Source organism: Gleimia sp. 6138-11-ORH1, assembly GCF_024814355.1.
Lineage (GTDB): Bacteria > Actinomycetota > Actinomycetes > Actinomycetales > Actinomycetaceae > Gleimia.
Genome location: NZ_JANUXV010000001.1, coordinates 57672 through 115342 on the forward strand (window position 1 = coordinate 57672; position 57671 = coordinate 115342).

Annotated in this window: 35 protein-coding genes, 1 tRNA gene and 1 CRISPR repeat array (1 of these 37 only partly in view); of the genes, 27 read left to right on the forward strand and 9 right to left on the reverse strand. The window is 47.6% G+C overall.

Annotated elements, in window-relative coordinates:
- Positions 1-279 precede the first annotated feature (279 nt).
- The 5 genes from cas9 (at position 280) to NXS08_RS00280 (ending at position 8973) form a co-directional block, all read left to right on the forward strand.
- A complete protein-coding gene (cas9, locus tag NXS08_RS00260) occupies positions 280-3651 on the forward strand; it encodes a type II CRISPR RNA-guided endonuclease Cas9 (RefSeq protein WP_259136054.1) in 3372 nt (1123 codons plus the stop codon).
- A 4-nt stretch (positions 3652-3655) separates the two neighbouring features.
- The gene (cas1, locus tag NXS08_RS00265) at positions 3656-4552 is read left to right on the forward strand and encodes a type II CRISPR-associated endonuclease Cas1 (RefSeq protein ID WP_259136055.1); all 897 of its coding nucleotides are present in this window, start codon (positions 3656-3658) and stop codon (positions 4550-4552) included.
- Positions 4545-4865, forward strand: a complete 321-nt coding sequence (gene cas2 / locus NXS08_RS00270) for a CRISPR-associated endonuclease Cas2 (RefSeq protein ID WP_259136056.1) — start codon at positions 4545-4547, stop codon at positions 4863-4865. The genes cas1 and cas2 overlap by 8 nt, the downstream gene beginning before the upstream one ends.
- Positions 4866-4916: 51 nt before the next feature.
- Positions 4917-7707: direct repeats of the CRISPR family, unit length 36 nt; unit sequence TAAGTATATCAAAGGGAAATAAGACTGATTCCCAGC.
- A 379-nt stretch (positions 7708-8086) separates the two neighbouring features.
- Positions 8087-8251, forward strand: a complete 165-nt coding sequence (locus NXS08_RS00275; protein ID WP_259136057.1) for a hypothetical protein — start codon at positions 8087-8089, stop codon at positions 8249-8251.
- 5 nt (positions 8252-8256) lie between these two features.
- Positions 8257-8973 (forward strand): hypothetical protein, encoded by a 717-nt coding sequence (locus NXS08_RS00280; RefSeq protein WP_259136059.1) that lies wholly within the window; start codon positions 8257-8259, stop codon positions 8971-8973.
- On the opposite strand, the gene NXS08_RS00285 is transcribed toward NXS08_RS00280, so the two are convergent.
- The 4 genes from NXS08_RS00285 to pta all read right to left on the reverse strand — a co-directional run bounded on the left by NXS08_RS00285 (position 8921) and on the right by pta (position 14606).
- The gene (locus tag NXS08_RS00285) at positions 8921-9415 is read right to left on the reverse strand and encodes a hypothetical protein (RefSeq protein WP_259136060.1); all 495 of its coding nucleotides are present in this window, start codon (positions 9413-9415) and stop codon (positions 8921-8923) included. The genes NXS08_RS00280 and NXS08_RS00285 overlap by 53 nt on opposite strands.
- Positions 9412-11463 carry an NAD(+) synthase gene (locus NXS08_RS00290; protein WP_259136061.1) on the reverse strand — a complete coding sequence of 684 codons (2052 nt, stop codon included), beginning with the start codon at positions 11461-11463 and terminating at the stop codon, positions 9412-9414. The genes NXS08_RS00285 and NXS08_RS00290 overlap by 4 nt, the downstream gene beginning before the upstream one ends.
- A 220-nt stretch (positions 11464-11683) precedes the next feature.
- Positions 11684-12856, reverse strand: coding sequence for an acetate/propionate family kinase (locus NXS08_RS00295; protein ID WP_259136062.1), 1173 nt, complete (start codon positions 12854-12856; stop codon positions 11684-11686).
- A 181-nt stretch (positions 12857-13037) separates the two neighbouring features.
- Positions 13038-14606: a phosphate acetyltransferase gene (pta, locus tag NXS08_RS00300; RefSeq protein WP_259136063.1), complete on the reverse strand. Its 1569-nt coding sequence runs from the start codon at positions 14604-14606 to the stop codon at positions 13038-13040.
- A 434-nt stretch (positions 14607-15040) separates the two neighbouring features.
- Here pta and NXS08_RS00305 point away from each other — a divergent pair, with 434 nt between their 5' ends.
- The 6 genes from NXS08_RS00305 (at position 15041) to NXS08_RS00330 (ending at position 25159) form a co-directional block, all read left to right on the forward strand.
- A complete protein-coding gene (locus NXS08_RS00305) occupies positions 15041-15997 on the forward strand; it encodes an endonuclease domain-containing protein (protein ID WP_259136064.1) in 957 nt (318 codons plus the stop codon).
- A gap of 308 nt (positions 15998-16305) precedes the next feature.
- On the forward strand, positions 16306-18288 hold the full coding sequence (locus tag NXS08_RS00310; protein WP_259136065.1) for an ABC transporter ATP-binding protein: 1983 nt from the start codon (positions 16306-16308) through the stop codon (positions 18286-18288).
- A complete protein-coding gene (locus NXS08_RS00315; protein WP_259136066.1) occupies positions 18285-20018 on the forward strand; it encodes an ABC transporter ATP-binding protein in 1734 nt (577 codons plus the stop codon). The genes NXS08_RS00310 and NXS08_RS00315 overlap by 4 nt, the downstream gene beginning before the upstream one ends.
- A 204-nt stretch (positions 20019-20222) precedes the next feature.
- Entirely contained in the window at positions 20223-21818 is a 1596-nt protein-coding gene (gene guaA, locus NXS08_RS00320) for a glutamine-hydrolyzing GMP synthase (protein WP_259136068.1), read from the forward strand.
- 373 nt (positions 21819-22191) lie between these two features.
- Positions 22192-23280, forward strand: coding sequence for an SIR2 family protein (locus NXS08_RS00325; protein WP_259136070.1), 1089 nt, complete (start codon positions 22192-22194; stop codon positions 23278-23280).
- Positions 23273-25159, forward strand: a complete 1887-nt coding sequence (locus NXS08_RS00330) for an ATP-binding protein (protein ID WP_259136071.1) — start codon at positions 23273-23275, stop codon at positions 25157-25159. Before NXS08_RS00325 ends, NXS08_RS00330 begins: the two co-directional genes overlap by 8 nt.
- 518 nt (positions 25160-25677) lie before the next feature.
- On the opposite strand, the gene NXS08_RS00335 is transcribed toward NXS08_RS00330, so the two are convergent.
- On the reverse strand, positions 25678-31077 hold the full coding sequence (locus tag NXS08_RS00335) for an endo-alpha-N-acetylgalactosaminidase family protein (protein WP_259136072.1): 5400 nt from the start codon (positions 31075-31077) through the stop codon (positions 25678-25680).
- A 207-nt stretch (positions 31078-31284) separates the two neighbouring features.
- Between NXS08_RS00335 and NXS08_RS00340 the strand changes: the two genes are divergently transcribed.
- The 6 genes from NXS08_RS00340 (at position 31285) to NXS08_RS00370 (ending at position 38792) form a co-directional block, all read left to right on the forward strand.
- A complete protein-coding gene (locus NXS08_RS00340; RefSeq protein WP_259136073.1) occupies positions 31285-32202 on the forward strand; it encodes a TatD family hydrolase in 918 nt (305 codons plus the stop codon).
- 154 nt (positions 32203-32356) lie between these two features.
- Positions 32357-33478, forward strand: a complete 1122-nt coding sequence (locus NXS08_RS07330) for a transglycosylase family protein (protein WP_310546800.1) — start codon at positions 32357-32359, stop codon at positions 33476-33478.
- 128 nt (positions 33479-33606) lie between these two features.
- Positions 33607-34818, forward strand: coding sequence for a ubiquitin-like domain-containing protein (locus NXS08_RS00355; RefSeq protein WP_259136074.1), 1212 nt, complete (start codon positions 33607-33609; stop codon positions 34816-34818).
- Positions 34819-35799 carry a 16S rRNA (adenine(1518)-N(6)/adenine(1519)-N(6))-dimethyltransferase RsmA gene (gene rsmA / locus NXS08_RS00360; protein WP_259136075.1) on the forward strand — a complete coding sequence of 327 codons (981 nt, stop codon included), beginning with the start codon at positions 34819-34821 and terminating at the stop codon, positions 35797-35799.
- 4 nt (positions 35800-35803) lie between these two features.
- Positions 35804-36892: a 4-(cytidine 5'-diphospho)-2-C-methyl-D-erythritol kinase gene (locus NXS08_RS00365; protein ID WP_259136076.1), complete on the forward strand. Its 1089-nt coding sequence runs from the start codon at positions 35804-35806 to the stop codon at positions 36890-36892.
- Positions 36893-36902: 10 nt separating this feature from the next.
- A complete protein-coding gene (locus tag NXS08_RS00370) occupies positions 36903-38792 on the forward strand; it encodes an ABC-F family ATP-binding cassette domain-containing protein (RefSeq protein WP_259136077.1) in 1890 nt (629 codons plus the stop codon).
- Positions 38793-38861: 69 nt separating this feature from the next.
- Here the strand turns inward: NXS08_RS00370 and NXS08_RS00375 are convergent, their stop codons facing one another.
- From NXS08_RS00375 to NXS08_RS00385, 3 genes are all read right to left on the reverse strand, one after another.
- Positions 38862-39701, reverse strand: coding sequence for a hypothetical protein (locus tag NXS08_RS00375; protein WP_259136078.1), 840 nt, complete (start codon positions 39699-39701; stop codon positions 38862-38864).
- A gap of 250 nt (positions 39702-39951) precedes the next feature.
- Positions 39952-41661 carry a hypothetical protein gene (locus tag NXS08_RS00380; RefSeq protein ID WP_259136079.1) on the reverse strand — a complete coding sequence of 570 codons (1710 nt, stop codon included), beginning with the start codon at positions 41659-41661 and terminating at the stop codon, positions 39952-39954.
- On the reverse strand, positions 41646-42401 hold the full coding sequence (locus tag NXS08_RS00385; protein ID WP_259136080.1) for an ABC transporter ATP-binding protein: 756 nt from the start codon (positions 42399-42401) through the stop codon (positions 41646-41648). The genes NXS08_RS00380 and NXS08_RS00385 overlap by 16 nt, the downstream gene beginning before the upstream one ends.
- Before the next feature lie 161 nt (positions 42402-42562).
- Here NXS08_RS00385 and NXS08_RS00390 point away from each other — a divergent pair.
- Positions 42563-42637 (forward strand) — tRNA-Gln (locus NXS08_RS00390).
- Positions 42638-42933: 296 nt separating this feature from the next.
- Here NXS08_RS00390 and NXS08_RS00395 read toward each other — a convergent pair.
- The gene (locus NXS08_RS00395) at positions 42934-48192 is read right to left on the reverse strand and encodes an exo-alpha-sialidase (protein ID WP_259136081.1); all 5259 of its coding nucleotides are present in this window, start codon (positions 48190-48192) and stop codon (positions 42934-42936) included.
- Positions 48193-48426: 234 nt separating this feature from the next.
- Between NXS08_RS00395 and NXS08_RS00400 the strand changes: the two genes are divergently transcribed.
- The 9 genes from NXS08_RS00400 to NXS08_RS00440 all read left to right on the forward strand — a co-directional run.
- Positions 48427-49497, forward strand: coding sequence for a bifunctional N-acetylglucosamine-1-phosphate uridyltransferase/glucosamine-1-phosphate acetyltransferase (locus NXS08_RS00400; protein ID WP_259136082.1), 1071 nt, complete (start codon positions 48427-48429; stop codon positions 49495-49497).
- Between the two features lie 33 nt (positions 49498-49530).
- Complete coding sequence (locus tag NXS08_RS00405; RefSeq protein WP_259136084.1) at positions 49531-50511, forward strand: ribose-phosphate diphosphokinase; 981 nt, start codon at positions 49531-49533, stop codon at positions 50509-50511.
- A gap of 190 nt (positions 50512-50701) precedes the next feature.
- Entirely contained in the window at positions 50702-50995 is a 294-nt protein-coding gene (locus tag NXS08_RS00410; protein WP_259136085.1) for a 50S ribosomal protein L25, read from the forward strand.
- A gap of 255 nt (positions 50996-51250) precedes the next feature.
- The gene (locus NXS08_RS00415; protein WP_259136086.1) at positions 51251-52330 is read left to right on the forward strand and encodes a BMP family protein; all 1080 of its coding nucleotides are present in this window, start codon (positions 51251-51253) and stop codon (positions 52328-52330) included.
- Between the two features lie 85 nt (positions 52331-52415).
- Complete coding sequence (locus NXS08_RS00420) at positions 52416-53972, forward strand: ABC transporter ATP-binding protein (RefSeq protein ID WP_259136087.1); 1557 nt, start codon at positions 52416-52418, stop codon at positions 53970-53972.
- Positions 53965-55173: an ABC transporter permease gene (locus NXS08_RS00425; RefSeq protein ID WP_259136089.1), complete on the forward strand. Its 1209-nt coding sequence runs from the start codon at positions 53965-53967 to the stop codon at positions 55171-55173. The genes NXS08_RS00420 and NXS08_RS00425 overlap by 8 nt, the downstream gene beginning before the upstream one ends.
- Positions 55170-56438: an ABC transporter permease gene (locus tag NXS08_RS00430; RefSeq protein ID WP_259136091.1), complete on the forward strand. Its 1269-nt coding sequence runs from the start codon at positions 55170-55172 to the stop codon at positions 56436-56438. The genes NXS08_RS00425 and NXS08_RS00430 overlap by 4 nt, the downstream gene beginning before the upstream one ends.
- A gap of 115 nt (positions 56439-56553) precedes the next feature.
- Positions 56554-56991 carry a cytidine deaminase gene (locus NXS08_RS00435; protein WP_259136094.1) on the forward strand — a complete coding sequence of 146 codons (438 nt, stop codon included), beginning with the start codon at positions 56554-56556 and terminating at the stop codon, positions 56989-56991.
- Between the two features lie 25 nt (positions 56992-57016).
- Positions 57017-57671, forward strand: the 5' portion of a protein-coding gene (locus NXS08_RS00440) for a thymidine phosphorylase (protein ID WP_259137320.1). The gene runs 644 nt beyond the window's last position; 655 of the gene's 1299 nt are visible here — the first part of the coding sequence; it begins with the start codon at positions 57017-57019; the stop codon falls past the right edge of the window.

The window sequence follows — 57671 nt, forward strand, 5'->3', positions numbered from 1 at the left end:
AACGAGCCGCAGAGTTTATAAAGAGGTTTATTTTAGGGTTTGTTTTTAGAGCTTATTTTTAGGGTGTTGTATTAAGGGGTTGTTTTAAGGGTTTGTTTATTCGGGGGCTTGCCTTTTGGAGCCGTTATGGTTATCCTGGTTTCAGACTGATATTCTCAGTAAGTTTCACCTCGTTAGTGAAATTGAATTCTCCACCGGACTCGTAAGAGTCCGGTTATTTTTTCGTTTATTTTCGTGTTGCGTATTTATTATGTCTGTGCAACGGATTACACTATTGTTATGTCTCATTTAGCACATCTTAAATACCGTGTTGGTATCGACGTAGGTCTTAATTCTATTGGTTTTTGCTGTGTAGAGGTGGATGACAATGATTATCCGCTTCGCTTCCTTAACCTGTCTGTGTACAGGCATGATGCGGGGATTGATCCTAACGGAAGAAAAACCCACACCACTCGTTTAGCTGCTTCAGGGGTAGCCCGCCGGACTCGTAGACTTTTCCGCAGGCGCAAAAAGCGACTAATGGATCTGGACAAGTTCTTAAAGGCAGAGGGCTTCCCAGAAACAAATCACGAAAACTATAAGAACCCTTACACTCCTTGGCTGGTGCGTGCTGAACTGGCGCAAACACCTATTCGTGATGAAGCTGAGTTAAAAGAAAAACTTGCTATCGCTGTTCGTCATATGGCTCGCCACCGCGGGTGGCGTTCACCGTGGGTGCCGGTACGTTCATTACACGTTGCTCAACCGCCCTCGGATCAGTATCTGGCTCTTAAAGAACGCGTTGAACAAATAACTTTGCTGCCCTTACCAGATGACGTAACCTCAGCAGAAATGGTTGTGGCACTGGAACTTTCTATCGCGGTAAACCTGCGTCCAAAAGACCGCAAAAAGACTAAAACTAAAGAGGAAAATAAGAAATCGGGTATTTTGGGTGGAAAACTCATGCAATCCGATAACGCTAATGAACTGCGAAAAATCGCTAAGATGCAGGGGCTAAGCGATGAACTGTTGCGTGGGTTAATAGAGAAAGTATTCCAAGCTGAATCGCCAAAGGGAGAATCTGAAAAGCTCGCGGGTAAAGACGTATTACCCGGGCAGGAACAAAAAATCAGAGCGTTGAAAGCTCACCCTGCTTTCCAACGCTACCGGGTAGCTTCAATCGTCAGTAATCTTCGGATCATTAACCCGCGCTCTGGTGAAAAAGAACGTCTGGAACCTGATGTGCAAGCAAAGGTCATTGAATTCCTGCTGACTGCAAAACCCAGCCGTGAGATTAGTTGGAGCGATGTAGCAGAATTTATTGGCGTTGACCGGAACCTATTGGCAGGTACTGCCTCAGAAACAGCAGATGGGGAACGCGCTTCAGCAACACCTCCGCGGGATGTAACTGATATAGTTCTGGCAACATGTAAGATTAAACCCCTGAAAAACTGGTGGGTAAAAGCCGATTACGATGAAAAATGCGCTATGGTTCATGCCCTTTCTAATTCAAGTGCGATTACAGATTCGTCTCCGGCAGAAAATGCTGTAGCAGAATTCTTGCAATCACTTACGGATGAAGAAAACGAAAAACTTGACTCCATTCACCTGCCAATCGGACGGGCAGCTTATTCAGTTGATTCCTTAGACCGATTGTCTAAACGAATGATTGAAAATGGTGAAGACCTTTTTGAGGCCAGAGTCAATGAGTTTGGGATTAGCGATGATTGGCGTCCTCCGGCAGAACCGATAGGTGAACCGGTTGGAAACCCAGCTGTTGATAGAGTGCTCAAAGCCGTGAATCGCTACCTGATGGCGGTAGAAAAACAGTGGGGCGCCCCCCATTCTGTGAATATTGAGCACGTTAGAGACGGGTTTGTTTCAAAACGCCAAGGTGCCACAATTAACCAGGAAAACGAAAAACGGTTTTTGCGTAATAAAGCGGTTAAAGCAGAGATCCTGAGCCTGACAGGTAGAGAGGGCGAGGTTCGCTCATCTGACGTAACCCGTTATTTGGCTATTCAACGGCAAAATGGGCAATGCTTGTACTGTGGGCAGATGATTACTTTCGCAAATTTAGAAATGGATCATATTGTGCCACAGGCGGGCCTTGGCTCAACTAATACGCGTGATAACTTGGTGGCTACCTGCTCGCGCTGTAACAGAGCTAAATCTAATACTCCGTTCGCAGTTTGGGCAGAGAAAGCTGATATTCCTGGTGTGTCCTTAAAGGAAGCTTTAGATCGGGTAGATTTTTGGATTCCAGACGGTTATTCCAATGCGAAAGACCTAAAAGCATTGAAGAAAGGTGTGAAAGACAGGTTAAAACGTAGAGTTGAGGATCCGCCTTTAGATGACCGTTCAATGGAATCAGTTGCTTGGATGGCGCGTGAACTGCAGCATAGAGTGCAACACTACTATGAGAATAAGCAGGAAGGAACGAAAGTTCGGGTTTTCCGTGGTTCGATAACTTCAGCTGCTCGTAAAGCTTCAGGATTTGAACGGCGAGTTAATTTTATTGGTGGGAATGGCAAGACTCGTATTGATCGGCGCCATCACGCAATGGATGCCGCTACTGTTGCTATGCTCCGGCCGTCGGTAGCTAAAACTCTGGTGCTTCGCGGCAATATCCGCGCCAGCGAACAACTGAGTGGAGTTGCTGAAACTTGGAAAACATTCCGCGGTGAAAACAAGGCGGATGAAATAATTTTTGATCGCTGGACAGAGAACATGCTGGCGTTAGTTGAAAAGTTTAACTTAGCATTAACGCATGATGAGATTGCGGTTTTCTCAAGTCTGCGGTTACGGCTGGGAAATGGAAAAGCTCACGATGACACTATTGCGAAACTGCAGCTACATAAGGTGGGTGATGCTTGGTCAATTACAGAAATAGACCGTGCTTCAACCCCCGCGCTTTGGTGTGCTCTTACCCGGGAACCAGACTTTGATTGGAATAACGGGCTACCTGATAATCCTCAAAGAACCATCAAGGTGAACGGCACCGAATATGGGCCTGAAGCTGAGGTTGGAATTTTCGCTAATGGAGCGGCTTCGATTCTGGTGCGTGGCGGTTCAGTAGAGGTTGGCAATACGATTCACCATGCCCGTATCTATCGGATTAAAGGGAAGAAGCCTTCTTATGGCATGGTGCGTGTCTTTACTACTGATTTGTTGAAAGACCGCCATGGAGATTTATTCTCTGTGGAGCTGCCACCTCAATCTGTTTCAATCCGCTACGCAGAACCAAAGGTAAGACAAGCACTTCGGGAGGGAAATGCTGAGTACCTTGGTTGGGTAGTTGTAGGCGATGAATTTGAGCTGGATTTAAGCAGTGAGTCTAGTGGGCAGATTGGTGAGCTACTTACTGATTTCCCTGGGACGAATCGGTGGACTATCGCGGGTTTCTTTTCCCCATCAAAATTTAGATTAAGACCAATTTATCTTGCAGAGGAAGGGCTTAAGAAACATAAAACTAAGGAAGATGAACCAGAAAGTGAAGACAATCAGTTTTCAGATGGCACTTCCGCAATTATTAGTGGTCATGGGTGGCGTCCCGCAATAAACGTGGTGTTCAATAACTGTAATCCCCGGATTATTCGGCGCAATGCTATCGGGCAGATAAGAACGGTTGAGAGTTCAAGTTTGCCGGTTTCTTGGGGCATTAAGGAATAGGGAAATGCCTCGCGGGTGGAGAGTGATTGATTGCAGCTCAATGAGCGGTGAGATTTGCTCCGCTCGCGGGGCTGTTTCTGTACAGCCTGAGGGTAAAGATCCGGTTTTGATTCCTATTGCGGATGTTGCGGTTCTTTTGGTTGGGCATGGGGTGTATTTTAGCGGGGGCGCTTTGCATAGGTGCTTGTCTGCTGGTGTGGCTGTGTTGCTTTGCGATTGGCGTGGTGTTCCTCAGGGTGGTGCGTTTGGTTGGAGTGATCATTCCAGGGTGGCTGCTCGAAGAAATGCGCAGGCTCTTTTAAGTGAACCCAGGCGTAAGTCTGCTTGGAAGGCGATTATTAAAGAGAAGATTCGTGGGCAGGCTGCTGCGTTGGAGTTGAGTGATGCGGCTGGTTCGGGTTTTCTTTTGGAGCTTCGGAAGCAGGTTCGTTCTGGTGATCCGGAGAATGTTGAGGGGCAGGCTGCCAGGTTTTATTGGAAGAAACTGTTTGGGGCTGGGTTTTCCAGGGTTCCGGGGACTCGTACGGGTGTTAATGGTCTTTTAGATTATTCGTATTCTGTGCTTAGAGGTTTTGGGATTCGGGCGGTGCTTTCCGCTGGTTTGGAGCCTTCGCTGGGGCTTTTTCATCACAATCGGTCTAATCCATTTTGTTTGGTGGATGATTTGATGGAGCCTTTTCGGCCTTTAGTGGATTTTTATGTTGCAAAAGAGTGTGCTGAGGGGATTCCTGATTTTGTTTCTGTGAAGCGTCGGTTAGTTGAGATTGCATCATCAAAGTTTTCGGGGGATGGGTTGACTGTTCCGGCTGTTTTTGAGGATTTTGCTCAACATTATGGGAAGTATGTTGAGGGTGAAATTGATAGGTTGAGTGTTCCAGTTTGGAGTGAGCAGAATGGCTGATGATCCGATGTGGCTTTTAGTGATGTTTGATCTTCCGGTTACTACGAAGAAGGAGCGTAGAGATGCTACTGCTTTTAGGAATCTGCTTTTAGATTCTGGGTTTTCTATGGTGCAGTTTAGTGTTTACGCAAGGTATCGGCCTACGGGTGGATCAGATATTAGAGTAGTGTCTGGGATTAAGGCAAATGTTCCGTCTGGCGGTAAAGTTAGAATTTTGCAAATTACTGATAGGCAGTGGTCTACCATGCTTCGTTTTTCTAATCGTCAGATAGAAAATGATCCGGAAACACCGGAGCAACTAACGATTTTTTAGTCGTAAAAATGCTATTTTCCCTTGAAAAATTGGGTATTTCCCTTTGATATTTAAGTATATCAAAGGGAAATAAGACTGATTCCCAGCCTACTCCGCAGGGGGTGGAGGCGCAGCATAAGTATATCAAAGGGAAATAAGACTGATTCCCAGCAGGGTGTTCCGACTGTGCGGGTTAAGGGTAAGTATATCAAAGGGAAATAAGACTGATTCCCAGCCCAGCAACAAATGGGTATGGCAACCAACTAAGTATATCAAAGGGAAATAAGACTGATTCCCAGCATGCCGAGCAACTTCACGGTGGATAAGATAAGTATATCAAAGGGAAATAAGACTGATTCCCAGCTTCTTTTAACAGCGGTTTCAGGCTCAAATAAGTATATCAAAGGGAAATAAGACTGATTCCCAGCCGCCGACGCAAGGAACAACGGTGATATTTAAGTATATCAAAGGGAAATAAGACTGATTCCCAGCCTACTACGGTCCGTTCGATTAGGTCGGTTAAGTATATCAAAGGGAAATAAGACTGATTCCCAGCTGAGTTCGGAGGGTTTTTAACCGGAGCTTAAGTATATCAAAGGGAAATAAGACTGATTCCCAGCGCCTACGCCACCGCCAGCGCCTAAAACATAAGTATATCAAAGGGAAATAAGACTGATTCCCAGCAATAGGGTTCGGCGGGCTTCTGTGGGTCTAAGTATATCAAAGGGAAATAAGACTGATTCCCAGCTGATAGCCCCTAACTGGTTGATGACGGCTAAGTATATCAAAGGGAAATAAGACTGATTCCCAGCGAGGTGTCTCCTCACGCTTCTTTCGCTTATAAGTATATCAAAGGGAAATAAGACTGATTCCCAGCATGTGCACCGTGGTTTGGCTAAGTTTCGTAAGTATATCAAAGGGAAATAAGACTGATTCCCAGCCTTTTGATGGCCGCCAGTATGTGTCTTTTAAGTATATCAAAGGGAAATAAGACTGATTCCCAGCGTAGCCAAGGGTGAAGCCGAAGAATGTATAAGTATATCAAAGGGAAATAAGACTGATTCCCAGCTTGATTTAGAAATGCAACCACAGCCAACTAAGTATATCAAAGGGAAATAAGACTGATTCCCAGCTTTTTTCTAAGCCGATTTCTTCAAAGGCTAAGTATATCAAAGGGAAATAAGACTGATTCCCAGCCCGGTTCGGGTGCATGACGATGTTGAAGTTAAGTATATCAAAGGGAAATAAGACTGATTCCCAGCGTGCTAGTCACACGCGATGGTCAAGAGTTAAGTATATCAAAGGGAAATAAGACTGATTCCCAGCAGCGTCGGAAGGCCTCGCGGCGAAAATCTAAGTATATCAAAGGGAAATAAGACTGATTCCCAGCCGGAAAGGGCTGTAGCTGACGGAGTGTCTAAGTATATCAAAGGGAAATAAGACTGATTCCCAGCTGATTTTGGAGGCGGCTCTGATTTGCGCTAAGTATATCAAAGGGAAATAAGACTGATTCCCAGCTCGTTCAAAACGCCTTGTTCCACGTTTGTAAGTATATCAAAGGGAAATAAGACTGATTCCCAGCCCTCCCCCAGAAGAAGTTACGCATATGCTAAGTATATCAAAGGGAAATAAGACTGATTCCCAGCAGGTTGCCTGCCCCCACTTTATTAGAAATAAGTATATCAAAGGGAAATAAGACTGATTCCCAGCTATGGTGAATCATGTATATGAGATCGAGTAAGTATATCAAAGGGAAATAAGACTGATTCCCAGCAACCCGGTACAAGTTCGATTGCCGTCCGTAAGTATATCAAAGGGAAATAAGACTGATTCCCAGCCGTAGGCGTAGCATGAGTTATCAGCTTATAAGTATATCAAAGGGAAATAAGACTGATTCCCAGCTTACGGTAACGATGAACTGATGGTTTGGTAAGTATATCAAAGGGAAATAAGACTGATTCCCAGCTTTCGTGTGTTTCTTGTTTTTTTAGAATTAAGTATATCAAAGGGAAATAAGACTGATTCCCAGCCCGTCGCTCATACATATTACAATGCGGGGTAAGTATATCAAAGGGAAATAAGATTGATTCCCAGCGCGGCTAAGAGTGAGGCTGAGGATTGTCTAAGTATATCAAAGGGAAATAAGACTGATTCCCAGCACGGCGCGCGCGGTAGTGAATGGGTAACTAAGTATATCAAAGGGAAATAAGACTGATTCCCAGCCACGGTTGGAGCGTGAACTAGCCGTTGCTAAGTATATCAAAGGGAAATAAGACTGATTCCCAGCCGGGCGCGCATCCGCAGGGCTTCGGCGGTAAGTATATCAAAGGGAAATAAGACTGATTCCCAGCAGCTAGGACGAATACACCTAGTGGCCACTAAGTATATCAAAGGGAAATAAGACTGATTCCCAGCTATGAGGTTGAAGCCTCCATGCTAGTGCTAAGTATATCAAAGGGAAATAAGACTGATTCCCAGCCCGATGGAACGCGCATATACGCGACTTTTAAGTGTATCAAAGGGAAATAAGACTGATTCCCAGCTACGTGGGTAGCCTGGTTTGGGAGAGGTTAAGTATATCAAAGGGAAATAAGACTGATTCCCAGCGGGCAGGAGAGATGGCAGCGTTCGGCGGTAAGTATATCAAAGGGAAATAAGACTGATTCCCAGCAGGAAGGGCTGCATGTTGTTAATTCCTTTAAGTATATCAAAGGGAAATAAGACTGATTCCCAGCTGATTAATCGGAGGGCGATTGTCCTGGGTAAGTATATCAAAGGGAAATAAGACTGATTCCCAGCATTTCTGCGTGACCCTCGTAATGCTTTGTAAGTATATCAAAGGGAAATAAGACTGATTCCCAGCTATGTACCCTTAGGTTGCTAGCGGACATAAAAACGCTAAAGCATACAGTCAGCAGAATAACGCTTATTATCCTTAGAAACACTCGATGTTTCGCGATATTTTACCTCCACGGCGTCCTCGGAAAAGATAGTTGGCAAAATGTGAAGTATGTAGAGAATGCCAGCGTGGTTGCGCCCCGCATATACCCAATCGGAGCTATTATGATCAACGTGTTTTGCACAAAAAAATACCGGCAAGTGGAAAAAGCTCCGACTATTGTATGCGTAATGTGATGCGCCTATGCTTATAAGTAGGAAATCCCTTCAACACAGAGGAAAACAGTATTAAGCTCGGCTCTATACAAGCTGCGCTGGAAAAGCTACACACCAGCCGTGGAGTAATGGAAAAAACAGGTATCAGAGCAGAAGCAGAAGAATATTACGAAAACACTGTAAACGATCTTAAGAACTTAATCTCAGGCGGCTATCGACAGGACTTAGAAAACACGCGAATCGCCGATCTTGAAACTGAAGAAGATGTAGAACTTGTCCTGGAAACACAATAGAAGCAGTGAAAGCTACAGAAAAACTAAGAGCCACTGAAAAAGACCCAAACCTGGATACAAAAGCCCTAAGTAAGCTGAATTCAATTTATGAACAGTACATTGCCTCAGTAACTCAGCTAGTAGAACTCGAATTCAACGGTGAAGCATTTACTACAGACCTTGAAATTGTAAAGAACTTCCCGAAAGTAAGCGATACTCGCCCCCACTTAGGAACTCACCCGGCAGCAAACCCAGATAAACGATTTAACGTGACTGGAAGCGACGCCGAATTACAAAAATATTTACCCAAAAAAGTCTGCGCTTATGAGCTTGCAGATAACATGAAGCCAGAAACAAAATACCCAACCTACCGTTATTTTCTGCCAACAAGCCGCAATAGCATCTCCATTCAGCAGGTGGATTCCCCCTTCACTGAAGAAAGCCAAGTCGCCAAAATAAAAGACCGCGGGTACGCAGTTTCCTATAAAGGCTACGGAAATGCGCTATGCACCAATTCCGAGGGCGCAGACGAATGCTACGAACAAACAAAAGACGGTCGCTATTGGAAAGCCAGGTTTAACGGTAACGCAAATAACGCTTGCGCGGACTTTGCATTAACTGAATGGTTAGAAAAGTTGCCAAAGCCCAAGGGAACAAATAAAAGTGGGGGGAAACTATCCCCACAGTCAGCTACACTAGCTTGGCTTTTTCAATACCCTCTTTTACAAAAGCCAAGCGCATAGTGAAAAACAAGGCACATATGCCTATCATTCCAGACACTGAAACTGCAGCTCCTAACCCCACCCAGAAAGAATCCAGCGTAACTAAGCCTGCTAACCCAAAAGCCAATGTGAGCCCAAAATGTGCTCCTGACACGAAGAACAGTATCACCGTGAAAGTTCGCATCAGGTTTTCAATCGAGGTTAAACGCACCCGCTGCGGGTTAGATAGCTGCTTATCAGTTTCAGCAGCTACAAAACCCCAACTATTCTTCACCGGATAATAGCCAGGAATCAGGAATCTAAACGGCAGAGTTGAATAATCTAAACTAACCATGGAAACTTCACGGCGGATACACTCGCCAATCGCATAGGTGGCTCGCCACCAGATTAGTGCATTGAACGCGAAAGGAATCGAAATGACTATAAGAAGAACACTAAGTGCAATTATCTGAAAATCGTTCATCGTTTCTCAACCTCAAACCCTAAAGACGCGCCCAAATCATCAATCCGCTGCAACCACGCAGCCGAGGAAGCATCAGAAGGCATCCGCCAATCCCCACGCGGAGACAGTGACCCCGCCGGCATTACCTTCACACCGTTGGGAACCGCTGTGCGCTTAAACTGATTTTGGAAAAACCTTCTAAAGAAAAGACGCATCCACATGAGAATCTCAGGTAGGTCATAGGCAACCCGCTCATGCTCAGGATATAGCATTGGCCAGTCGCCCTCGGAAATATCTTGCCACGCATGCCACGCGCGGAACGCAATTTTTTCCACGCGATACCCGTATTTCAAACTGTAATAAAGCGTGAAATCATGCAGCGCATACGGGCCAATCGATGACTGTGTGGACTGCGGTTGCTCCCCCTCACGCAGAGGAATCAGCTCTGGAGTAATCTCAGTTTCTAAAATGGAACGCAACGTTTCATTCACCTGTTCAGGGAACTTCCCAGAAGAAACCACCCAACGCACCAAATGCTGCATTAAAGTCTTTGGAATCCCCGGATTCACACTGTAGTGGGACATGTGATCGCCCACCCCGTAAGTACACCAACCCAACGCCAATTCAGACAGGTCGCCGGTGCCAATCACAATGCCTCCGCGCGCGTTCGCAATCCGGAATAAGAAATCCGTCCGCAACCCGGCTTGCACATTCTCAAACGTCACGTCATAAACTTCTTCACCGCGCCCCGCCGGATGCCCCATTTCTTGCAGCATTTGCGTGGCAGTTGAGCGAATATCCAGGGTTTGGAACGTGGTTCCCAGCGCCTCAGCCAGTTTCTGCGCGTTAGAGCGAGTGTGGTCGGTAGTTGCAAAACCTGGCATGGTGAAAGTGAGAATATCTTCCCGAGGGCGCCCCAAACGGTCCATTGCTTCAGCGCAAACTAACAGTGCGTGGGTGGAATCTAACCCACCCGAAACGCCGATTACTGGTTTAACGTTTGGGCCAATTGACTGCAGGCGGCGAATCAAAGAGGTGACTTGAATGTGGTAGGCTTCAAAACAATCCTCATCCATCGTAGCCGGATCCTGCGGAATATACGGGAAACGCTGGATTTGGCGTTTTAATCCCAAGTCGTTTTTTGGTGGGTTCAAGGTGAACTCGATGAGCTGGGTTTCTTCCGCAGAGACGTTGTTAAAAGTATTCATCCGCTGCTGCTGGTGGCGCAGGCGATCCAAATCGATGTCGGCAATTGTCAGCTGCGTTTCTTGACTGTAACGCTGGTTTTCTTTGAGCAGGTCACCGGCTTCGTAAATGAGCGCCTGCCCGTCCCAGGCCAGGTCATTAGTTGATTCGCCGGCACCTGAGGAAGTGTAAATGTAAGCGCAAGCTCCGCGGTGGGAAGCGGATTGGCACATGAGTTTACGGTCGCGGGCTCTGCCCACGGTAACGGGGGAGGCGCTTAAGTTCGCAATAATGGTTGCTCCCGCAGCCGCCGCGTCTGCAGAGACCGGAGAGGTCACCCACAGTTCTTCACAGATTTCCACGGCAACTACAAAGGCGGGGAGGTCTTTGGCTTGTAAAGCGGGGCGGGCAAATGCGGGTACTGTGTGAGTGCCGATTGTGAAACTGCTGGGAACTTGCCATGAGTCGATTTGCGCGAACCAGCGGACTTCGTAGAACTCTCCGTAGTTGGGGATATGAAGTTTTGGTTTTACACAGAGGTATTTGCCGCGGTGAATGACTACGGCAGTGTTATAAAGGTTGGCTCCTTGACGAAGCGGCGTGCCCACAATGATTAGGGGAGTAAGTTCAGTGGAAGCCGCGCGGATTTCTTCAAGTGCTTTTTGGGTTTCGTCGTAAAGTAGGTCAGAGAGGAATAGGTCTTCCGCGGTGTATCCGGTTAGTGATAGTTCTGGGAATACTGCCAGGGCGCATCCGGCAGCGTCAGCTTCTTTGGCGGCGCTAATAATTCGCTGGGCGTTTTCTTTTGGATTTGCTAAGGCTACTGGGAGGGTGACTGCGGCGACGCGGGCAAAACCTTGGTCGTAGAGGCTGTAGAAGTTCATGTGGGCTCCTTTTAGTTTTAACTACTTAAAGTATAGTCCCATCAGAATTCGGTGCGAAAGCAGTGCTGCTTAACTCTCCTTTCGCGCGCGAAACGGCTTTCGTATGCGAATTGGCGGGGGTACGGGGGTCATTTCGCACGGGAAACTCGTTTCCCGTGCGAAATTGGGTAATAAAATGGGGTGGCGCCCGAAGCTAACCACCCCATTTAAGCAATAAAGTTTACAGCAAGCTCATCGCCTGACGGGCAATTGCCAGTTCCTCGTTAGTGGGAACAACCAGCACCTTAACCGCGGAATCTTCAGTTGAAATCACGCGAGTTTCCATAGAACGAACCGCGTTAGCGTCCGCATCTAACTTAACACCCATAAACGCTAGGCGTTCACAAACTTCCGCGCGCAACTCAGCGTCATTTTCCCCAATCCCAGCGGTGAAAGTTAGAGTATCTAACCCACCCATAACAGCAGTGTAAGAACCTACGTATTTAACCAGGCGGTGGACTACAACGTCCAAAGCTAAACGAGCGTCCGCATCGCCCTCGGTAGCGCGGGAGCGCACAGCGCGCATATCATTGTCGCCGGTAAGCCCCTTTAAACCAGACTGCTTGTTGAACAAAGTATCAATCTCATCGGTGCTCATGCCGCCCACCCGTGACAAGTGGAATACTGCAGCCGGATCAATATCACCGGTACGAGTACCCATTACCAAGCCTTCCAGTGGAGTCAGCCCCATGGAAGTGTCTACCGCTTTTCCATTCACAACTGCAGAGGCAGAAGCGCCGTTCCCCAGGTGGAGGACTACCTGCTTTAGCTCTTCAGTACCAAGGAAATCAGCAACTGCGGCGGAAACGAACTGGTGGGAAGTGCCGTGCGCCCCGTAGCGGCGGATCGAGTATTTCGCAGCTACCTCTTTATCCAGCGCGTAGGTAGCAGCTGCAGCTGGAAGCCCTTGGAAGAAAGCAGTGTCAAAAACTGCTACGTTTGGGACTTTGATTAGTTCGCGAGCTACGTCGATTCCCTTCAGGTGAGCCGGGTTGTGCAGCGGAGCTAAAGGAGCTAATTCTTCAATAAGGTCACGAACACGGTCATCAATAATCGCAGCGCTAGAGAAGTAGGAGCCGCCCTGCACCACGCGGTGCCCTACGGCAACAATACCGGCTTCAGATAAAGCGGGTCCAACTTGGTCGAAAAGTTCCAACACTTTAGCTAGGGCCTCAGAGTGGTCGTGTACGGGTGCTTCTAAGTTCACTTCCTGCGCACCGTAGGAGTGCTTTAGTAAGGAAGAGTTTTCTCCGATTCGCTCTACCAGTCCAGAAGCGATAGCATCCCCAGTTTCGGGATTAACCAGCTGGTATTTTAATGAGGAAGAACCAGAGTTGATGACAAGAACAGTCACGATTTACCTTTCGTTTATTTTCTTTTCCCGAGGGCGCCTCGGAAGTTACTCGCTAAGACTACGCGCTTAGAGGTGTAAAGCAAATTAATTTTAAGTTTTCACCCCTGATTTGGAAAATAGGGGTTGAGTTGGTGGGGTTAGAGAAAGCCCCACCAACTCTATTTATTGAGCTTGTACCGCGTTATTGAGCTTGTACCGCGGTAATGGCGATAGTGTTTACGATGTCTTCTACCAGTGCTCCGCGGGAGAGGTCATTAACTGGCTTATTTAATCCTTGCAGGATGGGGCCTACTGCTACTGCTCCGGAAGTGCGCTGCACTGCCTTGTAGGTGGTGTTGCCAGTATTGAGGTCTGGGAAGACGAATACAGTTGCTTGACCAGCGACGTCAGAACCAGGTAGTTTCGTGGCAGCTACTTTTTCGTCAATGGCAGCGTCGAACTGGATTGGGCCTTCTAAAGCTAAGTCGCCGCGTTTTTCTTTAGCGATTCGTACGGCTTCAACAACTGCGTCTACGTCCGGGCCGGTACCGGAAGTGCCGGTGGAGTAGGAAATCAGCGCGATCTTCGGATCCACTCCGAACGCTTCGGCGGTTTCTGCTGAGGAAATTGCGATGTCTGCTAATTGTTCAGGTGAAGGGTTGGTATTTACCGCACAGTCACCAAAGACCAGGACTCGATCATCCATCAGCATGAGGAACACTGAAGAAACAATTGATGTGCCAGGTTTAGTTTTGATGATTTGGAAAGAAGGAATAATGGTTTCAGCTGTGGTGTGAGTGGCTCCGGAAACCATTCCGTCTGCGTCTCCCATCTGCACCATCATGGTGGCGAAGTAGGATACGTCATTCATTTTTTCTGCGGCTTGTTCGACGGTTACGCCTTTCTTTTCCCGCAGGCGAGCAAACTCAGTAATGTAACGTTCCCGGTAAGCGGGGTCGTTTAAGGAAACGAAGGAGGCTTTAGATAGGTCGATGCCCAGCTGTGTTGCCTTAGCGTGTACTTCTTCAGCGTCACCGAGCAAAATAATGTCCGCAACGTCTGCTTCTAAGATGATGGCGGCAGCGCGTAGGACACGTTCATCTTCAGATTCAGGTAGGACAATGCGACGCTTATTCGCACGTGCTCGGTCTTTTAACGCATTTTCAAACATTAGGGGGGTGACTACGGTGGATTCTTCCTCAGTTGATTCAATCAAAGCGTAGTCGGTTAGTTCGGTGATAACTCGCATAGAGCCCAGGTGCTGAGAGATAGCTACGCGGGATCCTTCGGACGGGTCAAGTACAATCAGCGCGGAAACTGGGGCGTGTACGGAACGTAATTCTGCTACCGCAAGTTTGGCGTAGTCAGCTACGCGGTCAGCGGTGCGCACACCTCCATCAATAATCAGCGCCATAGTTGCCCCCAGGTTAGCTGCAGTGCGACCAATCCGAGTTAATTCACCGGGGTTAGCTAAGTCTCCGTCAACTAAACCGACGATGAGTACCGCGTCGAAACCCTGATTGAATTGGGTGAATCGACTGATCACTTGGTTCATTGCTTTAGTTTCATCAGCGACTACTTGACTGCGGGTAGTACCCCAATCTCCTTCAAACTGTGACAAGATGGTGTCTTGCTCAGCGGGGCCGTTAATGTAAGGGCGGAAAACACCGACGTTTTCATAGTTTTTGCGTAGGTTTTCTAAGGCTTCTTGAACTACTTTGGTAGCGCCTTGTATGCTTTCAGAAGCAGTGATAAATAGCAACTTCGACATTTGAAGTGAATCCTTTCCTCAATGTTTTACGTTTAGCTAACAAACTCACGTTAACTATCGAGTGGAAAAATAGACTTATACAATACTTATTATCTGACAAAATGTCAGAGATTTTTAGTGTGCTAAACATGAGAAGAAAGACATTTTCGGAAGTTCCTATAGGTCGCACATTCATTTCGCACGCCAAACGCGTTTCGTATGCGAATTGGGGCCCTATATCCCTCTTTTCGCACGGCAAACGGCTTTCGTATGCGAATTGGGGCCCTGTATCCCCTCTTTTCGCGCGGCAAACGGCTTTCCCGTGCGAAAAGAGGGGAGTGTGCACATGCATTTCGCTTCGTGAGTAGTGCACGCTAAACTGCCGCCCTCGAAAAGTTTTCCACAGAAAAACTGGGGGGCTACAGCCTCGGCGCCAGCTTCGCTAGCCTGCAAGTATGGAAACGAAATTGCTAGCGCCCAGCACCGAACTGACCGCGAGTTACGTGCCGGAAATCAAAGAAAAGCAAATTCATCGCGGCAAACAATTTATTTACCCAGAAAATCTTCCTGCGTGGGAGGTCTGGCATGAATCACTACTGGCTTTGGCAACTCGGACAAGTTCCCGCACCAAAACCGAACATGCCTTCAGTATGCTGATTGCCGCGCACGCGTGGGGCATCCCTGCCCACAATTTTCCGTTGCAATTGGACGTCATTTACTTTGATGATCGCCGGCGAGGAACTTCGAAAGTCGGCGAGCTCGCCGGTCGCGGAGGTTTGCCCGTGCACCGCTTCAACCGAAAGTATCCTGCAGACGCCTGGGTGCAGCAAAATGGTTTGCGCGTACTAGATTACCCTTATTTTCTGTTGGAATTGTTGCAGTTAGATGATGCGAAGCAGGCTTTGGTGACGGCGGATGCGCTGGTGCGGAAGGTGCTGCAGGTCGAGCATTCTCTTAGCGAAATACAACAGCGCGAGTTAGCCAAGCTACGTGCGACGGTGGTTGATTTGGCCCGGCAGTATTTCACGGAAGCGGTTGCGCAGCGGGTGCAGCGTCGGTGCACGCTGATGAATCCACTGGCTGAGTCCGCTTTGGAAACCCTGGTACGCGTAGACTTGGTGCGGGCCGGGGTGCCTGGGTTGGTGTGCCAGTTCCCTATTTTTTCCGAGGGCGGTCATTACTATGCTGATTTATGCCTTCCGGCACAGCTGTTGGTTATTGAATGCGATGGACAGGAAAAATATATGATCGATCCGCAACGGACGTACGAGTCAAACCGGCAAAAGGCGCTTGAAAATCTGGGCTTTAGGGTGATTCGAGTTTCTTGGGAACAGGCGAATACACCGGGGTATCTAAGTAAGGTGGCGAGGTCTTTGGGAATTAGATTGGCTTCGGGATTGTGGCGTTGGTAGGCGCCCTCGGAAATCCTCATTTCGCGCGGGAAACGGCTTTCGCGTGCGAGTTGGGAGGCCTGTGGGGTTGGTTTCGCGCGGGAAACGGCTTTCGCGTGCGAGTAGGGGAGGCCTGCGGGGTTGGTTTCGCGCGGGAAAGCGCGTTCGCGTGCGAAAGGGGGTGGCGGAGGCGAGTTTAGCGACCTACCTAAGCCAACGAATTCTCATGTGACCATTTGATAGACAAAATAACTACCAGATTCCGCAATCCCTTATCATTAAAGATTGTCAATGAAACTACTACACTATTTCACAGAAGGGGAGGGATATTGAAAGCTGAATCCTTCGAATCCGCCTCCAGCGTTCCATACACGCCCAGCGAAATGGAAGAAAACTTGCGCGAACGCGCAAAAGCCCAGGGAATAAAACTCCCACCAATAGCCAGAGAACCAAACTACCGGTACTCGGCACTGAAGATTCTTGAAGGTAAAGCTGACACTTTCCCCAATGAACCAAAAGCACTGGCCAAACAAGTCCTCAAACGAAACTGGCGTTATATTGCGATCGGCTCTACCGTAGCCACCATCGCCAACCTGGCTACCATCTATAGTGCTGAAGCAGTAAGTAACCTGGTAGACAGCGGAGTAGAAGACGGTTTTGGAATCTACCTACTTTGGCCCTCACTATGGGTACTTTCACTTATCCTCATAGCCGCTATCACCAGCGCCCTCGGGCAAATGTTCGGCATAGCCACCTGGTTTTCCGGAACCGCGACAGTAGCCCGCTCCCTTTCACACCGCGTTTCAAAACGCGGCATCTCGATCCACGCGAAAAAAGAAACTGGGGACGTAGTAGCCTCAGCTACCGCAGACGTAGACTACGTTGGCTCAACCCAATGGGAAATGATGGAACTCATCTCTGCTTCCATCGCCACCGCCGTGGTAATCTACCTGATTTTGCAAGAAGACGTTACCCTGGGGCTAATCGTCATCTTTGGAATGCCTTTACTGGCCATGATCACCGCTTTAGTGATTAAACCACTCCAAAATAAACAAGGACTCCAACGTCAAGCACAAGGAGAACTCACCACCCTCTCAACCGACGCTGTAACCGGACTGCGCGTCCTCCGCGGCTTAGGTGGGGAAGACCAGTTCATGGAAACCTATGAACAAAAAAACCAAGAAGTAGCAGAAAAAGGCTACCAAGTGGCCGTCCCCCAATCTCTCCTCACCACTTTTGAAACTTCCCTTCCCGCTATCTTCGTAGCTTTCGTAGTTGGCTACGCCGCCCTCTTAGTATTTGACGAAAAAATCACCGTTGGAACACTCATCGCCATTTACGCGTGGACCTCATACCTAGACGCACCCATCACCGCACTTACTTGGGTAATCCAAGCCGGTACCCGCGCCTGGGTGGGAGTTAAAAAAATCTCCTCAATCTTCGCTGTTCCCGGAGTAGTCACCAACAAACGTGAAGACGGCACCACCATAAACTACGCGGCAGCAGACCTGATCGACACTAATACAGAACTTAACATCAAAGCAGGTAAACTCACCGCCCTCGTCAGCACAGAACCAAACCAAGCTGCCCAGGTAGCCACCCGCTTAGCACGCATGGACGACTCTTGGCTGGTACAGTACCAAGAAACTGAACAAGCACCAATCGACGTACGCAAACTAGATCTAAATGAACTGCGACGCAACGTAATCCTTTCATCAACCGACTACCACCTATTCGCAGGCACCCTGCGTGACAATATCCTGGGCGCCCAGTGGCGCCACTGGCCCATGCCTCAACTAAAAGAAATGATTTACGCGGAAGTAATCGAAAATGCTTCACGTGAAGAAATTTACAGTGCCCCGCCCTGGCAAAACCCCGCAGACGAACAAGTGATCCAAGCCCTCGCCGCAGCCGATGCCACCGACATTTTAGAAACCCTCCCCGGGAAACTAGACGGCCTAATCTCAGAAAAAGGACGCTCTCTATCCGGCGGGCAAAAACAACGCATCTGCTTAGCCCGCGCCCTCTTTGCAAACCCCGCGGTACTTATCCTAGTAGAACCAACCGCATCAGTAGACTCACATACTGAAAGCCGTATCGCCAAAAGAGTCGCCCAAAAACGCCAGGGACAAACAACCTTGATAGTCACCTCATCGCCGCTAATCTTAGAACACTGCGATGAAATCGTGTTACTTGGAAAAGACGGTAAAGAAATCGCTCGCGGAACCCACGCGGAACTTTCCAACCAAACGGGGGAAAACGCACTGATCTATCAAAGTATTGTTTCTCGCACTACCGGGAGTGAAGCATGAAACTACCAATTGCGAAAACCACTGTGGCACAGCGACGTTTCGTCAATCTGCTAACGGAGTATAAAAGCCAACTGAGCCTAGTAATCGTACTGCAAGTACTGGTAGTTGCCGGAACAGTTTCGGTTCCCTTCATCATCGGAAAAGTTGTAGACAGTATCCAAGAAGGAACCACCAGAGAAAATGTAGTGAACTATCTAATCCTCATTTTCTGCCTGCTCTTTGCCCAGTCAATTCTTAGCTTCTTCTCAGAATATTTTTCCCGAGTCCTCTCTGAAAAAGTATTCGCCCGGCTAAGAGGAAAACTGGTTCGCGGAGTTTTAAATATTCCACAATCTACGATTGAATCTGCCGGCACCGGAGATTTACTGGGACGAACCACCACAGACATTGAAAACGTCCGTTTTGTAGTAAACCAGGGGATTTCTCAATTCGTTACCGCAGTTTTCACTATCGTCCTCACCTACATTTTCGCTTTCGCTGCCTCCTGGCAGTTGGCGCTCACCTCAATGGTGCTACTACCGGTAGTTGGGTACGCGCTGAAACATTACTTACGGCACGCAACTCCCGCGTATCGCACTATGAACGCCCAGTGGGCGCGCTTAAACGGCTACGTTTCCGAAACAACTGAACAAGCCCGTACAATCGATTCTTTCTCTATGGCGGGACCACGTAACGCCGGTTATGACAGAGAAATCAACGGGATGATTCTGATTGAACGCTACGCGGCTTATCTTCGTACCTGGCTGGTGGCACTAATGAATTCTATGCTCAGTGTCCCCACCTTATTCGTAGTTCTTTTTGGCGCTTGGCTCTACCAGTATGACCTGGTTACCTTAGGGGCAATCACAACCGTTGCTTTCTACACAATCGACTTACAAGAACCACTTTACGAACTTTCTTTCTGGATTGATTCGATGCAGACGGTGAACGTCTCATTGGGACGTATTTTCGGGATTGACGACGTGGAATCAGACCGGGAAGCAACTGACGCTAAACCAAATGGAGAAAACCTCAAAGCTAAGCAGGTTTCTTTCGCTTACAGAGAGGGAATACCTGTCTTAGAGGACGTTAGTTTAGAGATTCGCCCCGGGGAAAAACTCGCGATTATTGGCCCCTCTGGCGCTGGTAAATCAACTTTCGGGCGGCTTCTGGCCGGAGTCCACACCCCCGGAGGTGGAACCGTCACTGTTGGAGACGTTTCTTTAGTTGAACTAACTGAAAACGAGTTACATAAACACGTGGCTTTAGTATCCCAAGAACACCATATGTTCGTTGGTTCTATCCGCTCTAACCTACTTTTAGCGGCTCCTCACGCCAGCGACGAGCAACTGTGGGAAGCCTTAGAAGCAGTTGAAGCTACTGACTGGGTAAATGCTCTACCAAAGGGGATTAACACTGAGGTTGGCTCAGGGAAAACTCGCCTAACCCCCGGGCAAGAACAGCAGATTGCGCTGGCAAGAATTCTGCTTTTAGATCCGCATACGCTGGTTTTAGATGAGGCTACTTCGATGTTGGATCCCACAGTAGCCCGTTCTTTAGAGCGTTCTTTAGCGAAAGTTCTGGCGGGGCGCACGGTAATCGCCATTGCCCACCGGCTTTACACAGCCCATGACGCTGACCGAGTAGCCGTCATGGTTGATGGGCAGATTGTTGAGTTAGGTACCCACGATGAGCTGGTGGCATTAGACGGAGAGTACGCTTCCCTGTGGCATACTTGGCAGGCGGAGTAGAAGCGGGAAGAAACATCACCTAGTCCATATTTTCAAGGCCGTTTGTTTCAGAATTTTCCGAGGGCATTTATTTCCGAGGGCGTTACAATTAAACTTTCAGTTTTTGGGCGCCCTCGGAACTTTATTTGCCCTGCTTCAGCGCCTAAGAATCCACTAGCCGTACACTTCTGGCATGGGAAGTGGGCAGTAGGCTACAGTAGCAGTGTGAGTATTTTAGAATCTGTGTCCGCGAACGACACTAATGTTCGCCCTGTGCTAGTTGTTGATTTTGGTGCCCAGTATGCGCAGCTGATTGCTCGGCGTGTGCGTGAGGCGAAAATCTATTCCGAAATTGTTCCCCACACCATGAGTGTTGAGAAGATTTTAGCGAAAAAACCAACCGCGATTATCCTCTCTGGCGGGCCTTCTTCCGTTTACGAAGCGGGAGCACCTACCATTGACCCGGCAATTTTCAACGCGGGAGTTCCTGTTTTGGGGATTTGCTACGGCTTCCAAACTATGGCTCATTCCCTGGGGGGAACTGTGGGGCGCACGGGAACCCGCGAATACGGGCATACTCCCGCGCAAGTAGCAGCAGATTCTTGCCTTTTCGGGGGGACACCTTTGGAACAAGCCGTGTGGATGAGCCACGGTGACGCGGTGCAGGAAGCCCCGGCGGGGTTCACGGTCACTGCTTCTACCGCGGAAACCCCGGTGGCGGCTTTTGAGGATAAAGAGCGTCGCCTTTTCGGGTTGCAGTGGCACCCTGAGGTTATGCACTCTGCTTACGGGCAAACAGCTTTAGAGAATTTCCTTTACGAGGGCGCTGGGCTGGAGCCAACTTGGACACCCGGGTCGATTATTGACGAACAGGTGGAGCGGATCCGCAAGCAAGTGGGGGACGCTCACGTGATTTGTGCGCTTTCTGGAGGCGTGGATTCTTCAGTTGCGGCGGCGCTGGTACACCGCGCGGTGGGAGATCAGCTGACCTGTATTTTCGTAGACCACGGTTTACTGCGTGCCGGGGAACGCGAGCAGGTGGAAAAAGACTATGCAAAGGGCATGGGGATTCGTGTTATCACCGTTGATGAATCGGAACGTTTCCTGGCGGCTTTGGCGGGCGTGTCTGATCCGGAAGAGAAACGAAAGATTATTGGACGCGAGTTTATCCGTTCTTTCGAGGACGCGCAGCGACGTGTAATTGCTGAAGTTGGTGCTTCTGGGGCGGAAATCAAGTTCTTAGTGCAGGGGACACTTTACCCGGATATTGTGGAATCTGGCGGTGGCGAGGGCGCTGCGAATATTAAGAGCCACCATAATGTGGGTGGTTTACCTGAGGATTTGAAGTTCGATTTGGTTGAACCACTGCGTACCTTATTTAAGGATGAAGTGCGGGCGATTGGCCGTGAATTGGGCGTACCTGAAAAGATTGTTGCTCGCCAGCCTTTCCCCGGCCCTGGGCTAGGGATTCGAGTTATCGGTGAGGTGACTAAGGAACGGTTAGAGATTCTGCGGGCAGCTGATTTGATTGCGCGTGAAGAACTTACTGCAGCTGGTTTAGATGAGACTATCTGGCAGTGTCCGGTAGTGCTTTTAGCTGATGTGCGTTCTGTGGGCGTACAGGGGGATGGGCGTACTTACGGGCATCCGATTGTGCTTCGCCCAGTTTCGTCTGAAGATGCGATGACTGCGGACTGGAGTCGCCTGCCCTATGATGTGTTAGCGCGTATTTCCACGCGGATCACTAACACGGTAGCTGACGTAAACCGCGTGGTTTTGGACGTCACCTCTAAACCACCAGCCACCATTGAGTGGGAGTAACGCAAAAAGTGGATTAGTCCTATAGAAGTAATAAAAGGCCAGTTCTAAACGAACCTGTAACTTTAGTTAGAAGGTAGTTAAAAACTGGCCTTTTTTGGGCTTATATTTTGGGGGTGAGTATAGATTCAACTATCCCATCTCCTTGTTTAGATGCTGAATGAGTTTAGGTTGCAATGTGTCGTTGCGATTGAGAACTGTATTTTTAGTAGAATATTAGTGACTTTATTAGCCGTGACAGAATAAAAATTAATTTGTGAGACCCATGTAGACAAGGGGTTTTAATGGTGATTTTGGTTTGTTTTGTCACTACTAACAAATCAGATCTGCTCGTCTGAAGAAAAACAATTGTCTTGAAATTATGGGAAGGAAGAAAATGGACTTTGAGAAGAAATTTAATGTGGAACTTGCTGAGGAAATTCGTAATGTTGCGATTGAAAAGCAATTGAATTTTTTAATTGGATCTGGATGTTCGTCTCGTTCAATGCCTTTGATGAATCAATGCGAAGGCGAGTCAGATGAGGAGCGTAATAGTTATTTGGTTAAAGAAATTAGTGATCGAACTCGGGGTTTGTTAGAAGAAATTAGCTCACAGGATGGCTCTTTTGATTCAACTAAAGAAGAGAGTGGTAGGGAAACAGAGGATGAGATTAAAGAGAAGATTAAGCTAGATCAGATAACCTACGAAAACTTTGTTCGATGCGTTGTTGAATTGCTGAATAGTAGTAACTCAAGACAAGTTCCGAAAACTGCTAATATTTTCACAACTAACTACGATCTTTACATTGAAAAAGGGGTAGAAGAGGTACTGCGAAACTATCGTTTCGTATTTAATGACGGGGCTAACGGATATTTTAATAGAAGGCTTGATTCAACAAATTACAATCGAGTTGTAGCTTTTAAGGGAGTAAATGATAATTATATTTCTGAAATTCCTTCTTTGAACTTAATGAAACCACATGGGTCGGTGAATTGGGAAAAAAGGGAGGAGGACGTACTTGTTCTAAACCAAGTAGCTGAAAAACCTATGGTTGTGCCACCCACGGGAAATGAATCGCGGGATACCTTCTTGGATAATCATTTTCACGAGATACTAAGAGCATTCCAACTAGAGTTAGATAAGCCGCAAAGTGTGTTGTTAGTGAGCGGATTTTCATTTCAAGATAAGCATATAGCTGGGATGGTTAATCGGGCTTTACAAAATCCTGAACTATTGGTTTACGTTTTTGCGCATATGGATAGTAACAAACCAGAGATTCTAAAGAATTTAGGTAGAGATAATTATTGTCCTAGAAACTTAAAGATAATCACCCCTAGAACTATTTTTTCGGATCATTATCAAGCAGATCGAAAAGAGTTTACCTTAGATGATCTGACTGAAGTCTTAAATAATGGCCGCATTATCGGAAAAGCGCCGGAAAACAGCGATGAAGAGATGAAAGAAGAAGGAAATGGTCATGACTGATAGAGGGAAGGTTTTAGGAGTAATTATTGGCGTAGAGGGAACGGAATCAGATGTTGGAATGTATGATATGTCAAATGATAGGTATTACATTTGGCGGGGAGATTTTTTAGTTGCCCCTAGGGTCGGTGCGTTGCTGACAATTCATCAAAACGATGTGAAAATCATCGCGACCGTTTCAAGAGAAAAAGTAATTGATAGTCAAAATACAATCAAAAGTGTAGCGTTTGATAATAGGTATCGAAAAAATTCGATTAACAGGGTTATTAGGTTAAAAACAAAAGGTGTTATTAAAAAAGGTAAGTTTGTCGTCACAAGCAAATATGTTCCTATGATAGGTAATGAAGTTTGCCTTACGACGGAAGCTGACCTAGAAACCATATATAGTTTGCAAGGGAATGTGCCAACTATACTTATCGGAAGCTCAATATTAGAAGGTAAGCCCGTGAGGTTATCTATAGATAAATTCTTTGCTTCTCATATAGGGATATTTGGTAATACCGGCAGCGGTAAGTCGAACACACTACATAAACTGTATTTTGAGCTGTTAAAGAGTGACTATTCTGAGAGGATTAAACAAAAATCTCAGTTCTTTGTCATTGATTTTAACGGGGAGTATACTGGTGAAAACATCTTTGGACTGGATAACAAAGAACGCAAGATATTCGATTTAAATACCATAGGAACGACTGGTGAAAAACTACCGATTCCTTTGGAATATCTATTAGATTCAAACACCTTATCGGTTCTTTTTAATGCTACAACCACAACGCAAGTCCCGTTCTTACGAAAATCCGTGGAATACTACTTACAAAAAATTAAAGACAAAGATATTGCAAAGGAAACAGAAAATTTTGCTCGTATGGTAAGCGAATTAATCCAATTTATATTAGTGGAACCGAAAGGAGGAGGGATTGGTGCAGTACATAACTGGATAGAAAGTTGTGAGAACGTTGGAGTTCCCTCTACAAACCTAGAAGAATTCAAGCAACTAGAAATTTATCTGAACTACGGTAACCAGTGTGTAAAAGATCAGGATAATCATCTGCTTGTGAATAGCGGTTCAATAACACCTCAAGGTAAAACACACTTTAAATTTGATGGCCTAGAAAAGTCACTTAAAGACTGCTATGGGAAAGCTACTTCGATTGAGCGTCTAAAGACGTTTTTAGAATTTAAAAAGATTTATGAATCAGCTCACAAAACAATTAACATAGAATATATAGAGCCTCTGTTTAAGCGTATGGAATCTGCTTTCATCTCATTAGAAAAAGTGATTGATCCCAAGGAAGATGCAGCAAGCGCATATGGGGAATATAAATTTTTTAATATCATTTCTCTGACAAATGCGAACACAGAAGTTAAAAGCATCGTGCCGATATTGCTCGCAAAGATGATATATGATCATCATAAAAGGGAGGGCAATTCCAACAATAACCCTAAATATCAAACTCATACAGTTCATTTTATTATTGATGAAGCCCATAATATCTTGAATGAGAGAAATAAAAATACAGGCGATAACTGGCAAGAATACAGTGTGGCTGGATTTGAAGCAATTATCAAAGAAGGGCGGAAATTTGGTTTTTATATTACCCTAGCAAGTCAAAGACCAGCGGATATATCAGTAACAATCACTTCGCAGTTACATAATTTCTTTGTGCATAGGCTAGTAAATGACCAAGACCTAAGGATGCTTGAGAACACAATGCAAACCTTAGATAGAAGCTCTTATCTTATGGTCCCTAGCTTGGGGCAAGGAGAAGCGGTGGTAACTGGCAATGCCTTAGGTATTCCTATTTTTGTTAAAGTAGACAAAGAAGAGACAGCTCGACCTGATAGCGATGATAAAGTCCTAACTGATTCAGGGCTATCTTCTTGAAATAAATACTTAAGAAAATAGTTTTCCATCATGGTAGAAGACGAGTTTTCTATCCCAGGGTCATTTAATGATGGTTCTTTTAAAGGATGCAAGTAAGGGTATAAACGTAACAGACAGGCTAAAGCTGAATCACCGCAAAGAACTTACCGCGTAAGTTTTGGGTATTAGACTCTGAAAGCAATCAGAGTAGTTAAATTATTGTTACATTTGTGAGTCTGAATGTTTACTACAGGCGTACAGAAAATGGGTTCCTATTTCGATTACTTGCCCTAAATATGGACGACCTTTACCGTGCCACAGACTAAGCCTCCCTTGAGAACATGCAAAAACGTAAAGCAGAATTCGCCTGCGCAAAATAAGCCAAAGAGAGAACTGCTCTAAGAGCGTATCAAACTGGTTTGGACCGTTATTAAAAATAAGTTAGCCTCGGGTTTAGCAGATAGTATCTGCTAAACCCGAGGCTATTTTTACAGTTAGTAACTATCAGCTAATAGTTACTAAACCTGCATTTGGAACGGTTAGTTCGCTTGTCCCTTACGGCGACGAACTAAAGCAGCTCCGGATAGACCCAGCACTAAGGCTCCAAGTGCCACACCTGCGCTTGACGCACCAGTGATTGGCAGTGTCTTCTTAGGTGGTACCTTTGGATTAACCGGCTTAACCGGCTTAACTGGTTTAACGGACTTAACTGGCTTAATGAGCACAGCAGCCTTTACAGACTTTCCAGTTGCCTTATCAACCAACACCACATGGTGCTGACCAGCAGGTACGGTAGCTGGGGTCTTGAAGTTAAATGCAACCTTACCCGCAGCATCAGAAGTAACAGTTCCTAAAGCAACTACCTTAGAGTGCAGTTCCACCGCAACTTCAGAGTTAGGAGTGAATCCACTACCAACCCCCAGGATAGCTTCGCCAGCGGTGACTTCTAAGGTCAGTAAGGAAACCTTTGGCTCCACAACTGGCTTAGAAGGATCTGTACCAGGGTTAGAAGGATCTGTACCTGGGTTGGATGGATCTGTACCTGGGTTAGATGGGTCGGGATCGGGTTTCACGTCCTTAGCTGGCTCCACCGTTACCTTGGCAGAAGCAGCCTTCCACTCTTCACCAACTGCCTGAACCGCGCCGAAAATAAGTTCCGTTTCCTTAGTATCAGCAGGAACAGTGTACTTGAAAGTAGCCGTTCCTTCAGCAGAAACCTCAACTGAACCGATTTCCTTTGCAGATAATGCGTAACGCAAAGAAACAGGAGCATCTCCTGGGGTGAAACCACCCAAAGATAAGGTGATTTCTTCACCGGCTTTAACCTTTTCAGGGGTAATGCTCAAAGTAGCCGGAGCTTCCTTCGCAGCAACAGAACACATCACATGTGCGTCACCCCAAGAAGCCCAGTCATTTCCGAAACCGTCACCGCCATTATCAACATTCAAGACAAGTTCATTAACGCCAGTTACATCTGCTTCCAAAACCTTAGCTGGAGAGTTAGCTCGCAGCACTTCAGTAGTTGGAACCAGTACCCGGTTATCGCCGGAAACGCTGAAACGAACCGAACCAGCGGTAGCTTGACGGTCATCAACCCCAACTACAGCGTGGAACTGAGTACACTTAGCGTCCAACTTAATGCGAATCTGAGAATTAGCGTGAGTACCTAAGCCCTTATCGTAGGTGACCCCATCAATACTGATCTTGCCACCGTCACCAGCTTGGTTTTCACCGTTATTCGTATCGCGTTCAACCGGGCCCCAACCATTGGTAGAGCTTACAAATGGAAGATCGGACAGGTAGTTCTTCCCATCAACCAAACCATCCGTATTCACCTTAACCTGAACCAGATTCTCAAGCAGGCGAGTAGCCCCATCACTCAGCGTGTAAGCAGCAGAAACTTGCAAATCACCAGTGGTTCCCGCTGCAGAAGCCGGTGGAGTAACCAACCAATGCTGCGTGGAAGTTTCCTGCGGAGGCAAAGTTGTGTCAGCGGCTTCCAAAGCCACTACGCTCCAACCCTCTGGGGCAAGCATCTTATGGTAAAGCACGTTAGCTTCGGTCTTTTCGTTAGAAGTAACCGTAGTGCTGACAACATTTGTCTTACCAGCAACTAAGCTGCCGTCCGCTGCGCGAGCGTCAATCCGCGCACAAGCTGGAGGATTCTCAGAAACACCCAGATCTTCAATCATGATGTTATCCATCACCAGGTCAGCTTGGAAAGGACGAGTCAGCTTTTCAATCCCGAACCAGTAAGAACCACAGGCGCCCACATCAAAAACGTGCTCGAACTTCTTAGTGTGACCCTTAGCAGGTAGGGTAGTCGCATCCGCAGTGGACTTGAATACGTGTACTTGCTTCTTATCGGTGTAAAGCTGGCCATTACGCACAGCATTGTAACCGGTCACAAAAGCGTAAGAATCATCGATTGCGTTCTGGTAGTCGAAAGTGATCCGATACTTGTGATTAGGCTTGAACTGAACGGTAGTTTCAGCAGTCTTTAAGATCACGCCTTGGTTTTCTTCGTGAGCCATCAAAGACCAGTTGCCTTCCAGCACGTTATCCACCAGCTTGTAACCTTCACGTGGGTTACCCTGCGGGTCAATTGCCCACCAGCCAGCTTGTGAATAAGGAGCGTGTAACTCAGTCAGCTGAGTACGTGCGTCACCGCGCTGATCAGGGCCGGTTACGAACGGCCAGTAGCCAGCGTCAGGGTGCTCGTAGTTATCGAAAGAAATAACCTTAGAAGCGTCCACACCGGCAGGGAGCTTTGGCTCCACAAATGGCACGATACGCAAGTCATCAATCGAAACGCGGGCATCTCCCTCACCTGCAGCGATCTTGAAATCAACTTTCCCACCAGTAGTAGAGAAAGTTACGCGGGCACGCTGGAAGTAGGTCCCCAGTTTCTCGTCCGAGGCCGTCTTATTCACCGTCAAAGAAGTGTTGAACGTAGTAGTAGGAACCCCATCAACTGCTTTTTGTAGTTGAGTAGGCTTTACTCCCGCCCCAGAAACACTTAGGGAAACTTCACGTTCTTTTCCAGGATCAATCTCAATCCAAGCTGAAGCATTGTAAGTGCCAGCAGGCAGATTGCCGCCCTCGAAAGACTGAGAGATGGAAGCTGGGCCAGCACCTAATTCGGCTTGGAAGTTCTGGAACTTAGTTTTCACTACGTGAGCTTCACCAGTTACCTGGTAAGCGTCCAAAGTGCCAGAGAAGAAACCAGGATCGACAATCTTAGAGCCCTGTCCCCAGTTAGGAACTTTAGGTTCCAAAACACTGCTGGTTGGGTACAGTACGTACGCTACACCAGAGTCAGCTTCCAAAGTAACCTGACCATTCGTTACTGGAACAGTACCTACCTTAACGCGTCCGGTGTCAGTTAGCTTGTACATATCCAAAGACGTTTGGTTACGCCAAGCGTCAGTTAGCGTCCAGGTGGAAGTACCGCTGGCAATATTCCAGTGGTAGAGACGATCCTTACCGCCGTCTTTCCAAGGAAGCAGGTACTTGCCGCCCTCGTAAACAACTGCGTTATCGAAAGTGATAGTGCGATCGTAAGGGATGTCGCGGCCACTAATGGTATCCAAGTTAGAAGTTGCTACCGTACCGTTAGCGAACTCAATCCGGTGCGCATCCCACTTCATGATTTCTGACTGCTGGAGGAACTTAACCGGCAGGTTACGGTTCCAAACATTCATAATGAACTTACGGAAATCAATGTTGCCAGTCCAACCCTCGAACTCAACCACGTTAGAGTTAGAAAGAATTGGGTGTGGGTTGAATACGTCACGGCGAGTATTTTCAACGAAACGGAAAATCTGGGAGTTAATCCCCTTATTGGCTTGACCACCGTAGTTTTCGTCGTTAGCCCAGTGAGACCAAATCGAGTTTTCAGGGAACTTATTGGACCATTCAGAGCCAATTACCCAACCTTGTTTGGTTAGTTCTTCACCTAAACGGCGGCCTTCCCAACCATCAGGGTAGTAAACGTCAATGTACAGCCAGTTCAAGTTAGCTGGAGCTTCATCTTTAAACTGTTGGAAACGTTCCAGTACTTTACCAGTTCCCAGATCTTTCGGACCGTCAATAGAGTAAGCCTGGTTCATCCAACCCCACGCCTTACGAGGAGGCATCCGCAGTAGATCTTCAGAGAAGTTCTTAGATTCAGAGTAGGATTCGGTGACGTTCACGTGGACACCTAAAGTTGCGTTCCACTTTTCAGACTCTTTCGCTAAAGTAACCAAGTCAGCGTAACCACCGGCACGTTCGTTGTAGTGTCCGGCATAGTCAGGGTGAGCAGAGTCGTGCCCTTCAGCCTGATAGCCCTTTAACATCACCTGCTGGCGCAAACCATCGGTAGCTAAAGAAATACGCTTAGTGTCATCCAAAGTACGTAAGAATGGGTGAGTTGCCTGAGAAACAATGTTGAAAGGAATACGGGTAATTACCGTATCTTTCACCATTTCAGAACCATTCATTGCCGGGCGAATATCGCGCATGGCAATCGCCCCATCCTGCCAGTTCAACGCACCGTCATTATTAGCATCAACGGTAGGCTTAACCACAATGTAAGGATCTTTATCAGCGCCAATTCCGCTTGCCACTGGGGACTTCCAAACGAATGGGCCAGGAATGACCTTTCCCTTACCGTCTAAGAAAATATTCAACCAACGGTTATTGGAGCCCATGCCAGCTTCGCTGTAATTTTGAGTGTTATCAACAATCGCGTTGTTATCCATCCCGAAAGACAGCTGACCGGCAGTAGGAACGCTCATGTAAGAACGAGTTAAACGAGCGTAACCCTTAGCCGGAGCAATCTTATCGCCAGATTGAGCGCGATTAACCGACAGGCGAGCAGTTGCTAACTCTTCATTCTCCCCTAAAGTAACCAGGGAAAGACCCGGGAAAGAAATCCGGTTCAGAGCATTTTCAGGATCCTGCAGGTCAGTTAATTGCAGTTTCCACACGCCGTTAGCAACGGTAGCTACAGCCTTGAAACGAATCTGAGTATCAATAACTGCAATATCCCAAGAAGCACTGGCATTATCCGCAGCAACAGTTGCTTCAGAAACCTTAACTTGCTTAGGAACTTCATTAACAGTTACCAAAGCAACTGGTTCACTGGTCATCCCTGGAGCTTTAGCTTCGCCAAGTTTCCATTCGTAGACCTGCGGGAAATTCTTGAACATCTTAACGTTCAAGTTACCGGCAGATAAAGTGAAGAGGCGTTCTTCAGGAACAGCTGGATCCGGATCAGTTGGATTATTATCACCGGGGTTAGTTGGTGGGTTAGCAGGATCAGCTGGCCATTCACCAGTAAAAGCATTGAACTCTGCTAAAGACCCAACAGTTTCCGGCTGAGAAGTTTCCTGCCCAGGATTGTGACCACCCCAAGAAGAAAGCTGCGTGAACTTCACACAGTTCGTTTCTACGCTGGGTTTAATATGAATCTCTCGGTCACTTGCATAGGTGGCTGTATCACCGGGGAAAGAACCCCGCTGAGCCAACGTGAAGGTACTGTTTTCATCACAGGTACCGTCAGTAGAAGTGTAGAGTTCCCATTCATTGGCTCGTCCAGAGCCGTTGGAACTTTGTCGCGGAGTGAGAACCACTTTCGCTAGTTTCACCGGAGAATCCCCCAGCTTAACAATGAAGTTGTGGGGGAGCGGAGCAGCTGGAGAAGACCACTTAGTGTGCCAGTAGCTGTTTTTGTCTCCGTCAAGCATCTTGTCCAAAGGTCCATTTGCGCCCTCGTTTTCAGCAACGGCGGAATTGGACCAAACGACAGACATTTGATTCTGCGCAATCCTAGTGAAAGTTGCCTCACTAGTTGTATCGTCCGCTAAAGCTACAGTTGGCAGTGCAGCGCTGATAAACGCCGAAGTTATCAGCAAACCCATAGCCTTCGCAGAGATTCGGGGAGTTCTTGACATCATCGTCTCCAAATCGATTTTTGAGTGAGATTGCTTGTAAATGCACATTATTGAGCAAATATTCGCATTCTAAGTCTAACGGTTAGAAGCCATTAATTTCTAGGTTTGAACTTTCCCAATTTCATCATTAACTAATGAAAATACTTTTCTGAAAATTCTCAAAACAAATATTTCATTCCCCCAAAAAGCAAAGCTACACTGGAACACGTGAGCAAAAAGAAACGCACCTGGCCCGAAACTCCCCAGCCACTACCCCTACCCGTAATGGACAACCACACCCACCTCCCCCTGGGAGAATGGGAAATCCCCTCAGCAGACGGAATAAAACTACCTCTCAACCAACAGCTAGAACGCGCCAAAGCAGCCGGAATCAACCGCATAATCACCGTAGCCTGCGAAATCAATGACTTCACCGGCGCCCTGAAACTCACCGAAGAATACAACCAAGACGACTTAAGAATCCGCGCTGCCCTGGCCCTACACCCCAACGAAGCCCCCCTGCACTGCGGCTACAACGAACCTTCCCCAGACGGGCTCATCCCAAAGATCGGGCCACAACACTGCCCATTAGATGAAGCCTTAAACTACCTGGAAACCCAAATAACGCACCCCGGAGTAGTTGCCGTTGGCGAAACCGGCCTGGATATGTACCGCACCGCTCGCGGCGGATTAAAAGCCCAAATCGAATCCTTCCACGCACACTTAGAAATAGCTCACCGCCACAACCTGCCCGTGCAAATCCACGATCGGGAAACCCACGCTGAATGCGTATCCGTACTACACGACGCAAAACCCAGTGTCCCCATCGTCTTTCACTGTTTTTCTGGCGGAACAGAACTGGCCGCAGAATGTGCAAAACAAGGCTGGTACGCCAGTTTCGGCGGACCCCTCACCTACCCAGCCAACCAAGAACTCAGAGAAGCCTTTTTAGCGTTACCAAAAGAACTCATAGTAGTTGAAACAGACGCCCCCTACCTAACTCCCGTACCGCACCGCGGTAGCCCCAATGCTTCCTACGTAATGGCTCATACCGTGCGTTTCATCGCGGAACTATGGGAAATAGACGAAAGTGCGGCAATCGCCCAACTCAACCGAAATGCGCAGCAAATCTACGGAACCTGGTGAGTATTCCAAGTAAAATATGCGGGAATTAAACAAATAATCCTTAGTGTGACTTTGGTTAAGTAAAAATGCGGAGTAAGCCTATACCGGCTAGGGTGTTAGGCATACAAGTTTTTCTAAACTTCGAAAAGATACACCCGACGTTAAGGATTTATTTTTGCGTATCGTAAGCGAATATAAGAAAACTCTCCTGCTAACTCTCCTCATTCTGCTAATTGGTGCCCTGGCTTTGGGCGGACTATATTTCCAATCAGCCACCTACCTGATTAGCGACGGGGAAAACGGTAAAGAAATTACCACTCGCAAAGGAACAGTAGCTGAGGTTCTTGCCGCCGCAGAAATCAAAGTAAGCGAACACGACTTGATCAGCCCAGCGCTTAATGAGCCGGTAGAAAACGGTACCGAAATTAAAATCACGCGGGCAAAACCCTATCAAGTATTAGTCGAAACAGAAGTAAAGCAGATCTTCTCAACAGCGACTAACTTCCAAAACGTCCTTTCTTCCGTAGAAGCCAAAAACGTGGCGCTCCCACTTAATCACAGTAACGAAACACCACTTTTGGCAGCAGATGGAAAACTTAACTTCAAAGACGGAGAAAAAGAAACAGCAGTTGAACTCACCGCCACAGACACGCTGGCAACTGCATTAACAAAAGCGGATCTGCAGCTTTCTGCAATCGATGAAGTGGCATTAACCAATGCCAACGGAAAACTAAGTTTAGATATTGTGCGCGTAACCCGCGGGAATGTTTCGGAAGAAATCGAAATCCCCGTTGAAACCCAGGTGCGCGAAACTGCTTCCCTTTACGAAGGGCAAGAAAGAGTAGTTTCCGAGGGCGCCGCAGGAACTACAAAAATTACCTACTACCGTCATTTACGCGGAGGTCAAAAAGTAGTCGATAAAGAAATCGGGCGCACTACCGCGGTAGAAGCACAGCCAAGAATCATTGAAAAAGGCACTAAAAAACGCCCTCGGGAAAATCAGGCAACTACTAACGCAACTCAAAATGAGGCTGGCCAGCCAGCACCAACTGCAGTGAGCGGAGATATTTGGTCAGCCCTTGCCCAGTGCGAATCAGGTGGCAATCCAGCTACCAACAGCGGTAACGGATACTACGGAATGTATCAGTTCTCATTACCTACCTGGCAGGCAGTTGGCGGAACTGGGCTTCCCTCAGAAGCAAGTGCCGCGGAACAAACTCACCGCGCGCAAATCTTACAAGCCCGTGCCGGCTGGGGACAATGGCCAGCTTGTGCCCGTAAACTGGGGCTACTGTAGCAGATGTGAACCGGCTTAAGGTTTCCAATTTAAGCTACTAAAGCACCCGGAAAACTGTTAGGCTGGCAAAGGTATAGATCAAAAGTTCACCCGAATAAACCTAGGAAACAGCTACGAAAGTAACGTATATGAGTATCTTTAAAACAACGAAATTTATACTCACATCCGCTGCAATCGCAGCTACCCTGACCGTAGGGGCAGCCGCCACCGATATTGCGTTAAGCCATAAGACTATCTACGTATCTGTAGATGGAGTTTCGCGGCCGGTAACAACCGTTGAGAAAAAAGTACAGGCAATCTTACAGGACGCGGGAATCCCATTTTCCTCCAGAGACGAAATCACGCCAGCTCTGGATCAAAAAGTAACTGCAACAGATACAATCAAAATCCGTCACGCAAAAGAAATCTCCGTATTTGACCAGGGAAAAACGGAAAAACACTGGGTGACTGAAACTACCCTGGATGAGCTTTTGGAAAGAAGCGAATACTCCCGTTTAGAAATTCCCGCGCAGCGTTTCGATGAACGCAACAGTATCCTACCCCTCGCTGAAGTGGGCACTGAGGTAGTGGTCGCAGCTGATGGGAAAGAAATCACTCTCCCAGTTACACTGCCTCATAACGTCCGCGCTTTACTTTCCCAAGCTAACATAAACGTAGGGCCAATTGACCAGGTGATTACTCATCGAGTAAACGGGAAACTCACTGTCAGCGTGAAACGAGTTACCCGCGGAACACATCGGATAGTAGAAGAAATCCCATTTAAGAGTGAAGAAAAACCCTCTGACCAGATTATTAAAGGGAAACGAAAAGTAGCTACCCCAGGTAAAGTTGGGGAACGTACCATTGTGCGCTACCAACAAAAGGTAGACGGAAAAGCAGTTGTCGATACCCTGGTTACCGATAGCGTCACTAAAGCGCCAGTTACCGAAGTGATTTTAGTGGGAACGGCAGAGCCTGAAGAACTCAGCCAGAAACTCCGCGCAGCTGGTAAAACTACTGACGCAGCAGGAAATCAACTTCCTATCCCCACCTATAGTGGAACTGACCCACGGACTTTAGCACGTCCTTTAGTAAGCGCAAAAGGCTGGGGAGACGACCAGTATCAGTGCCTTCTGGTGCTATGGGAACGCGAGTCTAACTGGAATCCAAACGCACAGAACCCGTCCTCGGGCGCCTACGGTATTCCACAGTCACTTCCGGGAAATAAAATGGCCAGCGCAGGAGCAGACTGGCAAACAAACCCGGTTACGCAAATTACTTGGGGACTGGGATACATTCAAAACCGCTACGGAACACCGTGTGGAGCATTAGGACATTCAAATCGCGTGGGATGGTATTAAATGTCGGAAACGCAAATCGACGCTGAAAAATCACAATCTCAGCCGGTGGCTGAAGTGAACCTATTAACCCCCGTTAATGTCCGTGAAATCTGTGACGCATTACAGATCCACCCAACCAAAACACTGGGGCAGAACTTCGTTCACGATGGGGGAACTGTCCGGAAAATCATTACCGCCGGGCGAGTCACTGCGGGGGAACACGTTTTAGAAATCGGCCCTGGCCTGGGTTCTTTAACGTTAGGGCTTTTGGAAGCCGGAGCGCGGGTCACTGCGATTGAGATCGATCCAGTGCTAGCAACCGCCCTCCCGGCAACAGTCACCGCCCAGGGAAATAGCGAACTTCCCCTCAGAGTCCTCCACAAAGACGGATTAGAAGTCTCTGAACTGGCACAGTTAGATGAAGCTCCTTTGATTAACGGCACTTACGCGCAGTGGGAAGCCCCCACTCGCCTGGTTGCTAATCTGCCTTATAACGTGGCAGTTCCGCTGGTACTGAGTTTCTTAGAGAACTTTCCCTCTCTTACTGAAATCTTAGTCATGGTCCAAACTGAGGTGGCGCAGCGGCTTAGTGCCGGTCCCGGAGGGCGGATCTACGGGGTCCCTTCAGTGAAAACCGCCTGGTATGGGAAAGCGGAAATGGCAGGAACAATCTCTCGGCAGATTTTTTGGCCAGTTCCTAACGTTGATTCTTCCCTGGTGCGAATTACCCGCTATCAGGCGGGAGAAGAACCCTATTCTTTAGACGCTGCAGGTGCTCCTACGGTAGCTAGAGAAATTGTCTTTAAACTGATTGAAGCAGCTTTTGCGCAAAGACGGAAAACTCTTAGAGCAGCTTTCAAAAATTGGCTTAACAGTGCCGAAAAAGCTGAGCTACTTTTGGAAAGCGCGGGGATTGACGGGCAGCGCCGCGGAGAAACTCTAAATATTACAGAGTTTATTGCCCTGGGTGAATCCGCGCAGAAGCTGAGTCTATTAAACTAGGTTTATGCACTATATGAATCAGGTCACCGCTTCAGCACCAGGAAAGATCAATCTGCAACTACTGGTGGGTAAACCTGATGCAAAAGGGTATCACCCGCTTTATTCCATATTTGAAACTGTGGATTTGCGGGAAACTTGCGAAGCAAGTTTCAGCCCGCGAAATCACCCTGAAAGTGGAGTTATCCCAGTTCCAAACAGTACTTCCATAGAAATAGCGTACACACAAAGTGGCTATCCAATTTCTGTGCAGACTATAGCAGATTTAGGTAGTGAAGCTGCTAACCGGCAGGCTTTAGAACAGTTGGGTGAAGTTGCGCCCTCGAATCATCTGGCTTGGAAAGCAGCAGCTGCTTTAGTTGAGAAAGCAGCTGCACTGCCAGAGTATCAGTTGCTTCCTGCGGATAGTCAGCTTAATTTGAGGATCACTAAACGTATTCCCGCGGCCGGGGGAATGGCTGGCGGATCAGCTGATGCGGCAGCTACTTTAGTTGCTGTGAATGAACTGCTGGGATTGCGTTTATCCTTAGCAGAGTTAGAGGTGATTGCGCGTTCCTTAGGCGCTGACGTGCCGGCCTGCCTAAATGGGGGAACTTCATTAGGTTTAGGTTATGGTGACCACATCACTCGTTTAGATAACCGTTTGGCGGAGGAAGAAAACGCTTCCCACCAGTGGCTGATGGTAATGGCAAAAACAGGGTTGGCTACTCCCGCAGTTTTTCAGGCTTTTGATGAAGCCGACGGGGGCAGGCCATTTATTCCAGCGGTTAAAGACCTTCCAGAAGTTCTAGCAGCTGATGATCATTTGGTTTTAGCGTTAGCGCCGGCTGAAAAAATGGCTCAGATTATGGAAAATGATCTGCAAGAAACCGCGTTTTCGCTGCGTCCTGATGTAGCTGAAGTTTACGCATACTTACAGTCATTAGACGTGGAAAAGGTAATGCTTTCGGGATCTGGCCCCACTTTAGCTGTGTTAGTGCGAGAAGCAGAAACTGTGAAAGAATTAGTACAGCAGATTAACACTCACCCCTTAGTGCAAGGAACTTTAATTACCAGCGGCCCAGGTTTGCCCGCTATGGTAGAAAAGACGCATTAAGGAGAGGCACTTGGCACACCTATTCGGAACACAGAATCTAAAAGCACTGGGCGGGTCACGAGTAATTTTAGATGGGATTAATGTTTCTGTTGAAGACGGCAACCGAATTGGGATTTTAGGAAGTAATGGCGCCGGTAAATCAACTCTTTTAAGACTTTTAGCGGGGGTTAGTGCACCTGATGGGGGGAGCCTGATTTACCGCGATGGAGTAGAGGTTGCTTTTTTAACCCAACGTGATCCGGTAACTGATAAGAGTGTTTTAGAAGTAATTCACCCGGGAAAACAAGCCCACGAATGGGCTGCTAATGCTTTGATACGCGATATTCACGCAGGGCTTTTAGGGGACGTCTCTTTAGAAGCAAGTTACGATACTCTTTCCGGAGGGCAAAAGCGGCGAGTTTCTTTAGCCAGAGTCCTTTCCCAAGGGTTAATCAGTGGCCGGCCCGCCGAAGTGCTGATTTTAGATGAACCAACTAACCACTTAGACGTAGAGGGGGTTGCCTGGTTAGCCCAGCATCTGAATAAAAGATTCGGAGGGCGGGGGCAAAAGCCAAAGCAAAGTGGAGCTTTACTGGTAGTTACCCACGACCGTTGGTTTTTAGATGAAGTTTGTTCGCATATTTGGGAAGTTATTGCCGGAGTAGACCCGGGAAAAGGGAAACCGCAAATTCCTGGGCGGATCGAAGTATATGAAGGTTCTTATGCTGCTTATGTTTTAGCCCGGACAGAAAGAGCCAGGTTAGCGTCAGTTTCGGCTGCTAAGCGTGAGAACTTACTTCGTAAAGAGCTAGCTTGGTTGAGACGTGGTGCGCCGGCACGTACTTCAAAGCCACGTTTTCGGATTGAAGCTGCTGAAGCGTTGATTGCTAATGAACCGCCGCCACGTGATGAGGTTGAGCTGGTGAAAATGGCTACCGCCCGTTTAGGGAAGGACGTTTTAGATTTAGAAAATGTTTCCCTAAAGTTCGGCGAAAAAACTATTTTTTCGGATGTGACCTACCGGTTGGCCCCTGCAGAACGTGTGGGCATAGTGGGAGTTAATGGAGCTGGAAAAACCACGTTACTCCGCTTATTAGCCGGCACAGTTGAACCCGATGCTGGAAGAGTAAAACGCGGGAAAACAGTTTCCGTAGCTGTATTATCCCAAGACACGCACGAACTGGATGAAATAGGTGACCTGCGGGTGGTAGAAGCGGTTTCTGCCGTGGCCGCTTCAGTTGTGATTGGAGGAAAGGAAGTAAGCGCCTCTCAGCTGGTAGAACGGATTGGTTTTTCTAAAGAACGTGCCTGGACTTTAGTGAAAGATATTTCGGGTGGGGAACGCCGCCGGTTGCAGCTGATTCGACTTCTAATGGCAGAACCTAATGTGATTTTATTAGACGAACCCACCAATGATTTAGATACGGATACCTTAGCTGCAATGGAAGACCTTTTGGATTCATTCCCCGGCACTTTGGTAGTAGTCTCTCACGATAGGTATCTTTTAGAACGAGTCACCAGCCATCAGCTGGCACTATTAGGGGACGGAAAGATCCGTGACCTGCCCGGTGGGGTAGAACAGTATCTGCAATTGCGGGCCCAGATGGAAGGAGCCACTAGTCCAAAAGCAACAGTCAGTCCCACTACGGGAAGTAAAACCGGAGGGGCTGAAAAACCACAGAACGCTAAACTCACCAGAGAAATTCAAAAAGAAATGGCTAAGGTTGAGCGTCAGATGGAAAAAATTGCGGCAGAAAACAAGCAGGTTGAAACGAAACTAGCGGAAGTATCTGCGCTGGTGGGGCCGAGCCAAACTGACTTAGAAAAAATGAGCGAACTGGTGAAACAAAGCAATGAGCTAAGAGATAAACACGCAGATCTAGAAATGCGGTGGCTAGAGTTAGCTGAAAAGATTTCCTAGAAAAACCAAATAATAGTTTGGGGTGGTTTCCGTGAAACTTACGGAAACCACCCCAAACTATTTAGTTGTTTAGAATTCGTCGCAGTACAAATCTAACCAGTCATCCACCGTATCTAAACGCGGTGGGTTTAATAGGACGGGAAGATCTCTGCGCCAAGCATCAGCAGCGCCGCGGTTAGACTCATCTAAAATAGTCTGTACCTGCGGAGTAGAAAGTACCTGGCGGATTGATTCCACATCCGCAGACCGCGTGTGTAACGCATTTGCATAATCTTCGACCCAGGCACACTGCCAAAGGTAAATCTTGGCAACCCGCGCATCACCTTTCTTATAGGTGATTGAAGTTTCAGTTATTTGCGGAGTATCTTCTAAGAACTCCCGTACCCAGGGATTTTGTATTCCGCTGGTTACCAGATACTGGTCTGCGTCAATTGCTTTCACTGTTGCACCCACCAGAATCGGCATCACGTATTCAGCAGGTAAGTTTGGGTGTCCGGTGGGCCAGGGTAAATCTACTTCGGCCAGCTCAGCATCAACAACTGATTTTAACGTAGGGTCAATCTGATTGTTCCGAGCGTATAAACCAATTAGCAGATCTCTTTCCAACATCATTTCCCGGTAGTCGGTGAACTCATCATGCGGAGTGCGTTGGAAGTACTCGTAGAAACCTGTCACTGAGCTACTTCCATCGGGTGTTTGCGTTGGAGGAGTAGCAGGCGGGTTATTTGGATTTGTTTGCGTTCCAGGATTGCCAGAGTTATTGTTCTGCGAGCCAGATTGGGAACGCTGTTCACTCAATGAAACTGGGGGCTTATTATCAGTAGGTACTATCAGCCCTCCACAAGCTGAGAGAAAGAGTGTTGGTATAGCCACCGCAGTAGCTAAGAAACTAACTTTATTTAAACGCATTTTTCCTCCTGGTGGAAGCGTATTAACAAGAATGCCCAAAACCGGAATAAAAATCAGAAAAGAAATGATTTCTTACCGGAATGAAAGTATTCCAATTCTGGTAGTTAGCATTCACTATGAACGCCTCAAAGATGGGAGTAGCTTAAGTAAACACCATAATTTATAGAGAAAGATTAGAACAAGATTAGAAAAGGCATTTCCTTTTGCTATTAGTTAAGCATATCAATAACAAAAGGAAATGCCTTAAATCTTAGTGGTTTGCCCACTTTTGAATTTGTGCTAACCAGTTTGGAACCTGTTTCGGATATAACTTAATGCTAATTATTAGAGAAATTGTTAGCACTAAAATTCCCCAAATCAACCCACTGATTGAAATAATAAGTTCTCCAACCGTACCTGCACCTCCCCAAAAGATGGAAACCAGCAGAATCGGAGCATAGAGTAAAAATACGACAATCGGAGAAATTATCATCGTTAAGAAAGCAATCATTTGGTTCCCAGCTCCCTTAGTTGAAAGTGGGGAAGAACCAGGTGGTTGTACTCCAGGTAACCAAAAAGTGAATACCAACTGTAAAACCGCTAACGAAAGAACAAAAACAGTTGGTAATGAGAAAGCGAGTGAAAGCGGATTAACATTATCAGCAAAAGCCCAGAAGAAAATAATGGAAAAAGCTAAGATAGTTATAACCGCTGGTAAACTCCCCAAAAGACGACCTAACCGATCCGTTCTTCCAGAAATCCCCGCAGAAATATATCCCCACAAGGCGGTGGAATCATAAGATGGTAAGGAAGCCACCATAAAAGCCAAGACAAATGGTAGTAGGTAAATTAAGAAACTGAAACTAGACGCAGAATCACCATTTAGCTCAACCGACACATTTCTGGAAGTAAAAACTGCGATGAGTGGAAAAATCATAATACTCAAAACAGAGGTAGAAATACGGGGATCTTTCATCATATATTGCAATGTGCGTGCAGCCAGCGCAGCGGTTGGATGAGAACACCCAAGTTTGGAAAAAAAGGAAAGACTTGGCAGTTCTTTAGCTAAATCAAAATCAGATACATTCGCAGTCTGAACTTGATTAGGATCAACCACTGACTTACCTGCGGCAATCGCCTGTTTCGCTTTAGCAGACAACACAGTAGGAACGCCCACCATGGAAGGTGCAAGCGTCCGATTCCAGATCCAACGTCCCACCACTACAAGCAGCACCGTGTAGATGACTTGCAAAATTAGCTGTCCCCAGGCGCCCTCGGAAAATGCGAAAACAATCCCAAACGGAGCCGTAACCGGAAGCCAAAGCAAAACTGAAGCGAATTCTCGCAGAGTTTCGTAAGTTAAATTTTCAGCAAGCAGGTTTAGCCAAAGACCCAGGGGCGCTAAAACGGCAATAAAAACCAAAGTAGTAGTGAAAACAGTCTGATCTTTACGCTTCGAATTAGCAACTAAAGCATGCCCCAGTGTGGTGGACAATGCACGTCCCCACAAAGCGAAGATATAGATTGCTAACGGAGTAACCGCCACAAGTAAAACTGAAGAAAGATACGCTTGGATTCCCAGCAAAGCAATAAAGAGAAGCACCAGGATACCCACAGTAAGGAGGGAACCAAGCCCAAACATTGTCGCAATGATTAAAGCTCGCCCCAACCGCGGGTTAGGATAAGTGATTGTCGAAAAGCGGCGCGGATCTAACGTGTCATCAAAACCATAACCTACAATCGGGCCAATCAGCCAAGCTAGAAAAATGAGGGTAACCGCATAGATCCCCGCAGTGGGAACTACCTCTGGAAATTCAGTTAAATTGCCTGAGGAAGCTAAGGCAATTATTACGCCCAATAAAGAAGTGTAAATTGCTAAGAAATAAAGCGCCATGAAAATGAAAAGAACCATTTTCCAGGTTTCTCGGCGCAGACCGTTCCAGATCATCTGGAACTTCATTTTAATCAGTGACGCAGCCATTCCAAACCTTCCGCAGACTTAACGCCGCCAATTAGCTGCGCGAAACGTTCGCCCAAATCCATACCGGCAGCAACTTCAGCTGTTGTACCCGCAGCTAAAATACGACCCTGATTGTAAATTGCCACGTGGGTGCAGAGTTTTTGCACAGTTTCCATAACGTGGCTTGAAAGTACCACGGTTCCCCCATGAGCAACAAAGTTATTTAAAATTTCCGTAATAGTTGCCGCGGAAATGGGATCCACCGCTTCAAAAGGTTCATCTAAAACCAGTACCTCAGGATTATGTACCAGAGCGCAAGCCAACGTGACTTTCTTCGTCATCCCAGCGGAATAATCAGCAACCAGCTTATTACCTGCTTCGGTTAAACCCAGAACTTCAATCAGGGAAACTGCACGATTTTCAGCTTCTGTTTTAGATAGCCCCCTCAGCATTCCAAAGTAGCTAACTAAAGCTGGGCCGGAAAGTCGATCAAATAAACGGAGTCCGTCAGGCATTACTCCCAGTAAAGGTTTAGCTTCAGCAGGGTTAGCCCAAATGTCGATTCCGTTAATAAAGACTGTTCCCTGATCGGGTATTAACAACCCGGTAGCCATATTCAAGGAAGTGGTTTTACCGGCGCCGTTTGGGCCAACTACGCCAAAGAAAGACCCTTTCGGGATTCTTAAATTAACGTTGCCCACAGCGATAGTATTGCCAAAAACTTTACTTAAATTACGCATCTCTAGCGCAGGTATGTCCATCTTTATCACCTTTGTTTAGAGGGATTATTATCAATCATAACTTAAGGGGGTGAGAAAAAAATCAGGGTAAACCCTGAGAAAAACTCAGGGTGAAACAGGGGGTTTTTAATGTAGATTTCGATTAGGAGATTTAGAATATCTGTGGCAAAATAGAAGAAGCTTCCGCCCTGGTCTAACGGCATGACGCGGGCCTTTGGTGCCTTGAGATCTGGGTTCGAATCCTGGGGGCGGAACCAAATAAAAGGGAACTTGCAAAAGCAAGTTCCCTTTTATCATTTACAAAATTAGCTTCTTAATTTAAAAGCTAAAGAACATCAACTTTCCACTGTGAAACCAGCCTGACCTCTGGTTTTGAAACAGACTTTCTGAAACCTGGCCTCGCCCCAACTGACTAGGCTAACTAATAGCTGACTAGGCTAACTAATAGCAATAAAGAAATGTTCCTTGGAAGTAGAAACTGTTTTCACAGTCTCACTTCCAAGGAACATTCTTTTAGGAAAACCCGCTAACTGTATCGTTAGCTGAGGTTTAACTAACGAGCCTTACGGCGCATAAATAGCCAGCTTCCCAACACAAGTGTCAGCAGGGAAATTCCACCTAGGGTAGCAATCTCTGCACCAGTCTTAGGCAATGCAGGTTGTGTCTTTGGCGCAACCTTTGGTGGAGTTACCTTTGGTGGGTTCACCTTTGGAGGAGTAACTACTGGTGGCTTAGGTTTGCCATCAACCGGAGGTGGAACTACCGGAGGCTTAGGCTTACCACCATCACTTGGGGCAGCATTAACTATCAGCGGCAGTCTAGCCAACTTATTAGTAGTCACATCTACTACCACGATATTGTGTAAACCAACCAAGGTTCCTTCTGGAATAGTGAATGAGAAAGTACCGGTACCAGTAGCGGAAGCAGTCACCTGTCCCAGAACAACTGGAGTAGAGTGCAGCTCAATCCGTACTTCACCATTTGGAGTGTAGCCGCTGAAGCTACCAGTTACCTGCTGTCCTGCCAGCAGAGTGCCAGCATCTAAAGTAAGTGCTGGATTAACTTCCGGAGCAGGTACGTAATCTTCATCAACTAAACCAGGTAGGTCACACTGCTTACCCAACCAGCTTGCGTCGAAACGCTGGAAACGGATAGAAGCACCGCTAACTTCAGAAAGTACGCCCACAGTTCCATCTGGCAAAATTGCTAAGGAAGAGTAGCCGGTATGTCCTGGGTTATAGGTCTTTGCCTGCGCGTTATTCCAGTTATCCCCAGAGTCACAAGAAACAGTGATAGAACCATTAACTCGACTACGTGGGTTCTTCGTATTAGAGAACAGCAGTACCTTTGCTTCTGGAGTTCCCGGTTTTGCAGTTGGGAACGCGCGGATAATATGCGCGTTATTAACTGGGTCGGTTAGTTCAGTTTCAATCTTTGACGCACCCCAAGTTACGCCCCCATCTTCAGAGTAGGCAACTAGGCGTACGCGCAGCCGGTTAGCTTCTCCCGCAGAAACACGAGAGTTAATCATGATTCGGCCATCTTCAAGCTCAACAACCTTATTTTCATCCCAGTTATGGCGACCGCCCTCGCCCTCAGCGGCAGTCCATTCGCCGAGTTTCCAGCTCTTTCCATGGTCGTCAGAGTAGATAACTGCAGCGCGAGTAGTGCCGTCTGAAAGATGCCAAGCGGCAGGTTGCAGCAGACGTCCCTTGTACTTGCCGTGACGGATTTGGATACCGTCACCGGAAGTAGCGAAGGCTTTAACTGCGTCTGTGCGACCCTTAAGGATTTCCGCGGTGATTACCCGATGCTTCCAGGTGTAGCCATTATCAGTTGAGGAAGCTACATGGAAGTCCATTGCATCTGGGTGATCGTTGGTGGTGTTACCGTCCGCGTCGAACTGGTAGCGAGCCCCATTATGCCAGCCACGGTTATGTCCCTTGACATGGAAGTTGAAAAGCTCACCGGTAGTGTAATCGACCACGTAGGAAGGGTCTGAGTAAGAGTTCAGATCTTGCCACTGGGTGCCACTTGCCTTAGCAATAAAGGTTTCTGGCCCCCAGGTCTTGCCGTTGTCCTTAGAACGACGCTGCACAATCGAGTTCGGGTTCGGAGTGTCACCAGCGTGATTTGGACGGTAGTCGTAAGAGGCCAGCAAGTCGCCGTTAGCAGCTACCGTCAGGGCAGGGATCCGGTAGAATACTCTGCCATGCTGCTGGGCAATGATGATTTCTTCAGTCAATCCACCCGCGGCAGAAGATTCTGGGTTGAAGTTGTGAGGCTTGAATGCTTTTGCTGCGGGCCACTGGTGGGTGGTAGGTAGCGGAAGAGCATTAGCTGGCAGTTCCACAACTTGAACAGTTTCCCCATTTTCGAGGGCGGAAATACGTAACCGTGGAGTGAAGAAACCGGTAATTAGGTCTTCTTCGGTAACGGTATGTTCAATCACGCAAGCCTTACGTTCATTTGCAGCTAAAGTTCCTGCACAACTATCTGCCTTAACCGTGCCGTTAGTATATTCAACTTGCAAGGTTAGAGGGTTTTGAGAGTTGGAAACAATTTCAGCTCCGAAAGTAATCTTGTCACCGATCGCGTAATCAGCCTGTGGCGTTACAGCGGTGGGAACTAAGGAGATAGCTGGAGCACGAACAATTACTTTTTGTCCTACAGCTTCGGCTACCTCACGGTACTTGATCCGCGGCTCAAAGTATCCTCTGGCAATATCTTCATCAGTGATTTCGTGTGTCAGGAAGTTACAGTCACGCTTAGTAACTCCATTTGCAAATGGAGCAGTCCAACGACAACGCTGGTAACCGGTTAGGTTAGATGATTCTGGAATGAACCCGCGGGTCTGGCCAGAAGTGTTCTTAACTAAAACGGTGTAGCTGAGTACTTCACCTTTAGTCCAAGGCGTAGTCTTTGGATTATTCAGCGCGATTCTAATTTCTGCTTTCGGAGCTGCCGGAGCAACCTGGATTGGATCTAAGGTTACTCGAGGTAGCTTATGCAACAGTTCCTGATAACGCTTATCGTTGTTGCTTGGGTATGGCTGGTACAAGCTGAGGGCGTAGTGCGGGGTAAATGAGCCAGCCGCAACGTCCTCGGCAGTAACCACATGCCAAGCCATCAGATTCTCATTGCTACAGGTGCCGGATTGTCCGGCAGCAAAAGTAGACCAACGGCACTTATCAGTGCGCGAAAGGTTAGTGTCCTCAGCAGCAATCTGCAGACCGTAAGCCTGGTCAGACTTGTTTTCCACAGAGATGCGGAACCAAATCTTTTCACCTTCAGTGTAAACACGCTTTTCAGTTGGCTCTACGTTAATGCTGAAATCTGGGGTAGCTGGTGGCGGTGGTGTTTCAGTGAGATCACACTGATTACCTAACCAAGAGGAATCAAAACGTTGGAAACGGATTGAAGCTCCGGCTACTTCAGAAAGAATACCTACTGAACCATCATTCAATACGGTGATTGAAGAGTATCCCATATGTCCGGCGAAGTACTGCTTTGCCGTGTCATTCTTCCAGGTCTTCCCGTCATCACAAGAAACTGTGATAGTTCCATTAACGCGGGCATTTGGGTTCTTCGCGTTAGAGAAGAAAAGAACCTTAGCTTTTGCAGAACCAGCTGGGGCAGTGGGGAACGCGCGGATAATATGCGCATTATTTACTGGGTCAGTTAGCTGTGATTCAGCCTGAGGAGCGCTCCAGGTGACCCCACCGTCAGAGGAATAAGCAATTGCTCGCACGCGAGCTTGGGTAGCAGGACCACCGGAAACGCGAGAGTTAATCATTAAACGTCCGTCTGAAAGTTCAACAATCTTATTTTCATCCCAACGGTAGGTTCCATCTGCTCCTTGGACTGGAGTCCACTGACCGAGCTTCCAAGAGGCACCATGATCGTCAGAGTAAATTGCGCCGGCAACAACTTTACCGTCGCGTAGACCCCACGCAGCTGGCTGAACTAAACGCCCCTTGTACTTACCGTGCTGAATTTGAATCCCGTTACCAGAGGTAGCGAAAGCCTTCAAAGCATCAGTGCGACCATTCAAAAGCTGATCGGTAATAACCTTATGAGTCCAGGTACGCCCATTATCGTCAGAGACAGAAACGTGCAAATCCATTGAGTCACGATGCCCCACCTGAACTTGGTCACCGTTGAAGTGGTAGCGAGCGTTACCCCAACCGCGGTTATAACCCTTTACATGGAAGTTAAAGATTTTACCGGTGGTGTAATCAACCACGTAAGAAGGATCAGAGAAAGATTCCAAAGTACGTCCCGGAATGCCCTGAGCCTTTGCAATATAGGTTTCTGGCCCCCAGGTGCGACCGTTGTCAGAAGAACGACGCTGGACGATGGAGTTTGCATTGGGCGTGTCACCAGCGTGGTTAGGACGGTGATCGTAAGAAGCTAATAGGTCGCCGTTCGGAGCCACTGTGAGAGCCGGAATACGGTAGAAGTTATCTCCGTTTTGCTGAGCGATGATAATCTCATCGGTTAGCCCACCAGCTGTGGTTCCAGCCGGATTGTAATCTGCAGGGGTGAAAGCACCTGCTTTAGGCCATGAATAATTGTGGGGAAGATTGATGGTAGGGAATTTCAAAGAAGCAGTTCCAGCTACCTCATTATTTGTGCCCACTGCGCTCACCGTTAAAGTAGGGGAGAAGAACCCAACTTCCAAATCATCTTCAGTAATCGTATGGGTGGCAACTTCACAGTTTAGAGATTGTCCCACAGCAAGCTGGCCATCACACTTTGCACCGCTAAAAGTCAGGTTAGTTCCCTCAGTGCGGAGCGTGTAGGCTTCGCTTCCTAAAGAAACAACCTTAACTGGGAAGCGAAGTACATCCCCTACAGTGTAAAGGGCTTTTTCGCCCTCGAAATTCTCTAAATCTAAACGAATCGCTTCAGGGCGGATAAGCACCCGATCGCCGGTAACTTTTGGCACACCTTGATAGGTGATGAAAGGTTCAAAGTAACCGCGGGCAACGTCCTCGGCGGTAATCCGGTGAGAGACGAAATTGCAGTCAGATTTAGTGGTTTGATCTGGGAATGGGCGAGTCCACTTACACCTTTGCCAACCGTCTAAGTTCCCCTCAATAGGAGTGAAACCGCGAGGTGCTCCGGAAATGTTCTTCACGTGAATGGTGTATTCCAACAGATCCCCAAGTGACCAAGGCCCGTTCTTTTGGCTGCGCAGCTGGAAAGAAATCTCAGCAATCTGTGGTGCCGGGGCAGGAGTGTCAGGTGTGGGGGGCTGTGGGACAACCGGGTTAGCTACCTTTACAGGAGCGCCGGTGGCCTTAGGGAATTTTGCGACCACATTACGGTAGCCAGTTGCCGAGTTCGGAGCTGGCGTGTAAAGGGTCAGCGCATATTCGGGAACGAATTGCCCAGCCTGTGCATCTGCAGCGGTTACCAGGTGAGTGGCCTGCAGATTCCTGGTATTGCAATCGCCGACTTTGCCGGCAGCGAAAGTAGACCAGCGGCACTTTTCAATATTCTTTAGGTTAGTTTCCGTAGGAAGAATCTGCAGACCATAGGCGGTTTGAGTCTGATTAGAAATCTTGATGTTAAACCGAATGGTCTCTCCCACGTTGTAAACGCGGTCCTCTGCGGGAGTAACTTCTACGGATACATTAGGAAGTGTGGTGGCTTCCTCTGCAGTGCTATTGACTGCGACTGGCGTAGTCGGATTAGCTTCTGTAGCAAAAGCTGTCGGTAACGCCACAAGCGGTGATGCGATTAAAGTGATGGTTGCTATTGCGCCGACTAATCGCTGTCGGCGGGTCTCTACGTTGAGTTCCATGCCAATATGTTACCCGGAAAATATTCATCAGTCATCCGACGTCTTACGATCCAGACGCAGAAGCAAAATAATCCATAAAAATCTCTTAATAAGCTAAAAATTTGGACAGCCTAAAACAAAAATATGGACAGTTCACACTTTATTACCAAAAGCGCTTATGATAGATAAAGATGTGTCTTTTGAATACTCAGAGGGCACCCAGGGAAATAACGCAAACTTCGAAAGAGCTACCTCGTGTCCCACCAAAGTGCAGTATCATCGCCAGCTGACCAAACTCCTATTTCTAACCCCACTCATCCAAGCGCGGTAATTGTCCTGGCAGCTGGACAGGGAACACGGATGAAATCCGCAACCCCTAAAGTTCTCCATACGATGTGCGGGCTGCCATTGGTAGGACACTCGATTGCTGCAGCCTATGACGCTGGTGCTGACGACGTGGTAGTAGTAGTGCGTCACCAAAGAGAAAAAGTTATTGCAGCGATTAAAGAAATAGCAGAAGACGTACTAATCGCTGACCAAGATGAGATTCCCGGAACTGGCAGAGCCGTACAATGTGGGTTAGCTGCGCTCCCTACAGACCTTAATGGAACAGTTATCGTTACCTCTGCTGACGTTCCACTTTTAGAAGCTGAAACCTTACAGGCATTACACGCTTTTCACGAATCAATGCAAAATGCCGTTACGGTGGTAAGTACTTTAGTAGAGGACCCAACTGGCTACGGAAGAATGGTGCGCACCGGAGGGAATCTGGTTGCTATCGTGGAACAGCGAGATGCCACCGCTGAGCAAAAAGAAATTAACGAAATCAACGCGGGGATCTACGCTTTCGACGCGCAGTTTTTACGAAACGCTCTTAATAAAATTGGTACCGACAATGACCAGGGAGAAGTGTACTTAACTGACACTGTCGCCATTGCGGTAGCCGAAGGACGTCGGTGTGGCGCATTTATTTTGGAAGATAAATGGCAAGCGCAAGGGTGTAATGACCGCGCTCAACTGGCAGACTTACGTGACGAAATGAATCGTCGAATTTTAGATGCTCATATGAAAGCGGGAGTTTCTATTGTTTCTCCCAACACCACGCATATTGACGTTACTGTTGAAATTGGACCGGATGCCTGCATTGAACCAGGTGCTGTTTTAGAAGGTGACACTGTAGTCGAACCCTTTGCCCAAATTGGTCCTAACACTACACTTCGCAATGTCCATGTTGGAACGGCAGCAGTGATCGCGCACTGTTTCCTGCACGACACAGAGGTTGCGGAAGGAACTGTTGTTCCACCTTTCACCTACAAGCACGACTAACAAAAATCCCACCGTCGAAAACAGGAGATTACGTTGACAGGTATTCTAACGCAGGGTGAGAAACGACTAATGGTTGTTTCCGGACGAGCCTATCCAGAGCTGGCAGAGGCGGTGGCGAAGGAACTCGATACCGAAGTCTCACCTACCACCGCATACGACTTCGCAAACGGGGAAACCTACGTTCGTTTTAACGAATCAGTCCGTGGAGCAGACGTATTTGTAATCCAATCCCACACTGATCCCGTAAATGAATGGATCATGGAACAGCTAATCATGCTGGATGCGTTAAAGCGAGCTTCCGCAAAACGAATCACCGTAGTAGCCCCCTGCTACCCGTATGCGCGGCAAGATAAGAAACACCTGGGGCGTGAACCAATTTCAGCTCGTCTCATGGCAGACCTATTTAAATCTGCCGGAGCCGATCGCCTAATGTCAGTTGATCTTCACGCTTCCCAAGCGCAGGGCTTCTTTGATGGGCCAGTCGATCACCTGTGGGCCATGCCAGTTTTAGTAGACTATGTAAAATCTACGATTGACTTAGCAAATGTAGCTGTGGTTTCACCTGACGCAGGACGTATTCGCGTTGCTGAAAAATGGGCAAATCAGCTGGGCGGATGTCCACTATCTTTCGTTCACAAAACTCGCGACACGACTCGCCCAAACGTTGCGGTAGCCAACCGCGTAGTCGGTGAAGTTGAAGGTCGTGACTGTGTGCTGGTAGATGACATGATTGATACCGGTGGAACTATCGCAGAAGCAGTGAAAGTAGTTAAGAACGCTGGGGCGAAATCAGTCACAGTTGTAGCTACCCACGGGATTCTCTCTCACCCAGCTGTTGAACGCCTCTCCAGCTGCGGAGCACGTGAAGTCGTCATCACAAACACCCTCCCAATCCCTGAAGAAAAGCGTTTTGAGAACCTGACTGTACTTTCTATTGCGCCACTTTTGGCAAGAGCAATTCGAGCAGTATTTGACGATGGTTCTGTAACTTCACTTTTTGACGGGGTTGCCTAAACTAGTTTAACTTTGGCAAATAAGTTATACTAAGTGTCGTTGCCTCGGCGAGGGGAATTTGGCATTGCCATTGTGTGTGCTGAGTTGCCGTTATCGACTGGGCGAATGTTCCTTAAGGTTAAAGATCTTAGATCTAACGACTGGGAATATCGCACCCGGGGTCAATTATGAGAAACCCTAAGGAGTAAAAATGTCTGACGTAATTCGTTTAGAAGCTGCAGTACGCACTGATTTTGGAAAAGGATTTGCACGTCGTTGCCGTATGGCTGGCAAAGTTCCAGCTGTAATCTACGGAGCTGGCCTGGATCCTATCCACGTTGAACTACCTGGTCACGACATCTTCATGGTTGTGAAGAATAGTCGCAAAGCTACTTTAGCTATCGCATTTGATGGTAAAGAACAGCTAGCTGTGATTAAGGACGTACAGCGTCACCCAGTTCGTCGTGACATCATGCACGTAGACCTACTAGCAGTACAAAACTAATAAAATAGCTGCGTTTACTGAACCCGCTCCCCGTAACTGCATGAAAGTTACTATAGGGGAGCGGGTTCAGTATATCTGGTATTTATACGCCTAAAATAATTGCAGTAAATCTGAGTAACGATTCCGCATCAACGGTGATATTAGTGGGAATAATCAGGTAGACTAGAAAGGCAAATGAGTTACCAATCAATGAAGAAATATTTAACATGGTTACGGTAATTCAGGGGTAATCCTTAACACTTTGTAGGAGGAAAAGTGAAGAATACAATGAAGTTTGGTGCTCTGGTAGCATCCGCAGCTTTAATGCTGTCTGCTTGTGGAGGGGGAACCACTCCAAGCGCCGATAATGGGGGAGCTAAGCCAGATGCCGGAAAGAAAGTTAAGGCTTGTATGGTTTCCGACGAAGGCGGTTTTGAGGATAAGTCCTTCAACCAGTCCGGATTCGAAGGCCTCAAGCGTGCTGAAAAAGAACTCGGCACCGAAATTAAGTTCACCGAATCTCACGCATCAGCTGACTATGATCCAAACATCGAAGCACTGATTTCTGACAACTGTGACATCATCATTGGCGTTGGCTACCAAATGGCAGACATCATGAAGGAAAAAGCAGCCGCTAACCCAGATGTTAAGTTCGCAATCGTTGACTTCAACTACGAAGAAAAGCCAGAAAACCTTAAGCCACTGGTATTCAACACCGCTGAAGCTTCCTACCTAGCTGGATACGTATCAGCAGGCATGACTGCTAAAGGCAAGATCGGTACTTTCTTAGGCATGAACATTCCAACCACCGCTATCTTCTCTGACGGCTTCGAAGACGGCATGAAGATGTACAACGAAGAACACGGCACCGATGTTAAGCTCCTTGGCTGGGACAAAGCAAAACAGGACGGCATTGTTGTAGGCGGATTCTCTGACGTTCCAAAGGGACAGACCTTCTCTAACCAGCTGATCGAACAGGGCGTTGACGTTATCATGCCAGTTGCTGGACCAGTAGGTGCAGGCACCTTGGCAGCTGCACGAGAAGCAAATAACGGCACTATGGTAGTTTGGGTTGACGCTGACGGCTACAACACTCAGCCAGAATACAAAGATCTGATCCTAACCTCTGTGGTTAAGGAAATCGGTACCTCCGTATTCGACACCATTAAGGCACTTTCCGAAGATAGCTTCTCAGGCGAAGCCTACATCGGTAACCTAAAGAATGGTGGCGTATCCTTGGCTCCATTCCACGACTTCGAGGACAAGGTTCCTGCTGAAGTTAAGGAAGGCGTTAAGAAGCTAGAAGAAAAGATCAAGAACGGCGAAATCAAGGTTGAATCCAAAAACCAACCCTGATAATTGATCTATCCTGGTGAGTAAGGTCCGAACCGACGAGTCGGCTCGGACCTTACTCCATATCTAAATAAGAATAGGACACGACGTGAAACTCGAACTAAGAGGAATCACCAAGGTTTTCGGTCCGCTAGTCGCAAACGATCATATCGACCTAACAGTTGAGCCAGGAGAAATCCATGCCCTATTAGGTGAAAACGGCGCCGGTAAGTCGACCTTGATGAACGTACTATATGGTCTTTACCAGCCTAACGATGGTGAAATTCTGATCAACGATGAACCGGTAACATTTAAAGGTCCTGGCGACGCTGTAGCCGCTGGGATTGGAATGGTTCACCAGCACTTTATGCTGGTGCCAGTTTTCACAGTCGCAGAATCTGTAGCATTAGGATATGAACCGACCAACGTTGCGGGAATTATCAAACATAAAGAAGCAGCTGCCCTGGTTGAAAAGCTTTCAAAGAAATTTGGTTTCGATATTGACCCGCAAGCAAAAATTGCTGACTTGCCTGTTGGCGCACAGCAGCGCGTTGAAATCATTAAAGCACTTTCTCGAGATGCAGAAGTTCTCATCTTAGATGAGCCCACCGCAGTGCTCACCCCCCAAGAAACCGATGAACTTATGGAAATCATGCTGCAACTTAAAGCGGCCGGCACCTCCATTGTTTTCATCACTCACAAACTCCGTGAAGTTCGCGCAGTTGCTGACCGCATTACCGTAATCCGGCGCGGCAAAGTGGTTGGCGAAGCCAGCCCCACCTCAACCGAAAAAGAACTCGCGTCACTCATGGTAGGTCGTCCAGTTAATCTGGGGGTTGATAAAGATGAACCAGAACTAGGTGAAGTTGGTCTTTCCGTAAAAAACCTTTCCGTCCTTTCAGAAACCGGACAGCTACTTTTGGATCACATCGATTTAGATGTAAAACGTGGTGAAATTGTCTGTGTCGCCGGGGTACAGGGAAATGGGCAGACAGAACTGGCAGCTTCTATCCTCGGGGCGATTGAACCTAACTCAGGAGAAATCACTCTGGGCGGTAACAAAGTAGACGGACTAAATATCAAACAGCGTCTGCGCTCAGGACTGGGATTTGTTCCCGAAGACAGACAAACTGAAGGTATGGTAGGTTCATTCTCAATCGCAGAGAACATGATTCTGGACCTATACGATCAGAAACCATTCGCTAAAGGCATCAATATGCGTCCAACGGTGATCGCAGAAAATGCTGAAAAACGTCGCGAAGAATTTGACGTCCGGGTTACCTCAGTTCACGATCCTATTTCTACTCTGTCCGGTGGTAACGCCCAGAAAGCGATTTTGGCACGTGAACTATCTCGTCCCCTAACCGCATTAGTGGCATCCCAACCCACGCGTGGTTTGGATGTAGGTTCTATCGAATTCGTCTACAAACGAATCGTCGAAGAACGTGACAACGGCACCGCAGTCCTGGTTATTTCCACTGAATTAGATGAAGTCGATGCTTTAGCTGACCGCATTGCTGTGATGTATCGCGGACGCATTGTGGGAATCGTTCCTGCCGGCACTCCACGTGCCGTGCTGGGACTAATGATGGCGGGGGTACCTTTAGAAGAAGCCCAGGCTCAGGCAGCTACTAATTCGACTCAGTTGGAGGCTACTGATGAGTAACGAAACTAAGAATCTTCCCGTCGCGCAAAAGATCCTTAAGCGCATCTTTGGGATGAACACCCTCACCATCATTGGGGCGATCATTGCCTCACTGCTAATCGGCGCACTTATCGTCGTGATCTTCGATAAAGACGTACAAACCGCTGCCGCTTCATTTACAACCAACCCAAGCGCTTTTTTTGCCGAGGTTGGGAATTCTCTCCAAGGGTTCTTCAGTTCACTCTTTAGAGGTTCCATCTACGACTACAATGCGCGTAACTCAACTCGTGCGATTAAGCCACTATTTGAAACGCTGACCCGTGCGGTACCACTAATCATCGCCGGTTTAGCTATCACCGTTGCTTTCCGCGCAGGCCTGTTCAACATCGGTGTACAGGGCCAGCTATCGATGGGAGCTATCTTCGCCACCATCGCGGGAATACACCTAAACCTTCCCTACGGGATTCACCTACTAGTAGCAGTACTTGCCGCTATCGCTGGTGGTATGCTCTGGGGTGCTATTCCCGGTTTCTTAAAGGCAAAACTGGGAGCTAACGAAGTTATCGTCACCATTATGATGAACGCGGTAACCATTCAACTTTTGGCATTCCTCCTCAGACAAGAATTCCTAATCGGAGGTGGAACACAAGGTAAATCGCAAATGATTCAAGACACGGCTGCCTATCCACGCCTTTTAGGAGACGTGCTGCGCCTAGACTTCTCAATCATTGTGGCACTTCTTGCCGCAGCCTTTGTCTGGTGGCTATTAGAACGGTCTACCTTCGGATTCGAACTACGCGCAGTTGGGGCTAACCCAGATGCAGCCCGCACCGCGGGAATGTCAGTTCCCCGGGTAATCCTCTTAACCATGGCTATCTCAGGTGCGCTAGCAGGTCTAGCTGGAACCGCCCCAGTCCTGGGAACCGAACGCTTCTTAGCGAACTCATCCGCCGGATCATTCGGCTTCGACGCTATCACCGTGGCACTACTTGGTAAAGCTACCCCACTGGGAACAGTTTTAGCAGGTATCCTCTTTGGGGCACTTTCTGCCGGTTCTTCAACGATGCAAGCCGCCGCTGGTATTCCGGTAGATATCGTGCAAATTACTCAGGCGGTAATCGTACTGTTGATTGCTGCTTCTGAAGCTGTGCGCTACTACCAAGCAAAACGAAAAGTAGCTCAAGCAGCAACCGCTAATACCGTGAAAGGAGCAGAAAAGTGAGTGCAGAAACTATGCAAAACACAGTGGACGTGCGTAAGAAAATTGAATTACGCGACCCAATCACTGCTTCAGTGATGACGGTATTGACATTCCTCATCATGTTACGTTCCTCAGGAACTTCTAACATTACGTGGAGCGGCGCAACCAGCTGGTTTGATATTCCCGAAACACATCTGCCAGCCCGCCCATTTACCATCGCCATGTTCCTAATCGCAGCCGTATTAACTGCCTTCATCTGGATGAAAGCAGTAAACCGCAAGCCGATTAACGGATGGTTCCTGGTGGGAGTTTCCCTAGCTTTCGTACTGGGATTCCTGGCCTTTACAGTAGCTGGAAAAGCAGACGCACACCTACCTATGATTGCACTGCTCACCGGTGGTCTCACCTTCGCAATCCCCCTGGTATTTGGGTCTCTTTCTGGCGTAGTTTGCGAACGCTCAGGAATTATCAACATTGCAATTGAAGGGCAGCTACTCTTTGGAGCCTTCCTGGGCGCACTGGTAGCCACCCTCACTTCTAACGTATATGCAGGCTTATTTGGAGCAATGGTTGCGGGCATGCTAGTAGCCGTCCTCTTAGCACTGTTTACTATCAACTTCCGTACCGACCACATCATTGTGGGCGTGGTGCTGAATATGCTGGTACTGGGCTTAACCTCATTCCTGTTCTCAACTATTCTCACAGAGGATAACGGAGCTTTGAATAAGGTTAATATCCTACCAAAACTACCTATCCCAGTTTTAGCTGACATCCCAGTTTTCGGGCCAATCTTCTTCGATCACAATGTTTTGGTTTACCTGATGTTTATCGTAGTGATTGCCATGCAGTTCCTGGTCTTTAACTCCCGTTGGGGTTTGCGGATGCGCGCCTGTGGTGAACATCCAAAAGCAGCTGACACCGTGGGGATCAAAGTTAATCGCACCCGCTGGCAAAACGTTTTAATCGGCGGAGCTTTAGCTGGTTTAGGTGGCGCATTCTTCACCCTATCCCAAGGGTTGGCTTTCTCTAAAGATATGACTTCCGGAGCTGGCTTCATCGCCTTGGCAGCAATGATCCTGGGACGCTGGAACCCACGCGGTGCCTTCGCCGCAGCCTTGCTGTTTGGCTTTGCTACCAACCTGGGGATCACCATGCAGACCGTTAAAGCGGATCTACCGGCAGAATTCCTGCTGATGATCCCTTACGTCATCACCATTTTAGCGGTGGCTGGTTTCGTTGGAGCCGTGCGAGCCCCAGCAGCAGAAGGAAAGCCATATCCGGCTTAAACCGCTGTTAAGAGCATTTAGTTACCTGATAAACTAAATAGACATTAGTGTGAGGGCATGAAAATGCCCTCACACTAAATTAGAAACAGGCAATTCAGAAATTGAAAGGACTCCCATGGCGGTAGAAATCAATGAAGAAACCTGGAAAATACTGCACCAACATGCAGTGGATGCCATGCGAAAAGCATACGCCCCCTATTCAAACTATCCTGTCGGAGTAGCAGCTTTAGTTGATGACGGTCGTATTGTTACGGGCTGCAACGTAGAGAACGCTAGTTTCGGACTCACCCTATGCGCCGAATGTGGCATGGTCTCTGAACTAATAAAAACCGGGGGAGGGCAACTCAAAGCCTTTACCTGTGTCAACGCCCTCGAAGAAATCCTAATTCCGTGCGGACGCTGCCGCCAACTACTTTATGAACACGGCGGACCACAGTTGCAGCTAATGATGCCTGCTGGAATAAAACTAATGAGTGAGGTTCTTCCCGAAGCCTTTGGACCCGACTATTTAACCGAAATAGCAACCAAACTAAAAACTACTCCCAATATCTAAAACTAGATAGTAAAGAGAGAAAATGATGACTGAAAAATACGACGTAGTAGATATTATTCGCATAAAACGTGACGGAAATACTTTAAGCCAACCCGAAATAGACTGGGTAATCGACGCATACACGCGCGGAGTAGTTGGTGACGAACAGATGGCTGCCCTGGCCATGGCAATCTTTATCCGCGGAATGAACCCCACCGAAATCAGCCAATGGACACAGGCAATGATTAACTCCGGTGAAACCATGGATTTTTCCAGCCTGCCTCGCCCCACCGCAGACAAACACTCAACCGGGGGAGTAGGAGACAAAATTACCCTGCCCCTAGCCCCTTTAGTTGCAGTATTTGACGTAGCTGTCCCCCAACTATCCGGACGCGGACTGGGACATACCGGAGGTACTCTAGACAAACTAGAATCCATCCCCGGCTGGCAAGCTGAAATCTCTAATGAAAAAATCATGGAAATGTTAGGAACCGGCCCCGGAGCAGTAATCTGCGCGGCCGGCGCTGGCCTGGCTCCAGCCGATAAAAAACTCTACGCGCTTCGTGACATCACCTCAACCGTAGACTGTGTACCCCTGATTTCCTCATCGATCATGAGTAAGAAAATCGCGGAAGGAACCGGCTCCTTAGTACTTGACGTGAAAGTCGGCTCCGGCGCTTTCATGAAAGACCTCAGCAAAG

Excerpts from the sequence above, each read along its gene's own strand:
- cas9 (WP_259136054.1), top strand. The coding sequence starts at position 280 with ATGTCTCATTTAGCACATCTTAAATACCGTGTTGGTATCGACGTAGGT.
- cas1 (WP_259136055.1), top strand. The coding sequence starts at position 3,656 with ATGCCTCGCGGGTGGAGAGTGATTGATTGCAGCTCAATGAGCGGTGAG.
- cas2 (WP_259136056.1), top strand. The coding sequence starts at position 4,545 with ATGGCTGATGATCCGATGTGGCTTTTAGTGATGTTTGATCTTCCGGTT.
- NXS08_RS00275 (WP_259136057.1), top strand. The coding sequence starts at position 8,087 with ATGGAAAAAACAGGTATCAGAGCAGAAGCAGAAGAATATTACGAAAAC.
- NXS08_RS00285 (WP_259136060.1), bottom strand. The coding sequence starts at position 9,415 with ATGAACGATTTTCAGATAATTGCACTTAGTGTTCTTCTTATAGTCATT.
- NXS08_RS00290 (WP_259136061.1), bottom strand. The coding sequence starts at position 11,463 with ATGAACTTCTACAGCCTCTACGACCAAGGTTTTGCCCGCGTCGCCGCA.
- pta (WP_259136063.1), bottom strand. The coding sequence starts at position 14,606 with ATGTCGAAGTTGCTATTTATCACTGCTTCTGAAAGCATACAAGGCGCT.
- NXS08_RS00305 (WP_259136064.1), top strand. The coding sequence starts at position 15,041 with ATGGAAACGAAATTGCTAGCGCCCAGCACCGAACTGACCGCGAGTTAC.
- NXS08_RS00315 (WP_259136066.1), top strand. The coding sequence starts at position 18,285 with ATGAAACTACCAATTGCGAAAACCACTGTGGCACAGCGACGTTTCGTC.
- NXS08_RS00325 (WP_259136070.1), top strand. The coding sequence starts at position 22,192 with ATGGACTTTGAGAAGAAATTTAATGTGGAACTTGCTGAGGAAATTCGT.
- NXS08_RS00330 (WP_259136071.1), top strand. The coding sequence starts at position 23,273 with ATGACTGATAGAGGGAAGGTTTTAGGAGTAATTATTGGCGTAGAGGGA.
- NXS08_RS00335 (WP_259136072.1), bottom strand. The coding sequence starts at position 31,077 with ATGTCAAGAACTCCCCGAATCTCTGCGAAGGCTATGGGTTTGCTGATA.
- NXS08_RS00355 (WP_259136074.1), top strand. The coding sequence starts at position 33,607 with ATGAGTATCTTTAAAACAACGAAATTTATACTCACATCCGCTGCAATC.
- rsmA (WP_259136075.1), top strand. The coding sequence starts at position 34,819 with ATGTCGGAAACGCAAATCGACGCTGAAAAATCACAATCTCAGCCGGTG.
- NXS08_RS00365 (WP_259136076.1), top strand. The coding sequence starts at position 35,804 with ATGCACTATATGAATCAGGTCACCGCTTCAGCACCAGGAAAGATCAAT.
- NXS08_RS00375 (WP_259136078.1), bottom strand. The coding sequence starts at position 39,701 with ATGCGTTTAAATAAAGTTAGTTTCTTAGCTACTGCGGTGGCTATACCA.
- NXS08_RS00380 (WP_259136079.1), bottom strand. The coding sequence starts at position 41,661 with ATGGCTGCGTCACTGATTAAAATGAAGTTCCAGATGATCTGGAACGGT.
- NXS08_RS00385 (WP_259136080.1), bottom strand. The coding sequence starts at position 42,401 with ATGGACATACCTGCGCTAGAGATGCGTAATTTAAGTAAAGTTTTTGGC.
- NXS08_RS00395 (WP_259136081.1), bottom strand. The coding sequence starts at position 48,192 with ATGGAACTCAACGTAGAGACCCGCCGACAGCGATTAGTCGGCGCAATA.
- NXS08_RS00410 (WP_259136085.1), top strand. The coding sequence starts at position 50,702 with ATGTCTGACGTAATTCGTTTAGAAGCTGCAGTACGCACTGATTTTGGA.
- NXS08_RS00425 (WP_259136089.1), top strand. The coding sequence starts at position 53,965 with ATGAGTAACGAAACTAAGAATCTTCCCGTCGCGCAAAAGATCCTTAAG.
- NXS08_RS00435 (WP_259136094.1), top strand. The coding sequence starts at position 56,554 with ATGGCGGTAGAAATCAATGAAGAAACCTGGAAAATACTGCACCAACAT.